Source organism: Halomonas sp. A3H3, assembly GCF_000982975.1.
Taxonomy (GTDB): Bacteria; Pseudomonadota; Gammaproteobacteria; order Pseudomonadales; family Halomonadaceae; genus Vreelandella; species Vreelandella titanicae.
On the sequence record NZ_HG423343.1, the window covers coordinates 1,839,242 to 1,896,322 of the forward strand.

The 57,081-nt window shown below is 54.8% G+C and carries 52 protein-coding genes (2 of these 52 only partly in view); 32 read left to right on the plus strand and 20 right to left on the minus strand.

Translation table 11 applies throughout. The features are described 5' to 3' along the window. Nucleotides 1–500, minus strand: the 5' end (the start) of a protein-coding gene (locus HALA3H3_RS08110) for a cation diffusion facilitator family transporter (protein ID WP_022521056.1). The gene continues 694 nt to the left of window position 1, outside the view; only the first 500 of its 1,194 coding nucleotides appear in the window; its start codon is at nt 498–500; its stop codon lies beyond the left edge, outside the window. A 217-nt stretch (nt 501–717) separates the two neighbouring features. Here HALA3H3_RS08110 and HALA3H3_RS08115 point away from each other — a divergent pair, with 217 nt between their 5' ends. From HALA3H3_RS08115 to nhaD, 5 genes are all read left to right on the plus strand, one after another. Then, complete coding sequence (locus HALA3H3_RS08115; protein ID WP_022521057.1) at nt 718–1,518, plus strand: undecaprenyl-diphosphate phosphatase; 801 nt, start codon at nt 718–720, stop codon at nt 1,516–1,518. A gap of 12 nt (nt 1,519–1,530) precedes the next feature. Further along, entirely contained in the window at nt 1,531–2,700 is a 1,170-nt protein-coding gene (locus HALA3H3_RS08120; protein ID WP_022521058.1) for an FAD:protein FMN transferase, read from the plus strand. Between the two features lies 1 nt (nt 2,701). Continuing rightward, entirely contained in the window at nt 2,702–4,072 is a 1,371-nt protein-coding gene (gene glmU, locus HALA3H3_RS08125; protein ID WP_022521059.1) for a bifunctional UDP-N-acetylglucosamine diphosphorylase/glucosamine-1-phosphate N-acetyltransferase GlmU, read from the plus strand. A gap of 188 nt (nt 4,073–4,260) precedes the next feature. Beyond that, nucleotides 4,261–6,087 (plus strand): glutamine--fructose-6-phosphate transaminase (isomerizing), encoded by a 1,827-nt coding sequence (glmS, locus tag HALA3H3_RS08130; protein WP_022521060.1) that lies wholly within the window; start codon nt 4,261–4,263, stop codon nt 6,085–6,087. Nucleotides 6,088–6,244: 157 nt separating this feature from the next. Continuing rightward, nucleotides 6,245–7,711: a sodium:proton antiporter NhaD gene (gene nhaD / locus HALA3H3_RS08135; RefSeq protein ID WP_022521061.1), complete on the plus strand. Its 1,467-nt coding sequence runs from the start codon at nt 6,245–6,247 to the stop codon at nt 7,709–7,711. An 89-nt stretch (nt 7,712–7,800) separates the two neighbouring features. Here the strand turns inward: nhaD and HALA3H3_RS08140 are convergent, their stop codons facing one another. The 3 genes from HALA3H3_RS08140 to HALA3H3_RS08150 all read right to left on the minus strand — a co-directional run bounded on the left by HALA3H3_RS08140 (nt 7,801) and on the right by HALA3H3_RS08150 (nt 10,594). Further along, nucleotides 7,801–8,400, minus strand: a complete 600-nt coding sequence (locus HALA3H3_RS08140; protein ID WP_022521062.1) for a CBS domain-containing protein — start codon at nt 8,398–8,400, stop codon at nt 7,801–7,803. Nucleotides 8,401–8,531: 131 nt separating this feature from the next. After that, nucleotides 8,532–9,917, minus strand: a complete 1,386-nt coding sequence (locus tag HALA3H3_RS08145) for an ATP-binding protein (RefSeq protein ID WP_022521063.1) — start codon at nt 9,915–9,917, stop codon at nt 8,532–8,534. After that, nucleotides 9,914–10,594: a response regulator transcription factor gene (locus tag HALA3H3_RS08150; protein WP_022521064.1), complete on the minus strand. Its 681-nt coding sequence runs from the start codon at nt 10,592–10,594 to the stop codon at nt 9,914–9,916. The genes HALA3H3_RS08145 and HALA3H3_RS08150 overlap by 4 nt, the downstream gene beginning before the upstream one ends. A 169-nt stretch (nt 10,595–10,763) precedes the next feature. Between HALA3H3_RS08150 and HALA3H3_RS08155 the strand changes: the two genes are divergently transcribed. Both HALA3H3_RS08155 and HALA3H3_RS08160 read left to right on the plus strand, forming a co-directional pair. Beyond that, nucleotides 10,764–11,714, plus strand: a complete 951-nt coding sequence (locus HALA3H3_RS08155; RefSeq protein WP_022521065.1) for a GNAT family N-acetyltransferase — start codon at nt 10,764–10,766, stop codon at nt 11,712–11,714. A gap of 184 nt (nt 11,715–11,898) precedes the next feature. Then, complete coding sequence (locus HALA3H3_RS08160) at nt 11,899–12,774, plus strand: c-type cytochrome (protein ID WP_022521066.1); 876 nt, start codon at nt 11,899–11,901, stop codon at nt 12,772–12,774. A gap of 106 nt (nt 12,775–12,880) precedes the next feature. Here HALA3H3_RS08160 and rep read toward each other — a convergent pair whose 3' ends face one another. Beyond that, nucleotides 12,881–14,950, minus strand: a complete 2,070-nt coding sequence (rep, locus tag HALA3H3_RS08165) for a DNA helicase Rep (RefSeq protein WP_009286326.1) — start codon at nt 14,948–14,950, stop codon at nt 12,881–12,883. Nucleotides 14,951–15,072: 122 nt separating this feature from the next. Between rep and HALA3H3_RS08170 the strand changes: the two genes are divergently transcribed. Next, the gene (locus tag HALA3H3_RS08170; protein ID WP_022521067.1) at nt 15,073–15,543 is read left to right on the plus strand and encodes a tRNA (cytidine(34)-2'-O)-methyltransferase; all 471 of its coding nucleotides are present in this window, start codon (nt 15,073–15,075) and stop codon (nt 15,541–15,543) included. On the opposite strand, the gene pyrE is transcribed toward HALA3H3_RS08170, so the two are convergent. Further along, nucleotides 15,544–16,209: an orotate phosphoribosyltransferase gene (gene pyrE / locus HALA3H3_RS08175; RefSeq protein WP_022521068.1), complete on the minus strand. Its 666-nt coding sequence runs from the start codon at nt 16,207–16,209 to the stop codon at nt 15,544–15,546. Nucleotides 16,210–16,350: 141 nt separating this feature from the next. Here pyrE and HALA3H3_RS08180 point away from each other — a divergent pair, with 141 nt between their 5' ends. Next, nucleotides 16,351–17,118, plus strand: a complete 768-nt coding sequence (locus tag HALA3H3_RS08180; RefSeq protein ID WP_009286323.1) for an exodeoxyribonuclease III — start codon at nt 16,351–16,353, stop codon at nt 17,116–17,118. A 127-nt stretch (nt 17,119–17,245) separates the two neighbouring features. Here HALA3H3_RS08180 and rph read toward each other — a convergent pair whose 3' ends face one another. Further along, a complete protein-coding gene (gene rph / locus HALA3H3_RS08185; RefSeq protein ID WP_170834128.1) occupies nt 17,246–17,968 on the minus strand; it encodes a ribonuclease PH in 723 nt (240 codons plus the stop codon). Between the two features lie 478 nt (nt 17,969–18,446). On the opposite strand from rph, the gene HALA3H3_RS08190 reads away from it, so the two are divergent. Further along, the gene (locus HALA3H3_RS08190) at nt 18,447–20,159 is read left to right on the plus strand and encodes a M10 family metallopeptidase C-terminal domain-containing protein (protein WP_022521069.1); all 1,713 of its coding nucleotides are present in this window, start codon (nt 18,447–18,449) and stop codon (nt 20,157–20,159) included. Nucleotides 20,160–20,200: 41 nt separating this feature from the next. After that, nucleotides 20,201–21,085, plus strand: coding sequence for a D-alanyl-D-alanine carboxypeptidase family protein (locus tag HALA3H3_RS08195; protein WP_022521070.1), 885 nt, complete (start codon nt 20,201–20,203; stop codon nt 21,083–21,085). Between the two features lie 122 nt (nt 21,086–21,207). On the opposite strand, the gene HALA3H3_RS08200 is transcribed toward HALA3H3_RS08195, so the two are convergent. From HALA3H3_RS08200 to HALA3H3_RS08220, 5 genes are all read right to left on the minus strand, one after another. Then, entirely contained in the window at nt 21,208–22,764 is a 1,557-nt protein-coding gene (locus HALA3H3_RS08200) for an FGGY family pentulose kinase (RefSeq protein WP_022521071.1), read from the minus strand. 13 nt (nt 22,765–22,777) lie between these two features. Then, nucleotides 22,778–23,770 carry an ABC transporter permease gene (locus HALA3H3_RS08205; protein WP_022521072.1) on the minus strand — a complete coding sequence of 331 codons (993 nt, stop codon included), beginning with the start codon at nt 23,768–23,770 and terminating at the stop codon, nt 22,778–22,780. Next, nucleotides 23,767–24,765, minus strand: coding sequence for an ABC transporter permease (locus HALA3H3_RS08210; protein WP_022521073.1), 999 nt, complete (start codon nt 24,763–24,765; stop codon nt 23,767–23,769). Before HALA3H3_RS08210 ends, HALA3H3_RS08205 begins: the two co-directional genes overlap by 4 nt. After that, nucleotides 24,758–26,245, minus strand: coding sequence for a sugar ABC transporter ATP-binding protein (locus HALA3H3_RS08215; protein ID WP_022521074.1), 1,488 nt, complete (start codon nt 26,243–26,245; stop codon nt 24,758–24,760). The genes HALA3H3_RS08210 and HALA3H3_RS08215 overlap by 8 nt, the downstream gene beginning before the upstream one ends. A gap of 76 nt (nt 26,246–26,321) precedes the next feature. Next, the gene (locus tag HALA3H3_RS08220; RefSeq protein ID WP_022521075.1) at nt 26,322–27,305 is read right to left on the minus strand and encodes a substrate-binding domain-containing protein; all 984 of its coding nucleotides are present in this window, start codon (nt 27,303–27,305) and stop codon (nt 26,322–26,324) included. 300 nt (nt 27,306–27,605) lie between these two features. Between HALA3H3_RS08220 and HALA3H3_RS08225 the strand changes: the two genes are divergently transcribed. Together HALA3H3_RS08225 and HALA3H3_RS08230 are read left to right on the plus strand one after the other, a co-directional pair. Beyond that, on the plus strand, nt 27,606–28,622 hold the full coding sequence (locus HALA3H3_RS08225; RefSeq protein ID WP_009286319.1) for a substrate-binding domain-containing protein: 1,017 nt from the start codon (nt 27,606–27,608) through the stop codon (nt 28,620–28,622). 106 nt (nt 28,623–28,728) lie between these two features. Beyond that, a complete protein-coding gene (locus HALA3H3_RS08230; RefSeq protein ID WP_022521076.1) occupies nt 28,729–29,607 on the plus strand; it encodes a YicC/YloC family endoribonuclease in 879 nt (292 codons plus the stop codon). Nucleotides 29,608–29,705: 98 nt separating this feature from the next. On the opposite strand, the gene HALA3H3_RS08235 is transcribed toward HALA3H3_RS08230, so the two are convergent. From HALA3H3_RS08235 to HALA3H3_RS08245, 3 genes are read right to left on the minus strand one after another with little or no spacing between them, the layout of a single operon-like run. Next, nucleotides 29,706–30,539, minus strand: a complete 834-nt coding sequence (locus tag HALA3H3_RS08235) for a GntR family transcriptional regulator (RefSeq protein WP_022521077.1) — start codon at nt 30,537–30,539, stop codon at nt 29,706–29,708. Further along, nucleotides 30,479–31,837, minus strand: coding sequence for a short-chain fatty acid transporter (locus HALA3H3_RS08240; protein ID WP_238326072.1), 1,359 nt, complete (start codon nt 31,835–31,837; stop codon nt 30,479–30,481). Before HALA3H3_RS08240 ends, HALA3H3_RS08235 begins: the two co-directional genes overlap by 61 nt. A gap of 55 nt (nt 31,838–31,892) precedes the next feature. After that, nucleotides 31,893–33,716 (minus strand): CocE/NonD family hydrolase, encoded by a 1,824-nt coding sequence (locus tag HALA3H3_RS08245; protein ID WP_022521079.1) that lies wholly within the window; start codon nt 33,714–33,716, stop codon nt 31,893–31,895. A gap of 99 nt (nt 33,717–33,815) precedes the next feature. On the opposite strand from HALA3H3_RS08245, the gene HALA3H3_RS08250 reads away from it, so the two are divergent. Next, complete coding sequence (locus HALA3H3_RS08250; RefSeq protein ID WP_022521081.1) at nt 33,816–34,601, plus strand: sulfite exporter TauE/SafE family protein; 786 nt, start codon at nt 33,816–33,818, stop codon at nt 34,599–34,601. Nucleotides 34,602–34,802: 201 nt separating this feature from the next. Here HALA3H3_RS08250 and HALA3H3_RS08255 read toward each other — a convergent pair whose 3' ends face one another. Beyond that, the gene (locus HALA3H3_RS08255) at nt 34,803–35,033 is read right to left on the minus strand and encodes a DUF1016 N-terminal domain-containing protein (RefSeq protein WP_053856936.1); all 231 of its coding nucleotides are present in this window, start codon (nt 35,031–35,033) and stop codon (nt 34,803–34,805) included. Here HALA3H3_RS08255 and HALA3H3_RS27605 point away from each other — a divergent pair. The 3 genes from HALA3H3_RS27605 (at nt 35,032) to HALA3H3_RS08265 (ending at nt 37,365) form a co-directional block, all read left to right on the plus strand. Then, a complete protein-coding gene (locus tag HALA3H3_RS27605) occupies nt 35,032–35,160 on the plus strand; it encodes a hypothetical protein (protein ID WP_272946849.1) in 129 nt (42 codons plus the stop codon). The genes HALA3H3_RS08255 and HALA3H3_RS27605 overlap by 2 nt on opposite strands. A 175-nt stretch (nt 35,161–35,335) precedes the next feature. Then, nucleotides 35,336–36,376 carry a zinc-dependent alcohol dehydrogenase family protein gene (locus HALA3H3_RS08260; protein WP_022521084.1) on the plus strand — a complete coding sequence of 347 codons (1,041 nt, stop codon included), beginning with the start codon at nt 35,336–35,338 and terminating at the stop codon, nt 36,374–36,376. Nucleotides 36,377–36,489: 113 nt separating this feature from the next. Then, nucleotides 36,490–37,365 (plus strand): pirin family protein, encoded by an 876-nt coding sequence (locus HALA3H3_RS08265; protein WP_022521085.1) that lies wholly within the window; start codon nt 36,490–36,492, stop codon nt 37,363–37,365. Between the two features lie 3 nt (nt 37,366–37,368). On the opposite strand, the gene HALA3H3_RS08270 is transcribed toward HALA3H3_RS08265, so the two are convergent. Next, nucleotides 37,369–37,995, minus strand: coding sequence for a DNA-3-methyladenine glycosylase family protein (locus tag HALA3H3_RS08270; RefSeq protein WP_022521086.1), 627 nt, complete (start codon nt 37,993–37,995; stop codon nt 37,369–37,371). Between the two features lie 150 nt (nt 37,996–38,145). Here HALA3H3_RS08270 and HALA3H3_RS08275 point away from each other — a divergent pair, with 150 nt between their 5' ends. The 4 genes from HALA3H3_RS08275 to HALA3H3_RS08290 all read left to right on the plus strand — a co-directional run bounded on the left by HALA3H3_RS08275 (nt 38,146) and on the right by HALA3H3_RS08290 (nt 41,549). After that, nucleotides 38,146–39,489 carry a type II toxin-antitoxin system HipA family toxin gene (locus tag HALA3H3_RS08275; RefSeq protein WP_022521087.1) on the plus strand — a complete coding sequence of 448 codons (1,344 nt, stop codon included), beginning with the start codon at nt 38,146–38,148 and terminating at the stop codon, nt 39,487–39,489. After that, nucleotides 39,486–39,806 carry a helix-turn-helix transcriptional regulator gene (locus tag HALA3H3_RS08280; protein ID WP_022521088.1) on the plus strand — a complete coding sequence of 107 codons (321 nt, stop codon included), beginning with the start codon at nt 39,486–39,488 and terminating at the stop codon, nt 39,804–39,806. The genes HALA3H3_RS08275 and HALA3H3_RS08280 overlap by 4 nt, the downstream gene beginning before the upstream one ends. A gap of 158 nt (nt 39,807–39,964) precedes the next feature. After that, nucleotides 39,965–41,176, plus strand: a complete 1,212-nt coding sequence (locus HALA3H3_RS08285) for an MFS transporter (protein ID WP_022521089.1) — start codon at nt 39,965–39,967, stop codon at nt 41,174–41,176. A gap of 121 nt (nt 41,177–41,297) precedes the next feature. Continuing rightward, complete coding sequence (locus tag HALA3H3_RS08290; RefSeq protein ID WP_022521090.1) at nt 41,298–41,549, plus strand: hypothetical protein; 252 nt, start codon at nt 41,298–41,300, stop codon at nt 41,547–41,549. Between the two features lie 15 nt (nt 41,550–41,564). Here the strand turns inward: HALA3H3_RS08290 and HALA3H3_RS08295 are convergent, their stop codons facing one another. Continuing rightward, the gene (locus tag HALA3H3_RS08295; protein WP_022521091.1) at nt 41,565–42,260 is read right to left on the minus strand and encodes an extensin-like domain-containing protein; all 696 of its coding nucleotides are present in this window, start codon (nt 42,258–42,260) and stop codon (nt 41,565–41,567) included. 148 nt (nt 42,261–42,408) lie between these two features. On the opposite strand from HALA3H3_RS08295, the gene gmk reads away from it, so the two are divergent. The 4 genes from gmk to HALA3H3_RS08315 all read left to right on the plus strand — a co-directional run bounded on the left by gmk (nt 42,409) and on the right by HALA3H3_RS08315 (nt 46,078). Beyond that, entirely contained in the window at nt 42,409–43,041 is a 633-nt protein-coding gene (gene gmk / locus HALA3H3_RS08300; protein WP_022521092.1) for a guanylate kinase, read from the plus strand. A 115-nt stretch (nt 43,042–43,156) separates the two neighbouring features. Beyond that, nucleotides 43,157–43,414 carry a DNA-directed RNA polymerase subunit omega gene (gene rpoZ / locus HALA3H3_RS08305; protein ID WP_007112267.1) on the plus strand — a complete coding sequence of 86 codons (258 nt, stop codon included), beginning with the start codon at nt 43,157–43,159 and terminating at the stop codon, nt 43,412–43,414. Nucleotides 43,415–43,446: 32 nt separating this feature from the next. Beyond that, nucleotides 43,447–45,591, plus strand: a complete 2,145-nt coding sequence (locus HALA3H3_RS08310) for a RelA/SpoT family protein (protein WP_022521093.1) — start codon at nt 43,447–43,449, stop codon at nt 45,589–45,591. A gap of 97 nt (nt 45,592–45,688) precedes the next feature. After that, nucleotides 45,689–46,078 (plus strand): RidA family protein, encoded by a 390-nt coding sequence (locus HALA3H3_RS08315; RefSeq protein WP_022521094.1) that lies wholly within the window; start codon nt 45,689–45,691, stop codon nt 46,076–46,078. Here HALA3H3_RS08315 and HALA3H3_RS08320 read toward each other — a convergent pair. Then, complete coding sequence (locus HALA3H3_RS08320; RefSeq protein ID WP_022521095.1) at nt 46,075–46,956, minus strand: SDR family oxidoreductase; 882 nt, start codon at nt 46,954–46,956, stop codon at nt 46,075–46,077. The two genes, HALA3H3_RS08315 and HALA3H3_RS08320, sit on opposite strands and share 4 nt — an antisense overlap. Before the next feature lie 222 nt (nt 46,957–47,178). Between HALA3H3_RS08320 and HALA3H3_RS08325 the strand changes: the two genes are divergently transcribed. Both HALA3H3_RS08325 and recG read left to right on the plus strand, forming a co-directional pair. Then, nucleotides 47,179–48,108 (plus strand): hydrogen peroxide-inducible genes activator, encoded by a 930-nt coding sequence (locus HALA3H3_RS08325; RefSeq protein ID WP_022521096.1) that lies wholly within the window; start codon nt 47,179–47,181, stop codon nt 48,106–48,108. Beyond that, nucleotides 48,105–50,183, plus strand: a complete 2,079-nt coding sequence (recG, locus tag HALA3H3_RS08330) for an ATP-dependent DNA helicase RecG (protein WP_022521097.1) — start codon at nt 48,105–48,107, stop codon at nt 50,181–50,183. The genes HALA3H3_RS08325 and recG overlap by 4 nt, the downstream gene beginning before the upstream one ends. A 9-nt stretch (nt 50,184–50,192) precedes the next feature. Here recG and yccS read toward each other — a convergent pair whose 3' ends face one another. Then, a complete protein-coding gene (gene yccS, locus HALA3H3_RS08335; RefSeq protein ID WP_022521098.1) occupies nt 50,193–52,397 on the minus strand; it encodes a YccS family putative transporter in 2,205 nt (734 codons plus the stop codon). A 172-nt stretch (nt 52,398–52,569) separates the two neighbouring features. On the opposite strand from yccS, the gene HALA3H3_RS08340 reads away from it, so the two are divergent. From HALA3H3_RS08340 to HALA3H3_RS08360, 5 genes are all read left to right on the plus strand, one after another. Continuing rightward, nucleotides 52,570–53,388 (plus strand): DUF3100 domain-containing protein, encoded by an 819-nt coding sequence (locus HALA3H3_RS08340; RefSeq protein WP_022521099.1) that lies wholly within the window; start codon nt 52,570–52,572, stop codon nt 53,386–53,388. Further along, nucleotides 53,375–53,869 carry a hypothetical protein gene (locus HALA3H3_RS08345; RefSeq protein WP_022521100.1) on the plus strand — a complete coding sequence of 165 codons (495 nt, stop codon included), beginning with the start codon at nt 53,375–53,377 and terminating at the stop codon, nt 53,867–53,869. Before HALA3H3_RS08340 ends, HALA3H3_RS08345 begins: the two co-directional genes overlap by 14 nt. Nucleotides 53,870–53,879: 10 nt before the next feature. Then, nucleotides 53,880–55,037 carry a M20 aminoacylase family protein gene (locus HALA3H3_RS08350; RefSeq protein ID WP_022521101.1) on the plus strand — a complete coding sequence of 386 codons (1,158 nt, stop codon included), beginning with the start codon at nt 53,880–53,882 and terminating at the stop codon, nt 55,035–55,037. Nucleotides 55,038–55,138: 101 nt separating this feature from the next. Further along, on the plus strand, nt 55,139–56,041 hold the full coding sequence (locus tag HALA3H3_RS08355) for an NAD(P)-dependent oxidoreductase (RefSeq protein ID WP_009286303.1): 903 nt from the start codon (nt 55,139–55,141) through the stop codon (nt 56,039–56,041). After that, nucleotides 56,041–57,081, plus strand: partial view of an aldehyde dehydrogenase family protein gene (locus HALA3H3_RS08360; RefSeq protein WP_022521102.1) — the 5' portion only. It continues 510 nt past the right edge of the window; 1,041 of the gene's 1,551 nt are visible here — the first part of the coding sequence; its start codon is at nt 56,041–56,043; its stop codon lies beyond the right edge, outside the window. The genes HALA3H3_RS08355 and HALA3H3_RS08360 overlap by 1 nt, the downstream gene beginning before the upstream one ends.

The window sequence follows — 57,081 nt, forward strand, 5'->3', positions numbered from 1 at the left end:
CGCGAGTGCCAGGCGTTGGCTTCGAGTAACTTTGACTTTACCCGCTTGGCAACCCGCATGGTGTAGCGAAAAATCCACTCTTTGCTAAACAGCGCGATGACAGTAATCACGATTGCCAGCGCGCCAGGGGCGTTAACGTCGGCGCCGCTAAACAGGCGATCCAGGCTCGACCAGGCAATCGCGCCAGCCACGAAAATCAGTACGCTTCCCAGCAGCAGGGTCGTCAGGGTTTCGATACGGCCGTGGCCGTAGTGGTGGTCTTTATCGGGCTCCTGACGCCCATAGTGAATGGCCGCCAGGACAAAGCCGTCGGTGACTAAGTCTGATAGGGAGTGAATGCCGTCGGCAATCAACGCCGCTGAGCCGACCATAAAACCGATCGCGACTTTGACGATGCTCAACAGGGCATCCAGCCATGCTCCGATGTAGGTAACGCGCTTGGCCTCTTGGCTAAGTCGCGCTTGGTCGTGAACCACTGGCGTATCGATGGTCTGAGTCATGGGTACCTTGCAAGGACGCACGCATTCAATAGACGCCTATTGTAGCGCACTCCTTATATCCTCTATAGCCTCCACTGCTTTCAGGCTGTGAAACGATACCTTTGTGTGTCAGTGGTGGCTAGTCTCAGCAAAGGCAATGGCGGACAACGAATAGGTGGATGTGTATCCTTAAGCGCCATTGCAACCATTAAATTGTTTCTATGCACAGGATTTTTTTATGGATTGGCTCCAGGTGGTGGTGTTAGCGGTTGTTCAGGGAGTGTCAGAATTTTTACCCGTTTCAAGCTCTGCCCACCTAATCTTGGTGCCTGTGCTGACAGAGTGGCAAGATCAAGGCCTAGCCTTTGATGTTGCCCTACATTTAGGCAGCCTCTCCGCGGTGATTATCTATTTCCGGCAGGAAATTTGGCAGATGGTCATTAGCAGCTTGGCTGCGCTTAGCGGCAAAGGAGTGAACGAAGACGCACGACTGGCTTTATGGGTGACGTTAGCAACCATCCCGGTGGGGCTTATTGGTTTACTACTGCACGATGTTATTTCTCATTTGATGCGCTCTACGCTGATTATCGGCTTCAGTTTAATTGGTTTCGGGCTATTGTTGGGGTATGCCGATTGGCGTAAAGAGGGGACGCGCAGCGAGTACCAACTGCGTTTGAAGGATGTGCTGATTATTGGCGGTGCCCAGGCGCTAGCACTCATCCCAGGAACCTCGCGCTCGGGGATTACCATTACCGCGGCGCTGATGGTGGGCATGAACCGAGAAGGCGCCTCGCGCTTCTCTTTCTTACTATCAATCCCGGTGATTGTGCTGGCAGGTGGCCTAGAAGCAGTAGGGCTGTTTAGCGCTCCACAGTCGATTGATTGGATCGCGATGTTGGCGGGCACCTTGTTATCGGGAATAAGCGCGTATTTGTGTATTCACTACTTTCTGGTGGTTATAAAAAAATTGGGAATGCAGCCCTTTGTGATTTATCGCGTGCTGTTCGGCGCCTGGCTGCTGTGGTTCTTTTATTTTTAGGATAAAGCAACGATGAAAAAGGCTGTTGAACGCACAGCAAGGTGGGGACGTGCACTGATCGTAACGGGCTCACTGCTGGGCTTGGGGTTAGGCGTGGCAGGCTGCTCAGAGAGTGATCGACCGCTGGAACCACCGGTACGCTTTGATGGCAATATTTTCGGCACCTTCTACCAGGTGACCATTATGGATCCGCTTACTCAGGGCGAGTCTCTTGAATTGGAAGAGGGCTTTAAAGCAGAGCTGGAGAGCGTTGATCAGGCGATGTCGACCTACCGGGATGACTCGGAGCTGATCGCCTTCAACGAAGCGCCTTTAGATGAGTGGCAGCCGCTCTCCAATGAGCTTATTGACGTGCTTGCGATTAGCCAATCCGTCGCGGAAGCCAGCCACGGCGCTTTTGATATTACTGTAGGCGACCTGGTCAATTTATGGAGCTTTGGCCCCGGTGCACGGCCTGAAACCGTCCCTTCTGACGATGCCCTGTCCGAGGAGCTTGCCCAGGTAGGCATTGATGCGCTAGAAATCGACACCCAAAATATGCAGGCGCGGCGTACCCGCGATGTGTTTGTCGACCTTTCCGGCGTGGCCAAAGGCCATGGAACTGACCGCGTAGCTGCTTACCTGGAACAGCAGGGGCTGGAGCACTACTTAGTCAATATTGGAGGAGAACTGATCGCCCGCGGCCTGCGTGATGAGGAAGAACAAACGCCCTGGCAGGTTGGCATTGAGGTGCCTGAAAATGGCCAGCAGCGTGCTCAGCATATTATCCCGTTAGAGAGTATGTCGGTGGCCACCTCGGGTGATTACCGCAACTATTTTGAAGTGGATGGCCAGCGCTTTTCCCACACCATTGATCCGCGCACGGGGCGGCCGGTGACCCACCAGCTTGCCTCGGTGTCTGTTTTCCATCCCTCCAATGCCTGGGCAGATGCCTGGGCGACGGCGCTACTGGTGGTTGGCGAACAGGAGGCGATGCAACTGGCCATTGAGAATAACCTTAAAGTGCTTTTGCTCGTGCGTGATGGCGAGCAGTGGCGCAGCATTGCTAGCCCGGAATTTGTTAATTATTTTGGGGAAACACTGGTTAATGAGTTGGGCATTGAACAACGACGAGCCCCAGCGACCAACAGCCCCGCCACAGACAGCCCGGCGCCCGCTGACCCATCAGTAATAGGTGAATAGTATGCAAGAACTGGATATTGTCATTCTCGCCGCGGGTAAAGGCACGCGGATGCGTTCACAAATTCCTAAAGTGCTGCATCCCTTGGCCGGCAAGCCAATGGTGCAGCACGTGCTGGATACCGCTTCAGGGTTGCAGCCGGATCGCACCCATGTCGTTATTGGTCATGGCGCTGACCAACTGCGCGAAGTGCTGGCAGAAAAGCCTGTAAAGTTTGCCGTTCAGGCCGAGCAGAAGGGCACCGGACACGCGGTGGCGCAAGCGCTCGAGCAGTTAGGGAGCGGTAAGGTGTTAATCCTTTACGGCGATGTACCGCTGCTGCAGCGGGAATCCCTGAGCGAGCTGTTGGCCCATGTGGATGAGCAGCACATGGGGCTGTTGACGGTAACGCTAGCTGACCCCTCGGGCTATGGGCGAATTGTGCGTGACGACGCAGGCGAAGCAGTGGCGATTGTTGAGCAAAAAGATGCCAGCAGTGCCGAGCTTGCGATTACCGAATGCAATACCGGTATTATGGCCATGACGAGTGCCCAGCTTAAACGCTGGTTACCGCAGCTCTCCGCAGAAAATGCCCAGGGTGAGTACTACCTGACCGATGTAATTGCCATGGCCGCAGCGGAAGGCATCAAGGTATGCACTGCCCAACCGGCCTCCGCCGTTGAAGTGGAAGGGGTTAATAATCGAGCGCAAATGGCTCGCTTGGAGCGCGTTTATCAACGCCAGTTGGCCGATAAGTTAATGGCACAAGGAGTGGCACTTGCCGACCCCGAACGGCTCGATGTGCGCGGACGTTTGACCTGCGGTCACGATGTGTTTATCGACGTGGGTTGTGTATTTGAAGGCGAGGTGGAACTAGGCGAGGGTGTGCGCATTGGCCCCTACTGCGTGATCAAAAACAGCACCATTGGTGCAGAGAGCGTGATAGAGCCCCACAGCGTGATAGACGGCACCGTGGCAGCTGGTCTGAACCAGGTTGGCCCCTTTGCGCGACTTCGCCCCGGCACGCGGCTAGCAGTAAAAGCCAAGGTGGGCAATTTCGTTGAAACCAAAAACGCCGATGTTGGTGAGGGCAGTAAGATTAATCACTTAAGCTACGTCGGTGATGCCCGATTGGGGCGTGACGTGAACGTGGGGGCAGGCACGATCACCTGTAACTACGACGGCGCTAACAAGCACCACACCGATATTGGTGATAACGCCTTCATCGGCTCGAACACCGCCTTGGTCGCACCTGTTTCAGTAGGCAAAGGCGCTACCATAGGGGCTGGGTCTACGATTGCTAAAGATGTCACCGACTATGCGTTGGCCGTTACGCGAGGCCGTCAGCTAGAAAAAATTGATTGGCTGCGTCCCAGTAAAGTGACAAAGCCATAGGGCGGGAAGGAAGCAATTAAAGAGGGCTCTTGAGTCAGTCCTTAAAACAGCGCTTAAAATCGTTTTTAAATGGTGCTAAGAATCATTAAAAAGACGTATTTAGAATCAATGGTCGTCGTTCTACCGTTCAGCGGGTTGGTCGAGTAGCGTTTGTGAAGAGCTCTGGTTAATAAACTAGGAGAGTGATTATGTGTGGCATTGTAGCCGCCGTTGCCCAGCGCAACGTCCAAGAAATTCTATTAGAAGGACTAAAACGCCTGGAATATCGCGGCTACGATTCAGCCGGTATGACGGTGTTCAACGACGGCGTATTAACCCGCCATCGTGCGCTTGGAAAAGTGGCGGCGCTTACCGCTCAATTGGATAAGGCCGCGCTACCGGGTTTTTCGGGTATCGCGCATACCCGCTGGGCAACCCACGGTAAACCCTCTGAGGCCAATGCGCACCCGCACCACAGTAGCGATCAGGTTGCCGTTGTGCATAACGGTATCATTGAGAACTACGAGGCTATAAAAGAGAGCCTCCAGCGCAGTGGCTATGCGTTTAGCTCAGAAACCGACACCGAAGTAATTGCTCACTTACTCTCCGAAAAGCTGGCTGATGGGCTCAGCCTGTTTGATGCTACCCAGCAGATCGTTAACGGCTTAGGCGGCGCCTACGCACTGGGCGTAATGTGTGCTCAAGAACCTGGCGTGGTGGTTGGCGCGCGCCAAGGTAGTCCGCTGGTGGTCGGTGTGGGGATTAATGAGGCCTTTTTAGCCTCTGACCCGCTGGCGCTGCTGCCGGTCACAGATCGTTTTATTTACCTTGAAGAGGGCGATTTGGTCGAGCTGCGCGAGCAGGGTGTCATTCGCATAGTGGATCGCCACGGTAACGACGTCGAGCGCCCTATCCATACCTTTGAGCACGGCGATGGCGCGGCCAGTAAGGGCGATTACCGCCACTATATGCTCAAAGAGATTTTCGAGCAGCCAACGGTGATTGAGGCGGCACTAGAGGGGCGGCTGAGCGCTCAAAGCGTGTTAATAGAGAGCTTTGGCCCCGATGCGCTGGCACTTTTCCAGCGCACTCGCCACGTGCATATCATTGCCTGCGGCACCAGCTACCATGCGGGGCTGGTGGCGCGCTATTGGCTGGAGCGCTATGCGGGGGTGCCGGTGCAGGTCGAGGTGGCCTCTGAATATCGCTACCGCCACCCGGTCGTGCCCGAAGGCACGCTGTTTGTCACCCTCTCCCAGTCCGGCGAAACCGCCGATACCCTGGCCGCGTTACGCTTTGCTAAAACCCTCAATTATGTGGGCTCGCTGGCGATTTGTAACGTGCCCGGTAGTTCGCTGGTGCGGGAGTCGGATATGTCTCTGATGACCCGCGCGGGCCCTGAAATTGGCGTGGCCTCTACCAAAGCCTTTACTACCCAGTTAGTGGCGTTAATGCTGCTGACGCTTTCGGTCAGTAAAGCCAAAAATCAGGTTGAGTATCCGGATATTATCGCTGCGCTGCGCACGTTGCCGGAGGTGTGTCAGCGGGTGTTGGCGTTGGATAGCCAGATCGAAATACTTTCCCAAGCGTTTGCAGAGAAACATCATGCGCTCTTCTTGGGGCGCGGAGCTCACTATCCGATTGCCCTTGAAGGGGCGTTAAAGCTCAAAGAGATTTCCTATATTCATGCCGAGGCGTATCCCGCAGGGGAGTTAAAGCATGGCCCGCTGGCGCTAGTGGATAGCGAAATGCCAGTGATATCGGTCGCTCCCAACGATGATCTGCTTGAAAAGCTAAAATCCAACCTTCAGGAAGTCCGTGCCCGCGGCGGCAAACTGTTTGTGTTCGCCGATGAAAGCGTGGGTATCGACGTTCAGGAAGATATTCGTGTGCTGACCCTGCCACACGTGCACGAAGCGCTGGCGCCGCTGCTATATACCCTGCCGCTACAGCTATTGAGTTACCACGTGGCCGTGCTCAAAGGTACCGATGTTGACCAGCCGCGTAATCTGGCCAAGAGCGTGACGGTGGAGTGACGATGACGCCAAACCTTGTGAGTAGTTGAACTAATAAAAACGCTTTACGAGATGCGGCAATAAGTCGCATCTTATGCGCAACCGTTGCGTTGCAGCATGTCATTAGGGTGCTTATGATCGTGGCGGTCTTTTTCCCTTCTGATTGGATAACATCGCCATGAAACCACCAAACGTCCACGTAACCCGGCATTATGCTAGCCGGGTCGCTTGGTTGTTGCTCGCCTGCACGCTTTTTGTCTTTCCTTCCCTCTCTTATGCCGCCGCTGGGCCCCTTGATCTTACTCTTTCGCTTGCCGGTATCTCTTCTGTCGTGATCTTCGTGCTCGCCTATGCGTTGGTGATGAGTGAAGAGCTACTGCATATGCGTAAGTCTAAGCCGGTGCTGGTTGCGGCAGGGCTTATCTGGGCGCTAGTGGCCTGGGTCTATGTACAAGCGGGGATGCCGGAAGAGGCGGAAACCGCCTTCCGTGAAACACTGCTTGAATACGCTGAGCTACTGCTGTTTTTGCTGGTGGCAATGACCTATATCAACGCCATGGAAGAGCGTCGGGTATTTGATGCGCTACGTTCTTGGCTAGTGCGTAAAGGCTTCAGCTATCGCTCCTTGTTCTGGATTACCGGTGTCATGGCATTCGGTATTTCGGCGATTGCCAACAATATGACCACCGCCATGCTGATGTGCGCCGTGGTACTCAAAGTGGCCGAGGGTGATAATAAGTTTATCGGCCTTTGCTGTGTCAATGTGGTGGTAGCTTCTAACGCGGGTGGTGCTTTTAGCCCATTTGGCGATATCACCACGCTGATGGTGTGGCAGGCGGGCCAAGTACCATTTGAAGGCTTCTTCGCGCTGCTGCTTCCGGCGGTGGTTAATTTCATGGTGCCTGCGGTTATCATGAATTTCTTTATCGTCAATCGTCAGCCTGCTTCGCTTAAAGAGAATGTCTGGCTCAAGCGCGGCGCACGGCGAATTATCGTACTGTTTTTGATTACCGTGGCCATCTCGGTACTGTGCCATTCTATCCTCTACTTACCGCCTGCCATGGGCATGATGTTTGGTTTAGGCCTGCTGCAGTTCTTTGGTTACTACCTACGCCGCAGCCTGCCGCGTTCGCTTGAACGCAAGCGTGAGCGCTACTCCCGCCGGGGCGATTGGAAGAAGCTGGAGCAGCTGGGTAGCGTGGTTCCCTTCGATATTTTCAGCCGTATCGCTCGTTCCGAGTGGGATACGCTGCTGTTCTTCTACGGGGTTGTAATGTGTGTGGGAGGCCTTGGCTTTATGGGCTACCTCAGCCTGCTTTCCGAAACGCTCTACGGCAGTTGGAACCCAGTGTGGGCGAACGTGGTGCTGGGGCTTATCTCGGCAGTCGTGGACAACATCCCGGTGATGTTCGCAGTACTTTCCATGGCCCCGGATATGACGGAGGGTAACTGGCTGTTGATTACCTTAACCGCAGGCGTGGGGGGTAGTTTGCTCTCTATGGGCTCAGCCGCGGGGGTTGCCCTTATGGGGCAGGCGCGAGGTATTTATACCTTTGCCGTACACCTTCGCTGGGTACCGGCAATATTGCTGGGCTATGCCGCCAGCATTGCGACGCATCTTTGGATTAACGGCGCGTTGTTTTAAACGCTGTATAGCAAACTGAAAACGCCCCTCACTGAGTAACCAGTGAGGGGCGTTTCTAGATGTAAATTAAATGGGTTAACGATCAGTCGTTATAGATCGTGGCCAGTTATGACTTGGCAAATATCAGCGAAGCTTTTCGCCATAGGCACCGGGTTGATTTCTTTACCTACCGCGCTCTGTATATCACTGGCTGAGATAATGCCGCGAATTCTAAGTTCGTGGTTATCGTTTTGCTCTGTGATTAACAGGTGTTGATCGGTCACGGCTTCCATCGATAGCACCAGATCCTCAATGGTCAGCGATGCCAGCTGGGTGATGGTCATGGCGCTAAGCTTGTGCCACGGGGTCATGATCATTTCAGCGGTCACTTCTTCGCGGCTGAGGTTACGCTGCTGCATGGCGATGTTGATACGCCGCGTACCAATCACTTCTTTTGAGTTAATAATTCCGATGCAGTGCGCTTGGTGATCCATCACGAACAGCAGTCTTACACCGCTATAACGCATCTTGAGATGCGCCTCGTCGATAGGCGTGTCGGCATCAACGGATTGAGGCATGACTTGGGAAAAGTCGGTCAGTACCGTCATCGCTGGGCTAGTAGGCAGTAGCCGCCGCGCAGTTGGCTTGGCTAGCAGTGGTGCTGAGCCTAGTTGAATTAAGGGTTTAGGTGAAAAAGTCACTTGGTTCATCAGGGTACCTCCATGTGGAGAAAAGAGGGAGCCGTGGGTGTCTGGCTCGCCTTGCACCTCCACAGTTGCACGCAATTCTTATCGCAACCTTAAGAGACTCATAAAACTCAGTTTAGCAAGAAAAGAGGGTGCTACTCCTCTTTTAGGCGCTGTAAAACAATACGCACACGCAATCCCCCACTGGGGGCATCATCAAGCTGAAGGGTGCCGCCATGGCGTGTGACCAGCCGCTCAACGATGGAAAGTCCTAATCCTGAACCAGCACTGGGGCCCGAGCGTTGAAAGCGCTCAACCACTTTTTTGCGTTCATTGATTGGTATCCCCGGGCCTTGGTCATCCACCGTTAATTGAAAGCTTTGTGGCGTCGTCGCTAGGGTGATGCTGATGACACTATGGTTAGGCGAGTGTTGGATAGCATTACCGACCAGATTCTGTACCAGGGTTTCAATGGCACCGGGCTCTTCTAATATCGACCAATCTGCCTGCTCATCTGCATTTAACAGTAGCTGCTGTTCGCGCTCAGCGGCCAGCGGCGAAAGCTTGGCCAGGGTCTCACGCACTTCACTAAGCAACTGGCTAGTGCGGTATTCAGGCTGCGACTCCTCTTCAGGCTCCAGACGAGCCAGCGTTAAGAGTTGGGTAACCAAGCGCGTGGCCCGTGCAACGCCGCCGCGAAGGTGACTGAGCGCCTCCTGACGATCTTCAAGATTGTCGGCAGTCAGGGCATTCTGGGCGTGTAGATCAAGCACTGCTAACGGGGTACGTAATTCATGCGCGGCATCGGCAATAAAGCGCTTTTCACGCACGCGCATTATGCGGATTCGCTCTAACAGCCGGTTGAGCGCACCGGCGATAGTATCTAGTTCCTGGGGCAGTGGGCTGAGGGTGAGGGGCTGTAAATTATGCGGATCACGATTGCGAATTTGCTCGGCCATGCGCAACAGTGGTACCAAGCCCCAGCCAATCGACCACCACAGCAGGGCGGTGAGTAGCGGCAGGCCAATCAGGTCGGGCAGTAACGTGCGCAATGCTACCGCCCTGATCAGCTCCCCGCGAACGTCTTCGCGCTCGCTAACCACAATCCGCTGTATGGAGTTGGGGATGTCGAGTACATAAATGCGCCATTGGATCTCATCAATAGACTGACTAGTGAAACCCAAAGGGAGATCGGCCAACGGCGACTCAGGGGCATTAGCTGAGCGCAACAGGAGGCGGTTCCGTTCCCATAGCTGAAAGCCCAGCTGGCTATCCGCCCGGTAACCTGCAAAGCGTCGATCAGATCTCGCCGTTTTGCCTAGAGCGCTTTCTAGGCTGTTGAGCAGTACTCCCCGGGCCTCATCTGGCAGCGGTGCTTGCAACAAGCCTTCTAATAAGCGCGCATTTTGCTCAAGACTGGCATCGTACAGTGCTTCAATTTCATGGGCAGCGTAGCGATAGCTGATAAAGCCAATCACCAGCATGCTAATGCCAAACACCAGCAGCGCTAGCCCCAGAGTGCGTTGGCGGATAGAGGTCATGAGTGCTGATCCTGATCCGTTTTATCCATTACGTAACCAATGCCGCGTAGTGTGCGAATCAGGTGAGGAAAGAACTTTCGCCGAAGGTGGTGCACATGTACTTCAATGGCATTGCTTTCTACATCTTCATCCCAGCCATAGACCAAGCGCGTTAGGGTATCGCGGGTGAACACTCGCCCAGGGTGACTCATAAACTCTTGCAGCAGGGTTAATTCCCGTCGTGATAACACCACGGGTTTCCCCTGGTAGCTAACCTGCATGGTTAACGGATCAAGGCGAATACCTCGGCACTCTAGGGCGCTGTTTACCTGGTCACTGCTACGTCTCAACAAGGCTCTCAGGCGGGCTTTTAATTCAGCGACCTCAAACGGCTTGGTTAAATAATCATCGGCACCTGCATCCAACCCGGCGATACGTTCATCGACGGCATCGCGAGCGGTTAATACCAAAATGGGCACGCGATTGCCCAGCCGCCGCACGGCTTCCAGTACCTGCATACCATCCATACGCGGTAGCCCCAGATCGAGAATGACCGCATCAAAAGGTTCACCTTCCTTTAACGCGGCCAAGGCGCTAACGCCATCACTCAGGTGATCCACCGTGAAATTCTCGGGCTTTAATGCCAAGCGAATGCCCGAGGCTAAGCTCGGATCGTCTTCTACCAACAATATACGCATGACGGGATGGTTACTCCTTTAAATCATTCGCTGCCATTAACCTTTGAAATAAGCACGGATAAGGGTGGCGTGCAAAGGCTTAGGCCGTCAGGATGAGGTTATAAATTGTAGGCTAATAACGTAGCACGCTTTATTACTTCTTCGGAGCTCGGCATTTGATTGATCAGCCATGACGTCTAGTGACCCCTCAAATAGCCCAGAGGTAGTACTTTGCCCGCCAGCACGGCGTCGCGAGGCACTGCTGCAGCTGGCTGCTGCTCATGACCCTGAACAGCAAGCTGCACTGAGCGCTGCCGTAAAGGCAATGTACAATCAACCAGATGTCCAGTGGGATGGGCTATGGATAACTATTGAGGCAGGCCAGTTAGTGAGCGCCATCTGGGTACAACCTCTGCCCATGAATATGGCGCAGCTATGGTTACCCAAGCCGTTGCCCAGCGAACAGGGTGTGCATACTAGCGCGCTATTGCGTGCGGCCAATGCATGGGTAGAAGCCCACAATATTCGCTTGTGCCACTTGGAGCTGTCATCCCAGGCGCCCGTATCAGAAGCGCTGCTACGTGAGCATGGCATGCAGCGTTTGGCTTGCTTGGATCATTTAACCGGCAGTAGCCGCTACCGCTTAGCGATGAATGAAGCGCTGCCGCTTTCACTGCAGCCGCTTTGCGAGTTTTCTTGGGCGGAACAGCTGAATCTGCTGGCCGCAGTGGGTCAGGGTTCGCTGGATAGCCGACCCCTGCGCGACGTACTCTCAGTGGAAGAGTTATTGAATGGGTTTTATCAGCAGGATCCCCAAGCGCCACAGCACTGGTACGCAGTGGGCTATCACGAGGCTGTGGTGGGTGTGCTACTGCTTGCGCCGCGCCCTGCGCTAGGCCGTTGGGAGCTAATGTTAATGGGACTAACACCGAATTGGCGTGGCAAAGGCTTGGGGCGCTCGTTGTTAAATAAAGGCCTCGCGCTTGCCCAGCAGGCTGGCGTGCAGGAGGTCACGCTGGCGGTAGATGACATAAATTTACCGGCTAAACGGCTTTACCAGCAGGCGGGTTTCATACGCTATGCGCAGCAACGTTTATTCGCCTGGAAAGGCAGTGGTGAGAGGAGGAGTTTGCCAAATTAAGCTGCCAATAGTAGTCAACGGTTGAATAGGCGCGCTTAGTAGCATTTTCTTGCGCTTTGCGTTGCCGTTATACTAGTCCTATATGCACGTCTTGGCGTCTCAGCTGCGCACCGTCGATATTGGCGCTGCCACGCACAGGGGTTGAGGATAAAAGTTTGATGACAATACTCAAGAGGTGGTGAGAGTGAAAGCTAAGCTGATCATGAGCGGGCTGGCGGCCCTCGGCTTCATGGCGGGCACATCCAGTGTTTATGCCCAAGATGACGCCGCACGTGATGCGATTGCCGAGCGTTTGGCGCCGGTGGGTCAACTCTGTTTACAAGGCCAAGACTGTGGCACCGCAGCGGCACCTCCTAGCGATAGTAGCAGTGGCGGTGATATCGACGGTGAGGGCATCTACGGTAATGTATGTAGCGCCTGTCATGAATCGGGCGCTGCGGGCGCACCTATTCGTGGTGATGAAGAGGCCTGGGCTGAACGTGCTGAACAAGGCTTCGCCACGCTGCTAGATCACGCTATTAACGGTATTGGCGCCATGCCGGCGAAAGGCGGTAACCCCAACCTTTCCGATGAAGAAGTGGAAGCGGCGGTCGCCTATATGGTTGAGCCGGTTATGGAAGTGCCCGAGTTGAGTGGCGGTGATGAAGCTGCTGCAGAGGCCGAAGCTTCTAGCGACGAAGGTGCCGCCGATGAGGCCGCTACCGAAGAGACCGCCGCTGCTGAAGGTGAAGCGGCAACTGAAGAAATGGCTTCTAACGACGATGCAGCGAGTGAAGAAGACGCGGCAGCAGTTGAAGAAGCCAGCGGTGGCAGCGACTTAGACGGTGAAGCTCTCTACGCAAGTTCTGGCTGTGTGGCATGTCACGATAACGGCGTTGCTGGCGCACCGACAATTGGCGATTCAGAAGCTTGGGCGGCGCGTTTAGAGAAGGGGGCTGATGAGCTCTACGCCAGCGCCATTAACGGTATCGGTGCTATGCCAGCCAAAGGCGGTAATCCCAATCTTTCCGATGAAGAAGTGATGGCTGTTGTCGATTATTTAATGGTTGAAGCCCAGTAAAGTAAGCAGCAATGATTTAGCTTGGTAAATTTATCCACAGGGTGTTTTAGTCGCCGCCCTGTGGATATTCTTTTTTTAAAAGCCTAATTTTATAACTCCCACTTTATCACCCCAGCAGCGAACGCAGCCCGGCAATGGCGTCTTTACCGCGGGCCTGCTTCTTATCCGGATCCTCTTTATCGGCACGACCTTCCCACTCCAAATCCTCCCCGGGAAGCTCATCTAAAAAGCGGCTGGGCGTACAGTCCATCAGTTCACCGTAGGCTTTGCGCTGGCGGGCAAGCGTCAGCGTTAGCGTGCGCCGCGCCCGGGTAATGCCCACATAGGCCAGCCGCCGCTCCTCCTCCACAGTGCCTACTTCGATGGCGTTGCGGTGAGGCAGTAGATCCTCTTCCAAGCCCATTAAATAGACGTGGGGGAACTCCAGGCCTTTTGAGGCGTGCATGGTGAGTAGCTGTACTCTATCCGAGTCATCCTCTTCCGCCTGCTGCTCCAGAATATCGCGCAGTACCAAGCGTGAAATAGCTGCTTCTACGCCGTCGGTTTCGGTCTCGGTGGAATCGGTATCGTCCTCTGGGTCGCGGTTGAGGGATTTTTCTAGCTGGTCGATTAGAATCCACACGTTGGCCATGCGACGTTCGGCGACGGTGGGCGCGCTGGCGTTTTGATACAGCCAAGCTTCGTAATCCATATCCCGCAGCATGTCGCGAATGGCGGCAATGGCATCGCCTTGATCCATGCGCTTGCGCACGCCGTCGATAAAGTGGGTAAAGCGCGACAATCGCTCCACGGCTCGGGTCGGTAATACTTGCTCCAACCCAAGCTCATGGCAGGCGGCAAACAGCGAAATTGAGCGTTCTGTAGCATAGTTGGCGAGCTTCTCTACCGTTCCAGGGCCCACTTCGCGGCGTGGCACGTTCACAATGCGCAAAAAAGCGTTGTCGTCGGCGGGATTAATCAGCAGGCGCAGGTAAGCCATGGTGTCTTTAATCTCGTTGCGCGAGAAAAACGACGTACCACCGGAGAGCTTGTAAGGAATTTGGTAGTGCTGCAGCTTAAGCTCTAACAAGCGGGCCTGGAAATTGCCCCGATAAAGCACCGCAAAGTCCCGCCACTCGGCCTTTTCCTTGATACGCCGGGTGAGCATTTCGCTGGCGACCCGCTCAGACTCCGCCTCTTCATGACGATTCACGATTACTCGAATAGGCGCGCCGTCGCCCATATCAGACCATAGTGTCTTCTCGTAAACGTGGGGGTTATTGGCGATCAGTGTGTTGGCGGCGCGCAGTATCGTGGCGGTAGAGCGGTAGTTTTGCTCCAGCTTGATGACTTTCAGGCGTGGGAAATCCTCACCCAGGGTAATCAGGTTTTCAGGGCGTGCACCGCGCCAGGCGTAGATCGACTGGTCATCGTCGCCTACCACGGTAAAGGTGGAGCGCTCCGCCATTAGCAGTTTCACCAGCAGGTACTGGGAGACGTTGGTGTCTTGATACTCATCGACGAGCATATAGTGGATTTTGCGCCGCCAGCGCTCTAGTGCTTCCGTATCGTTCTTGAGCAGTACCACCGGCAGCAGAATCAGATCATCGAAATCCACCGCGTTGTAGGCTTTTAAATGGCGTACGTAGGCTTCATACACCCGAGCGGCAAAGTGCTCATCGTCATCAGCCGCAAACGAGAGCGCATCGCTGGGCAGCACCAAGTCGTTCTTCCAGGTGGAAATTTTGCTCTGCACGGCGTTGATCTGCTCGGCGTCCACCTGAGCGTCTTTATTCATCAAATCGCGCAGCAGTGCTTTGGCGTCTTCCGGGTCAAATAGCGAAAAGCCCGGTTTATAGCCCAGGGTTTTAAGCTCGCCACGGATAATATTCAGCCCCAGGGTGTGAAATGTAGAGACCGTCAGCCCGTGGCCCTCTTTGCCGTGGAGCATCTGGCCCACGCGCTCTTTCATCTCTCGGGCGGCTTTATTGGTAAAGGTCACCGCGGCGATTCTGCGCGCGCTCATCCCACACTCTTGCACCAAATAGGCAATTTTAGTGGTGATAACGCTGGTTTTACCGGAACCTGCACCCGCCAACACCAGGCAAGGGCCATCAATGTAGCGCACGGCTTCCTGTTGGCGCGGGTTTAGCCCTTTGATGCGGCTAAGAATGCTCTTGGGCGTTGCAGGCGTCATGGTGTCGATGATCCTCTACGAGAGTTGCAGGCGGTTTCAAGTACAGCTTCGATTACGATTTCAAGTACGGTTTCAAGTACAATCGTCCGCTTGGCGAATGCATAATAAACAGGCAGGTGGAGATGTTTGAAGTAGCGCTTTTTGAACCGCGTATGGCGCCCAATACGGGCAATATCATGCGCTTGGTGGCCAATAATGGCTGCCGGTTACACCTGATTGAGCCGCTTGGCTTCGACCTGGAAGAGAAGAAGCTGCGTCGCGCCGGGCTGGATTACCGCGACCTCGACAACGTCACTCGCCACGCCGATTTTAGCGCCTTTCAGCAAACCATGCAGGGGCGGCGCATCTGGGCGATCACTACCAAAGGCACGCGCACCTACAGCGATGCGGACTTTGCCCCAGGCGATGTACTGCTGTTTGGCTCTGAAACCGCTGGGCTCTCACCCCAGGTGCATGAAGCGCTAACTTCGGAGCATAAATTGCGCCTGCCCATGCAGCCGAACAACCGTAGCCTAAACCTGTCCAACGCCGTGGCTATTGTGAGCTACGAGGCGTGGCGCCAGCAAGGTTTTGCTGGCGCGTTGCAGGTCTAATCAGCCAGCAATCCCATAGCGGTCACGATAAGCCCTGATCGCTTCAGCGTAGGCGAGCATTTCGTCACCGGCATGCTCTTCCAGGTAAGTGAGCACTTGCTCCAGGGTGACGATACTGACCACCGGCATGGCATACTGAGCCTGCACTTCCTGAATCGCACTCTGCTCGCCTTGACCGCGCTCTTGACGGTCGAGTGCGATAATTACCCCGGCGGCCTGGGCACCGCTCTGTTCGATCAGGCTCATCACTTCGCGAATAGCGGTGCCCGCGGTAATCACGTCATCAATAATTAAAATATCGCCGGCAAGCGGTGCGCCCACGATATTGCCGCCTTCGCCGTGGGTTTTAGCCTCTTTGCGGTTGAAGGCGTAGGGCATATCCCGGTCGTGATGATCGGCCAGTGCCGCCGCGGTGACTGCCGCCAGTGGGATGCCTTTGTACGCCGGGCCAAACAGAACGTCGGCGTTTAAGCCGCTATCGACAATCGCCTGGGCGTAAAAACGCCCCAGTTTGGCCAGCGCACGACCGGTTTGAAACAGCCCTGCGTTGAAAAAGTAGGGGCTAACGCGGCCAGATTTAAGCGTAAACTCGCCAAACTTAAGCACGCCTTGCTCAATGGCAAAGGCAATGAAATCGCGCTGGTAGGGTTGTAGAGTGGTGGCCACGGCATTCCTCACTAGGCGGTAGGTTTAAATCAGTACGAAAGCAACAATAAAAGTGGGGTAAATGGCAAGTTTTACTAGCTGCCTTTACCCAAACGTCTAAACGTCGGGTATCATACAGCAGCGACGCAAAAGGGACGATTTATGAAAATTGCCAGCATCAATGTCAATGGTATTCGTGATGCCGTCGATCGTGGCTTCCTGGACTGGCTGGCTCAGCAGGATGTCGACGTGGTCTGCGTGCAGAACATCAAGGCAAAAAGTTTTGAACTGGGTGACCACATTCTGTATCCGGAAGGCTATGAAGGCTATTTCCTGGATGCCGAAGAGGACGGTTTCTCCGGTGTGGCACTCTATTGCCGCAAAATTCCCAAGGCGATTATGTATGGCCTTGGGTTTCCACAGTGTGATCATGAAGGACGTTTTCTGCAGGCGGATTATGAACGCTTCAGTATCGTCTCCTTCCTGATGCCTGACGGAAGTGACCAAAAAGCCAAACAGGCGTTTATGGAGCAGTATCAAGAGTACCTGACGAAGATGTCGCGCAAACGCCGCGAATACATCCTCTGCGGTACCTGGCATATTGCCCATAAAACCGTCGATTTGGCTAACTGGTCGGATAATCAACTGACCTCAGGCTTCCGCCCGGAAGAGCGCGCCTGGATGGATCAGGTGCTTGGTCCCACCGGGTTTATCGACACCTTCCGCGAAATTAACCGTGATGCAGGTGAGTACACCTGGTGGCCGAAGCTTGACCAAGACGTGCCCCGTGAGCGCCAGGAAGGCTGGCGGATCGACTATCAGTTAGTCGGCCCCAACTTCCGCCGCCACGTGGTCGACGCGTGGATCGATTACGATGCGACCTTCTCAGAGTTCGCACCGCTAATCGTTGAGTACGACCTGGCGCTTTAGGCGCTAGGCAACGAACTTTTCCCGCGTCGCCTGTCACCCTTGCTGATTAGCCGGGGTGACAAACAACAGGCCAGCATTTAGCTGGCCTGTTGTTTTTATACGCCTTACTCTTCACACCTCACCTTCATTACCCTCGAATACCCAGCGCTTCGCGCTGATGGTCGCGAAGTGCATCGCCTGCCTTCTCGGCCAAGTCGAGCATGTCATTTAGCTCGGCACGGGTGAAGGCGCCGGCCTCGGCGGTTCCCTGTACTTCGATCAGCTCGCCGCTTTCGGTCATTACCACGTTCAGGTCGGTATCGGCCTTGCTGTCTTCCGGGTAGTCCAGATCCAGCACCGGCACGCCTTTATAAATACCCACGGAAATGGCGCTCACCAACTGCTTGAAGGGATCGCCCTTGATCTTCTTCTCGCGTTGCAGATAACGGATCGCATCGATCAGCGCTACGCAGCCCCCGGTAATCGCCGCGGTACGGGTACCGCCATCGGCCTGGATTACATCGCAATCCACGGTAATGGTGAACTCACCCAGCTTCTTCAAATTCACCGCGGCACGCAGGCTACGGCCAATCAAACGCTGAATTTCCAGCGTGCGGCCGCCTTGCTTGCCGCGGGTCGCTTCACGACCACTGCGGGTGTGAGTGGCGCGGGGCAGCATGCCGTACTCAGCGGTGACCCAGCCCTGATTCTTGCCGCGCAGCCAGCGCGGCACACCGGCTTCTACGCTGGCATTACACAGCACTTTGGTATCGCCAAACTCCACCAGTACGGAGCCTTCCGCATGACGGGTGTAATCGCGGGTCAGGCGAATCTCACGGAGCTGGTCGGCTTCGCGACCACTGGGGCGCACAACATCAGGACGCTTAGCACTGCTCACAAATATTACCTCTCGATAAACGCGTAACTGGGAAAAGCCGTCCATTGTACACGTCTGGGAGTGCGCTGATGGGCTTAACATCCAGCTAGCGTCTTGAAAGGGGCGTTTCAAGAGTAGTACGTAGGCATCCGAAATACGTGAGCGAAATAGGAACTTATGGACGGATGGTACTTCCGTCTCACGCAACAAGGAATAGAAGCTGCTGCACGGCTCAAAATTGGCAACAAAGCACCATATCTGCGATGTGTTCGGTGAGCAGGAAATCGGTGGCTATAAGATTTATGGGCCTCTGGTGGTATTTGCTTGGAGCCAAGGGAAAGGAAATCGCCAAGCCACTACGCCCTAGAAAATGCGGGAAACGTCGTCTATTCAACATTGCATAAGCAACCAGCCTTGCGCAAAATCAGCTTTGGTATGGCCATTATCGATTTCGCAGCAGAGGCAACAGATCATGTCATTCGATCCAAACTATGTCGCCACAATTGAAGAGATCGTGGATGCCATCACAAATGATAACGTGACATGGGCTATTGGTCGGGCTGAGATCACATATAGCCTTGCTGGTTTGGAAGAGAATTATCGGAAAGATTTAGCCGTTGCGGCGTTCAAGGCTTGGAGTGACATCATTGATGTCACATTTGTAGAGGTAACATCCAATGAGAACGCCGATATTGTATTTAGTTTGACCAATCCGCAGTTCCACGGTACGCCCCCTAACCCCACAACACAGAGCCCAGGCGTGATCAACGTGCCCGACTTCGTGTTACAAGGTTCATTCGTACCAGTTAGCAACACCATGGTTAGCTTAATGCATGAGATCGGTCATGTACTGGGCTTCCGTCATCCTGTGACGTATGGCTCTGGCGCCGTCTATGACGAGGACAGAGCCTTCGCCAACGATACACGGCAGTTCACTATTCTTTCCTATTTTGAACAGTCGAATTATGAGGGTGCGACCACGCTTCCGCCTACGACCTTACAGATGGCCGATATCAAGGCTGCAATCGATCGCTATGGCGCAAATGATGCGCGCCCAGGGAACGATGTCTATGGCTTCAACACGTCGACTAGCACCGCAGGCAGCGTCTACGATTTTACATACTATCAGGGCGATGCAAATCCCTTCCATTACCAGCCTGGCTTTGTCATCTACGACACGGGTGGTATAGACGTGTTCGACGTCTCAGGCTTTTCAAATGATCAGATCATTGACCTGCGGCTTGGCACTTGGTCAAACATTGGCGGAAACGTTCAGAACATCGGAATTTACCTCACCAGCTGGATCGAAAATGCGATTGGCGGATCTGGTAATGACACCATCACCGGTAATGATCTGAATAACGTACTCGATGGTGGTGCTGGTTCCGACGCAATGGCCGGCGGCAAGGGCAGCGATACATATTACGTCGACGACACATCTGATGTGATCTGTGAGAAGTTGAATGCGGGAACGGACAAGGTTCTATCGAGCGTAAGCTTTGTTTTGGGCTCTAACATCGAAAACCTAGAGCTTATATCGAGCGCAGCTATAGACGGCACTGGCAACTCACTGGCCAACGAGATCATAGGAAACAACGCGCGGAACAACCTCAATGGCGGCATTGGCGATGACACGCTCTACGGCCGCGACGGCGACGATTATTTGGCCGGCGCTGCCGGCAATGACACACTCAGAGGTGAAAACGGAGCAGATCTTCTGATCGGGGGCGATGGCATTGACCTGCTCTATGGCGGCAACGGAGATGACCATTTGCTCGGCGGAATGGGCAACGACAGTCTGCTTGGTGGCGCAGGTAATGATATTCTGCGCGGCGGCCTTGGCAATGACAGTCTCTGGGGACATGCAGGCGCAGACGTCTTTCGGTTCGATTCAGAAATCAACGGCTTGCCAAACATCGATCAGATTCTTGATTTCACGGCGAATGAGGATCAGATCCAGCTAGAGGACTCCGTTTTTACCGCCTTGGGACCGACGGGTCCACTCGCACAAGACGCATTTCAGATTGGAACAACAGCGGAAGATGCGGATGACCGCATCCTCTACGACAGCGCGACTGGCCACCTATCCTACGACCCGGATGGCAACGGAGCGATGACTGCTATCTGGTTTGCAACTTTGACAAATTCGTCGTCGCTGAGCGCAGACGACATCTTTGTCATCTGAATCCTCGTGACCGTTGACGACAACAGTAGGGAATAACGGAATTGGCTAATCACGCTCCGTATGATGAACGCAAATCAATAGGCCCTACGCCCGATCTCGCCGCGAAAAGTGTGATCTGTTTGCAGTTGCCCCACAACTCCACTGGCTCTGATGTCATCATCTATGAGAAGGATGCCGACAAGGCAATGACGCCTGCGTCAATCGTCAAACTGATGACGGCCGTCGTTGCTATCGAGATGGCAAGTAACTTCCAGTTGCCGAAAAGCTTCAAGCTAGAAATAGTTCCTGAAGATGATGTCGAAGGATCAGGTCGTAACCTTCATGCAGGAGACCGCCTTTCACTCGGCGACAGCATTGCTAACCTTTTGGTGCCGTCATCAAATGTAGCAGCCAATCTGATTGCGCGGACATTTGGCCAAATGATGCTGGGATCGAAGACAGGCACAAGTCACGACGCCGTGCAACGCTTCGTTGCGGAAATGAACACGACCGCTCGAAATCTGGGGATGACGAAATCGCAATTCCTGAACCCACACGGGTTGGCGGTACGCGGACAACGATCTACTGCCCGTGATTTATCATTGCTGGTTAAGAAATGTCTGATATATGGCCCGATTACGAGGGTTTGGGGGACCAAGGCTTTTGCTATTGGGATAACGGGACCGGTGCCGCGCAGGCTGGTTTTAAAGTCTGCTTTTCACTCCTCAACGCGACGGGCTGTACCGGAATTCTCGCTTCCGCAATATCTTGGTGGGAAAACGGGCACGCTATGGCCAGCTATATTCAACCTGGCATCTGTTTCGGCAACTAAGAGCGGAGGGATCTGCGTCTCAGTATCGCTTGGGTCACCAACAGTAGAGGAGCGATACCACGACTATTTGAAATTGGTTGACCTCAGTAATGAATTAGCACGCGGCACCGTTTGAATCTGTACCTTGCACCGCTAATGATCATCGCTCCGGGTGGGAACGATGTTTATGTTTTGTTCACGGATTTCGGACACCTACGCACTACTCATGTAATGACCCCATGAAGTAGGTTGGTTGCGTCAATCGAGACGCCCTTCGTAAAGTTTCTTGAAAGCGGCATAACGCGCAGTGTGCAGCGCTTGCATTGCCTGGTCGGGCTCTAATGTTTGTTCGCCTGGGGTGAGGCCATTGGCAACGCTGAGCACCTCACCATTGGCCTGAGCAGCGAGCGCCGCCACGGCTACTCCAAGTAGTACGGGTTCCGGCGCATCCGCCAGCACAACCCGGCAACCGGTACCGTCGGCATAGAGCTTGCGCAGCAGTGCTGAACGTCCATGCCCTCCGCTGAGGTGCAGGGTATCGATGGCATAACCATGGGCGTTCATACGCTCTATGATGGCACGGGTGCCGTAAATCAGCGAGGTGGCTGCCGCCCAATAGACCTTGATGAAGCTCTCGCGAGGACTATCAAGGGTCAATCCCGTGATGGTGCCGCGAATTTCCGGATCCGCCAATGGCGAGCGATTGCCAATGAAGTCTGGACAAACATGGGTGTCAGGAGCTGGGTCGCCGGATGCCAAGCGTTCGAGTAGAAGGTCTGATAACGCGCCGTGAAGATCGTCGCCGAATTCACTGCTGGCTGAAAATAGTGCCGCCAGATGATCTAGAAGGGCACCGGTAATGCTTTGCCCCCCTTCGTTGGCAACAAAGCCGTCGCATAGCGCACCTGGATAGGGGCCCCAAACGCCGGGTACCTCTCGCCGCTCGGGCTGGGCGCCAATATGGCAGGTGGAAGTGCCGCCAATCACGGCAAGTCGGCGCTCGGGAGCATCAGCGAGGCTTCTGCCTAGTGTGCCAAGCGCACCGGCATAGGCATCAATCATGCCCACTGCGAAGGTACACCGAGTCGTCAGTCCCAAGTCATCGGCGGCTTCTTCGGTCAACTGCCCAAGTGCTACACCCACGGGAAGGGCTTGTTCGGGCAGGCGGGCGCACTCGAGTACATCCTGCATATTGATCTGCTTTAGAAAGTCGCGATCCCAGCCATGACCAGGGCGTGGGTCAAACGTCCACTTGCAGGAGAGCATGCAGACCGAGCGTTCAAGAGAGCCGGTGCATTTAAAGCCCAGCCAATCGCCTAGATCACCAGCGTAGCCGATCTTTGCATAGAGCTTGGGCTGGTGCCTCTTCAACCACATGAGCTTAGGCATCTGCATCTCAGGAGACATGACACCACCCAGATTGCGCAGCGGCGCGGCCTGGGTAGCCGTGCACTCAGCGGCTTCTGCAGTTGCCCGATGATCCATCCACACAATGATATTCCACGCCTCATCGCCCGGTGAGAGCGCTAGAGGCTTATCCTGTTTATCAAGGAGCACCAACGAGCAGGTGGCGCTCACCGACATACTGGTGATGGAATCGGACGTTACACCGGCAGCCTCGCGGGCGCGCTGGGTTGCGCTGCATACCGCGCGCCAGATATCCGCTGAGCTTTGCTCCACGTGATGCTCGGCAGGGCGATGCATTGCAATGGGTGTTTTCGCTTCGGCAAGCATCACGCCATCCGGCGTGAAAATGCCTGCTCGGGCGCTGCCCGTACCGATATCAATGCCTAGAACATGTTCTTGATGACTCATGGGAAAACCTTACTCACGACTGTTTAATAAATGGCATACGTAGTGCCATTACAATAATTAGAAAAGCCCCCCATACCGCGGTGGCTAGATGCTGGCTGGCGCCCATCAGATTCATGCCGGAAGCGATTACCTGCAGGCTCATCAAGCCCAGCACCAGTGGCAGTACGCGGCCAAAGCCACCAAAGGGGTTTGCCCCGGCCAGAAAACAGGCCAAAACCGTAATCAGTAGGTAGCTCTCGCCGTGGCCTACACGTACAGAGTTAAAGCGGGCGAGCATCACCATGCCCGCTAACCCTGACAAAATGCCGGAAATCGTGTAGACGGTGATCAGCACGCGCTTGACGTTAATGCCCGAGTACTCCGTCGCCCGAGAGTTGGAGCCCAGCATATAAATCGAAAAGCCAGTGCGGGTGAAATGCATGATGTAGATCAACCCTGCGGCAGCGGCGAGAAAGATCAGCATGGGGATTGGTATGCCCAGAAAACTGCCGCTGCCGATGGTTTGAAATACCTCCGGCATGCCTGAAATACCGCCACCGCGGGTTAAAAACTCACCCACACCCTGCAGAAAGATCATTGCCCCAAGGGAAACCAAAATGGGGTGGGCGCCCACATAGGCAACGATAACGCCAATCAAAAAGCCTGCGGCAGCGCCGACGGCAAGCCCGGCGATAATCGCCATGGGAACGCTTAGTATGCCCATGCCCGCCAGTAACCCCTGTACCAGCCAGGCGGTCATCAGCCCTGCGATATTGGCGGTAAAGGTAACCGAGAGGTTCAGGCCGCCGGAAATAATGGGTAGCAGCATCGCCAGTGAGAGTAACCCCAGCTCCGGCAGCTGCATCGACATCGAGCCAAAATTAGTGGCGGTCAGAAAGCCCGGTGCCAATAGCGAGAAGAGTCCAATACTGCCGATGAGCAGAGCCGTCATGGCGGCCACTTCAATGCTATCGCCCCCCAGGCGGAGTCCGGCCGTGGAGGGCTGTTTATTCAGGCGCTTATTCATACGTTCCTCGCCTTGGTGGTGCGGGGCAACAGGTTGCCTAGGTTGCTGGTGGTGATCGCAATCAAGATAATCAGCCCGACAATCATGCGGAAGGCGTAAGGAGTGACGCCCAGCAGGTTCAGGCCGTTTTGGACAACGGCGAGAAGCAGAACACCCAGTACGGCGCCGAGCACTGAGCCGCGCCCACCACCCAGGGTGGCGCCGCCTAGCACGACAGCCGCCAGAATTGGCAACTCCTGGCCTATCAAGGCGTTGGGCACGACCTCTTGTACGATATGTGCCTGCATCAGGCCCGCCACCCCCGCGCATAGACCCAGCCAGCCGTAGGCAAAGGCATGGATCTTCCAGACACTAACGCCAGAGCGGCGGGCGGACTCGGGATTTGATCCGAAACCGTAGATCGCGCGACCAAAACCGGTGCGGGCCAGAATGAACCAGGTGAGTATTACCATCACCACCATAACTGCCGCGGGTAAGTAGAGCGTGGCTGATCCGCGTTCGGCGGGTAGGTCAAGCAGCGGAACGGAGTAGTAGAGCCAATCGGGGATATCGTAGATGGACACCCCGCTGGTGAAATACATCAAGAGGCCGAAAAACAGGTTAAATGTGCCGATGGTGACGATGATCGAAACTATTCGGAAGCGATGAATCAGCAGCGCATTGAAGAGCCCCAGTAGCATGCCAACCAGCATCGAAAGCAGGATGCCAAGCAACCAGTTGCCCCCGCCCAGGTAATTCATCAGCAGTGACAGCACCACGTACTGCACCACGGATGCCGCCACTGCGAAGGAAATATCTATCCCACCCGCAATCAGAACGACGACCAGGCCCACTGCAAAGATGATATTGACCGACTGATTGTTAAGCAGGTCGAACAGATTCTGAAAGGTGAGAAAGCTGTCGGTCGCTAGTGCCAACACTACGCACAGCAGCATGAGGATACTCAATAGAGTACCTTCAGTGCCGATTCTTCTGTTTAGCAGTCGTTTATGCATTGATGATCGCCTCCAGCGCTTCTTCCGTGGTCTCCGCAGGTATGACCTCGGAGTAGATGCGCCCCTCGCGCAATACGAGCGCACGGTCTGCGTTCATCCAGATTTCTCCTGCTTCATCCGAAATCAGAATGATGGCCATGCCCTGGTCGGCAAGATTTCTGATGATGTCGAAAATACCGGCTTTGGCGCCTACATCGACGCCAATCGTCGGGCAGTCAAGAATGAGAACGTCGGGTTCAGTGGCTAGCCATTTGGCGAGTGCAATGCGTTGCTGGTTACCACCGGATAATGAGGAGACCGCAAGCTCGGCATCACTCACCTTGGTTTTAAGCTGCTCAATCCAGTGGGCGGTCAGTGCCTTGATGCGCTGAGGGGAGAGAAAGAAGCGCGGTTTTTCCAGTTTTGGTAGTACTGTCACTGCGGTATTCATATTGATGGACTGGTTTTGCACCAGACCAAGATTGAGTCGGTCTTCAGAGAGGTAGGCAATGCGATGGCGCACGGCATCGCGGTTGGAGTTTAGCGTCAGCGGTTGACCCTCTTTTAGCAGCTGCCCTGAAGTGGGCTGGGTCATCCCAAAAATCGTGTGGGCTATTTCGGTACGCCCTGCGCCCAGCAAACCCGTCAGGCCAAGAATTTCACCGCGATGCAGGGTGAAAGAGACATTTTCAAATTCCCCTTCACGGCTTAAGTTTTTAAGCTCCAGTACCGGGGCGCCTTTGTGTGTTTCAGCACGAGGGGTAAACTCAAGTTCAAGCCCGGTCATCAGGGTTGAAAGTCGTGCCTGGGTCATCCCCTCGGTGGGGTAGGTGCCGACCAACTTCCCGTTGCGGAGCACGGTGACGCGTTGACACACCTCCAACACTTCCACCAGCCGGTGGCTGACCAAGACAATGGAAATGCCTTTCGCCGCCAGTGAGCGGGTAATGCCCAGCAGTGTCTGCACCTCTTTATAGGTAAGCGAGGCGGTGGGCTCATCCATAAAAATGATACTGGCCCCTGCACGCAGCACGCGGCAAATCGCAACGAGTTGACGATGGGCAATCGAAAGGTCTTCAACACGGGCCATCGGATCCAGGTCGAGGCCAAACTGCTGAATGATCTCGCGGGATTGCGTCAGCGCATCTTTGTAGGAAATAGGCCGCCAAGGCTTGGCAACGTAGTCATCGAAGACGATATTTTCCGCGACGGTCAGGTGCGGGAACAGCGCGAGATCTTGCCAGATCACATGGATGCCCCGGTTGCGCGCCTCTATCGGGCTAATGGCAGAGAGCGTTTCATCGCCAAACGAAAGCTCTACCCCCTCTTCAGGGGTGTATACGCCGTTAATAATTTTAATGAGCGTGCTTTTGCCACAACCGTTTTCACCTGCAAGGCAAAGCACCTCACCCCGGCGAAGTTCGAATTCGACATCATCGAGCACCCGGCTTTGACCGAAAATCTTGCTAACGTGACGCGCTCGAATCGCGATATCGCCCATTGGAGGCTCCTCTCTCAACATCACTGCCGCGCTCATCAGGAGCGCGGCAGCCTTTACACGATCAATAAGCGCAGTCTTACAGGCCGAGCTCTGCCAGCTCATCCACGGTATCTTTGCTCAGCTTGAGTGGCTGTGAGGCAAAGATCGTCTTGCCGTCCAGGGTAATTTCACCCAGTACCGGCAATTCGGCGCCATCGGTAATCTCTTCGCCGTTATAGAGCATTTCACCCAGGGCAACGAACGCTTTGCCTGCGTCTAGAGGGCTCCACTGGAAACCACCGGTAATCACACCTTCGTGTACCAGGCGGCGCCCCTGGCCAGGAGAAAACAGGCCCATAACGGCCACATCCCCTTCCAGCCCCCGCTCTTTCACAGCCCGAGCAGCGCCGATGGTTCCCTGGCTACCAAATGACATGATGCCGGCCAAATCTTCGTGGGCACGCAGCAAGTCCAGGGTGGTGTTGCGGCTGTCATCGACGCTTTCGGCAACGCCGAAACGATCAGCGGCTTGGGTCAAGCCCGAGCAGTTATCATCGAGCCAGTTCACGGCAGCATCTGCCCAGGCGTTGTGAGCGGGCACGCTGAGGCCACCAACGTAAACGGCATAAGAGCCTTCGCAGCCGGTGGTGTCAGCCAATAGCTTGGCGTGCTCTTCGCCTAACTGCTGCGCTGAAATCATTTCAAAGTCGTAGTCGATGTTGACCGATTCGGGGCTTTCATGGGTCAGTACGATAATTCCCTGATCACGTGCTCGTTCCAATACCGGCTCAAGAACCTCGCGATCATTCGGGACAACACCAATGACATCAACGCCACGGCTGATCAGATCCTCTATCGCACGTACCTGCAGGGCAGGGTCAGCGCTGGTGGGGCCTACCATATAGGCTTCTACTCCAAGCTCTTCACCCATTTGTTCGATGCCCATTTCCATGGCATTGAACCAGGGGATGCCACCCACCTTGGCGACCACGGCAATCGTAGGAGACTCCTGAGCCATTGCGCCGGTGCTGCCGATAATGCCTGTTAGCGTAGCTGCGGTAAGAAGTGCTTTGTATTTCATTGTGATTTCCTGCTTGCTGTTGGCTGACCCAGTCAGTGGAATAGAGTGCATTGAAGCGCTTTAATAGTGCTGCTGTACGTTGCGTCATGGTCAAATAAAATGGCGCAGACGCTTCCGAGCCTCACAATGCATAGGAGCTTTACACAGTGCTGGATACGTTGAGTGGTGCCTAAGCGATGCGTCATCGCTATCGTTATTGTCATTTAGTCGAGAATGCACAATCGGTTGTGCATAGCGTAGGATTGATCTATTGCATCATCACGTCAATGCTACTTTTATCTAATCGCAAGGAGCTGCCACGTGGTTAGCGACTCTTCATCCAAGCGGCTGACTATTTACGACCTGGCGAGGTTGGCAGAAACATCGCCCAGTACCGTCAGTGCCGTGCTCAACGGCACTTGGCAGCGCCGTCGCATCAGCAAGAAACTTGCCAGCAAAATTCTTTCGCTCGCCCAGTCGGAAGGCTACTCGGCCAACATGCAGGCCCGTGCCTTGCGGCGCGAGCGCTCAGGTATCATCGGCATGATCCTGCCGTTGTACGACAACCGCTATTTCAGTTCGATAGCCCAACACTTCGAATCAGAAGCACGTCGACGGGGGCTGTTTGCGATTGTTTCGTGTACGAATCGAGATCCCAAGCAAGAGTGCGAAGCAGCCCGTATGATGCTGGCTTACCGTGTCGAGTGCCTGGTATGCACCGGCGCAACGGATCCGGATACGATTGCACAGATGTGTGCAGAGAGCGGCGTGCAAAGCATTAATCTCGATCTTCCTGGCAGTAAGGCACCGTCGGTGATTTCCAATAACCGTGATGGCGCGCGACAGCTTACCCATGCCATCCTCAACCGCCTTGCTGAAGAGAAGCGCAGTGATGACCCTGTGCTATTTATTGGCGGCCGTGATGAGGATCACAATACCCGCGAGCGTATTGCCGGCTTCAAGCAAGCGAGAGAGGAGGTGGGACTGGCGACGGCGGAAGAGAATATCCTCCCCTGCGATTATGCTGCCGATAAGGCCCAGGCTGCGTTGGCAACATACATGCGTAACCGGTCTACTCTGCCCAGCGCTATGTTCGTCAACTCCACGATTTCTCTTGAGGGCATCGTTCGTGGGTTACAGCTAAATGGCTATTATCTAGATGACATTATTTTTGGTTGTTTTGACTGGGATCCTCTTGCCGCTGCCTTTCATCCGCGTTTGATGATGGTTCGGCAAAATGTGATCGAGATGATCGACCGCGTCTTCGAGCTGATTGATACGCCACCGCGGGATTCCCGTCTGCTCATAGAGGTTCAGCCAGAAATAATGGGTGTTTGATACGCTCTTTCGCACAGCATTTACTGAATCGAATGAATAGGCTAGCCATCTTAGACACGACTGTTGGCAATGCTTTATACACCGTTATTCACTATCAGGATGAAACATGGTCACTTCCAGCCGCGTACACAGCATGACCGCCTTTGCCCGCACCGAGCAGGCTGCCCCGTTTGGCACGCTGCAGGTGGAAATTCGCTCGGTGAATCAGCGTTATTTAGAGCCTCACTTCCGCCTACATGAAAGCCTGCGTGATTTAGAGCCAGTGCTGCGTGAAGCGCTGCGCACCCGTTTAGCCCGTGGCAAAGTCGAGTGCAGTGTTCGCTTTGAGAGCGCCGAAACCGCCCAAGCCCCCGCCGTTAACAGCGTCCGCTTAGCCGCCATTGCTGATGCGCTAACCGCCATTCAGCAGCAAGTGCCCAGCGCCGTGCCGCCCACCACACTTGCGCTACTCAACCAGCCCGGCGTGATGGAAACCCAACACCTTGACCAAGACGCCATCAAGGCCGCCGCCAAAGCGCTGTTTGACCAAGCGCTGGATGAGCTGATTGACGCCCGCGCACGAGAAGGCGAGAAGCTTGCTGAGATGATTACTACCCGCCTGGAAGCTGTAAATAAACAGGTCGCCACCGTACGCAGCCTGCTGCCGCAGATTCTGGAACGCCAGCGCGCCCAACTGCTGGAGCGCCTGGAAGTCGCCAAAACCGAGCTCGACCCCCAGCGCCTGGAAGCCGAGCTGGTACTGGTAGCGCAAAAAGCCGACGTGGACGAAGAGCTAGACCGCCTGACCGCGCATATAGAAGAAGTGAGCCACCAGCTCGCCCAAAAAGGCCCCAAAGGCCGCCGTTTGGACTTCCTAATGCAAGAACTCAACCGCGAAGCCAACACGCTCTCGTCAAAATCCGTGGTGGCTGAGACCACACGCTGCGCGGTGGAGTTGAAGGTGCTGATCGAACAGATGCGGGAGCAGATTCAGAATATTGAGTAGTGGAAAGGATTTGATGAACATATCTCGCTGACCGGGCATGATTATTTGCCGGTTGTTGAGAGTGTTTCATTGATGATAGCTACTCTTTCTGTGTTGTCCTAACTTAAAGAGGTTTCCAGCAGCTCTGGAAGGTTGAGAATAGCTCGCATAGTTGCCTCTTCGCCTAGAAGTAAGTGCTCAGCCATAAGCTGGGCAGCCTCTTCTCCATTATTGGCATAAAGCGCATCCACAATTTTAGCGTGGTCGTCGCTCCATCTCTTATCTGATTGGTTATATACCATGCTGACATAAGAGATACGTAAATGATCGTCTGATAGCTCCTGGATTAGGCGTGCTAAACGCTCGTTACCGGCGGCTTTTGCGATCAGACAATGAAAGCGGTGATTTGCATGTGAGAAGGTAATTATTTCGCTAGCCTTTTGGCTATCATAGGTGGCCTCGCTGCAAGTTCGCAGCATCGCTAAAGTCCCGGCATCAAGCTTGCCAGCAGCTAGTCGGCAGAGTTCAGGTTCCACCAAACGACGTATCTGGTAGCTTTCACGAATGCTCTTAATAGTGATTGGAGCGACGATATAGCCAAGCCGTCCCTGGTTGACCGTTAATCCCTGCTGAGTCAAGCGGGCCAAAGCGTGACGTATAGCCGCCTTCCCTAGGGCATAATGTTTGGTGAGCCATACCTCTGTAATGGTGGCTCCAGGCTTGAGGTGGCAGGAAATGATGTCGCTTCTCAGTATATCGAATGCCTGATCGTTGAGACTGCCTTTCTGTGTAGTTGCCATGAACTGTTCCATGTTGAACGCGTGACGGCGCTGGTTGATATTATCCCAGCACCGCCTAATTCTAACATTTACCGGCAGTTCGATGGTAAAGCCTAGATCATGGATAGCAGCACGAAAGTCGCCATGATGGCCGCCCCGCAGATCAACGTCCACATAAGGCAGTATCCCATGATATCGCGCGCTGAAAGCCCAGCTACACCGAGCAGTGGAAGAGCCCAAAACGGTTGCATTTGGTTAGTCCAAGCATCACCCCAAGTAAAAGCCATAATCGTCTGAGGAATATCGGCGCCTAAATTTTTAGCCGCTTCAAGCATAATCGGCCCTTGAATAGCCCACTGGCCTCCCCCAGATGGTATGAAAATATTAACAATACCTGCAGAAATAAATGTCACAATTGGAAAAGTATGAATATTGGCAATGCTAACAAACCAATTAGATATTCCATCAGCGAGTCCTGATACTTGAACCATGCCAGCAATACCTGCATATAACGGGAACTGCATAATAATGCCACGGCATGCTAGAACGCCTTCTTTGACTGCCGTCCCAATAGATGCTGGGCTCGGTTGAAGTAATAAACCTATTGCTAAAAAAATTACAATCAGCATGTTTAGGTTAAGATTAAATCCAATTTGTTGAAAATTAACTATAATGTAACCAAGAGGCAATATAGCGAGTGCAAGATTAAGAATCCGATAGTGCTCAAGTTTTTCAACCCAGGGCATTCCTTTTGTATCCACTTTCTCGGCCGGGGTGTCTAGTATTACGTCTTTAAACGGCCTTATTTCATCCACTTCTGGTTTGATTCTAGTAAAGACCCAATAAACTAAAAAAAGCAGGACAGCAGATAGCCCAAGGTTCCACCAAGAGAAAAGCGTATCTGTGACAGGAATAACTCCCACCACATTTTGCATGAAGTTTCCCTCAGTCGCCATCAGTAACGGAATAGATGCAGTCATACCACGAATAATATCACCAGCATAAGCTGCAGCAACGGCCAGAGGAAAGTGCAAGCCTGGCACTCGGCGCCCCATTTCTCGAGCCATGAACGCGCCAGCGATCATACCAAAACCCCAATTTATATAGAATGTGACCATTCCAAATACTGCTATAATACCGATAGCCTGAGTAGGTGTTTTAGCTATAGACGCAAGTCGATCGATCATATTTGATACGGAAGGCGTCTTTGCTATTACAAACCCGGTGAGTAGAATCAGAGACATCTGCATAGCAAACGTAAAAAGTTTTGAAAAACCTTCTCCCCACCCGTTAAACATTGTGCTAGCACTTTGCCCCCCAAATATCATGCCAAGAAGAAAGACTACAATGCTTAGCACCATGGCAAGCAGAAACGCGTTAGGCAAGCATTTCTCAACAAACTTAAGGCTTATTCTTGTTAAAGCCTGCATTGGGCTCCAACTTTTTCTTATGTAGGCATCTGTTTTTGACATTTTGTTTTACCTTTTTAAGATTTTGGCCCTTCAAATAGTTGAGGGGGCGGGGTTGCTAACTCTCAATGATTGGCAACTCTATGCAGGATGCTTGTATTGAGTTGCGATAAACTTCGATTGTGGGAATTACTCCATCTGGAATGCGCGAGAAGTGATCGCTGTCTGCCAGGGCAATAGCGATCCGTAATCGATGCCCAGCCTTAAACAGCCACGAGGTTGGTAAAAGATCAAAAGTGATTTCACTGCATTCACCAGGAGTCATGTAACGAGCGTCACGTTCTAGAAAACTATGACTGGGCCCAATGTTGGGTATATTGGTATGGCCTTCTGCGATACGCCGGTGTAAAGCTCGGAAAACTCCTTCGGTTACATAGTGAACCTTGCCACTCTTGTCTATATCCTCCAGATAAACGAACAGAGCACAGTCCTGCGTGTCACTGGTCAGATACAACCGAATGATCGGATGACCGGTCACTTCTATATTCTTCTCAAAAACATCGGTGGTGTAGCACAGCATCCGTTTATCGCGATCGTGCCAGTCGGAGTAGTAATTATCGACGTTTTGAGCATATAGCCGATTGTAGCGGGAGCTTTCACCTGTACCGCAGCTATAATCACCTACGTAGTGGTCAAAAGCCTCTTTCGTGGCTGGTGGCTCTATGCCTAACCGGTGGCTTTCTTGAAAGAAGAGTGTGCGGTAGTTAGTTTCTGCTGGTGGCCATTCATTGGCTGATTTCCATCGCTCTTCACCTACGGTGTAGTAGTGAACTGGGGCCTCATCGCTCATTCCAGTATCAAGACCCATTAGGTATTCGTCGAAGAAGCGTAAGGTTTCTGCCAAAGCTTTAGTCTGTGGGGTCTTATCGTTATGGTAAGGGCTAGAGCCGGTACGAGCACCGTGATCCCAGGCCCCAAGCATCAGACGCTTGTGCGGGTTTTGCTGCCATTGGTAGCGGAGCGCCGCTCCCCGGGAATAGTGTCCATCCATCCAGCCAGAGATGGTATAGACAGCAGTTTGTGCATCCGCTGTCTGGTTGGCGTAGTAGTAGGGACTAATGATTTCTGATGTAAAGTCAGGATCGGTATGTAGTGCACGGTCTCTAAACGTTAGCTGATGGACAAAGTCTGCCATGTCGAAGTTAGCAACATGATCTTTCAGCGCTTTCTCTAAAATGCTCCCGTCTTCATCTTCGTCGACGGGTGCGGGGCCATCGTAGTAATCACCTTTAAAATAGGGGAATTTACTGCGGACTTCAGCTCTGTCGTCATCAAGAGCCTCCATCAGATTGCCGTACTCCTTAACTAGTCGGCGGCACATGACTCCCCCAGGATAGAGCTGGTTTGACCAGGTATCCCATACTGCGGAATGCGGCACGATAGCTTTTACAGCGGGATGAGCCCAAGAAGCAGTGAAATCGGCAGCAGCGCCCAAGTAGGAGATGCCCGTAACCCCTATTGATCCCTTGCACCAAGGTTGCTGGTTAATCCACTCAACAATTTCCAGATAATCGCCACGTTCATTCGGCGAGCGGAGTCCATTTCGTGTACCGAAGGATGCCCCGCTACCGCGTACGTCGACAGCTACCAATGCATAGCCACGAGCAAGAAGGAGCGAACGAAAAATGGCGATATTCGGGCAATCTTCGGTCCCCTCTGGTGCTCCCGGCTTTAACTTCATTCGCCGATAATAAGGGGTAAAAAATACCACTACCGGGAAGCGGTCATTTTCAGCCTCTATTGTGCCAGGCAGATGTACGTCGATGGCGATCTGAACCCCATCACGCATGGTGAGATAGCGCGAGAATAAGCGCTGACCTTCAAAGCAGGGTAGTCGATTTTCCAGCCAATTTTCGGGCCAAAATAGAGCCATATTTTCCATGCATCAGGTTCCATATTTTGTGATTGGTTTTTGTAAGGTTGTATTTTAGTTTTTAACATGTCAAATTTATTTATATAAAATTTCACCGTGGAGGCACAGGTGAATGAAATAGCGATCTATCCGCTTATCGGCCTGTTAGCTGGCTTTCTCGCAGGTATATTTGGTATCTGTGGGGGAGTAGTGATAGTGCCGTTATTGGTTACGATATTGGGATGGCAACAGGTCGATGACGATTTAGCCTTATCCCTGGCGGTGGGAACTTCGCTAGCTACGATCGCCGTTACTTCCATATCATCGGCGCGAGCACATTACCGCCACGGCAATGTTCGGAGGGATTGCGTGTGGTTGCTGTTGCCTGGCTTGGTTTTCGGAGCGATCAACGGTGTTGTTGTGGGTGACGTGCTCTCTGGAAAAACTCTTTCGCTGTTACTGGGAGTATTTTTCTTAATATTGGCAATTAAAGTGCTGGTTAACTCTCGCTCGGTAGGCAGTTATCCGTTACCCGGTCGTAACGGCATGCTCATAGCGGGTAGTTCGATCGGCTTAGCCTCGGCTCTATTTGGAATCGGTGGTGGTACATTGATGGTGCCATTTCTAGAAAGACACAGTATTCCTATGCGTCAAGCAGTAGGCACCTCGGCAGCGGCTGGTATTCCTATTGCTATCGTCGGTGCTATTACCGCTATGGTCGTCGGCGATACGAAAACCTCGGTGAGCTGGACAACTGGCTATGTCTATTGGCCCGCTTTTGTTGGGATTGTGATCCTTAGTATGCCCGGCGCTAAGCTGGGGGCACTAGTCGCCTCCCGCCTTAAAGCTAAAGTGCTAAAGCTAACGTTTGCAGGTCTACTGATTGTTGTTGGTTTAAATTTTCTACTGGGTTAAATATTATGTTTTTTGAAACGGGTATCGTCAGCTAATAACAGGTACACCTATTTTAGGTGAAAGCCAAAGCTTTTCAGTTGTTTATGAACCCAGGGTTAAAGTGCTAGGTGCGCTCTCTGCATGATCAACGAGTAGAGCCAATACCGCACATGTTTCTCTTGAGAAATTAGCACCTATTACAACCAAATAAACAGAAACTGATCACAGCAGCAGAGTCCGATAGTGAGTCCAGCTCAATTCGGTACGCACTGCGTTCCGTTTTGGAAAGCTTTGATAAAACTGGCGCATATTGCGTAGATGATGGATATCAAAACCCTTTCCCAGCCGCTCGGTAAGCTGTTGTGAGAGCTGCTGCTCGATATTCTCGGCCACTGCCCCGGTAAACGAGGCAACCTGGCAGGTGCTTGAAGAAGGCGGCTTGGTGATTCTCATGCGCCACCCCCCCTGGCTGGATTCGTTCTTTCGCGGGCGCGGTGATCAGGCGTCAATTACTCAAGCCGCTCAAGTGCAAAACGCTGCATGGCAGGAACCGGGGGATTTGCTGCTGGTTACCCACTAGGTAAATATCACCGCACTGATTGGCGGCGGCGTTGGCTCGGGTGAGATGATCGTGGTGCGTCCAATGGATGAATCGTTGCAGGTCGTGGGGCGGTTAAGCGTTAGCGGCCAATAATTTGCTTCTTATCCACATGAGACTTTATAAAGTAAAAACCGATATAGATTAGGAACTCTTTATGAAAGCCGTTGTTTTTGAGCAATTTTCCGCTCCACCACAGATCCAGCAACTGCCTGATCCCACCCCTGAGCCGCATGGCGTTGTGGTGAAGGTGATGGCGAACGGGGTATGCCGCAGCGACTGGCATGGCTGGGTGGGGCATGACACCGATATCCAGCTTCCCCATGTGCCGGGCCATGAGCTGGCAGGCGTAGTCGAAGCCGTTGGTAAAGATGTAAAGCAATGGCGCCTTGGCGACCGCGTCACGGTTCCATTCGTTGGCGGTTGCGGTACTTGCCCTGAGTGCCACTCTGGCAACCACCAGGTGTGCGATAGCCAGTTTCAGCCCGGCTTCACTCACTGGGGCTCATTTGCCGAGTATGTGAGTATTCACTACGCCGATGTGAATTTGGTCGCGCTGCCAGAGACATTGGATTTTGCGACGGCGGCGAGTTTGGGTTGCCGGTTCGTTACCTCTTTTCGGGCAGTGGTGGATCAGGGCAAAACAGCGGCAGGTCAGTGGGTGGCCGTCCACGGTTGCGGTGGGGTTGGGCTCTCTGCCGTGATGATTGCCAACGCCGTCGGTGCCAACGTGGTGGCCATCGATATTTCTGAAGGCGCTCTTGATCTGGCTCGCCAACTGGGTGCCACTGCCACCGTGAATGCTGCCAAGGTACCCAATGTGGTCGAAGCGGTTGCGGAGATAACCCGGGGAGGCGCTCACGTATCGCTGGATGCGCTAGGGCATCCGACGACCTGCTTTAACTCCATCAGCAATCTGCGTAAACGTGGCAAGCATATACAGGTGGGGTTGATGTTGGCCGAGAACAGCACGCCCGCCATTCCCATGAGTAAGGTTATTGCCAACGAGCTTGAAATACTTGGCAGCCATGGCATGCAGGCGCATCGTTATGACGCCATGCTGGCGATGATCGAGTCAGGAAAGCTGGCGCCTGAAAAGCTGATCGGCAAACGAATCAATCTTGAGCAGTCGATTGATGCGTTAATGAACATGGATAAGTTCGAAGGGGCGGGCGTGACGGTGGTGACCGAGTTTTGAGGAAACCGCTGAGACTTTTAATAACAATTTCCTTCAACGAAACAGGGCAAATTATTCGCTCCTCATCCGCGGCTATAGGTTTTACGCTGGAAAGTATTGATAAGGAGTAAGTTATGCCAGCAAACACTAACCAAACCGTGCGCCGCGTAATCGCCCAGCACCCGGCCAAGCGCGATGATATTGGCGATTTAACCACTCGTCGGCCGCTACCGGGGCCTAGTTTGGAGCAGCTAGATCCCTTTCTGTTTCTTAATCACCATGGCCCTCAAACCTACCCGGCTAACAATCAGGGTCTACCTTTTGGCCCGCATCCGCACCGGGGCTTTGAAACGGTCACTTTTATTCTGGAAGGTTCACTGGCCCATGCGGACAGCGCCAAGCATCAAAGCGTGATCCATAAAGGTGGGGTTCAGTGGATGACCGCTGGCAGCGGCATTGTGCATGCGGAAATTTCGCCGGAGGAGTTTCTGCGCGACGGCGGCCCGTTGGAAATTCTGCAGCTATGGATCAACCTGCCGTCGCGCTTGAAAATGAGCGAGCCGCGCTATGTGGGGCTGCAGCAAGAATCCATTCCCGCTATTAAGTTGCCGGGTGGCGGTGAGCTGAACCTGATCTCAGGCGAGTGGCAGGGCCATGCTGGCCCCATCGACACGCTAACCGGCGTGTTTATGTCAACGCTGCGGCTGCCTGCCGGTAGCCAAGAACAGTTACCCGTGGCGCCAGGACGGCAGGTGTTTCTCTACGTGGTGGATGGCGATGTCACGGTGGGAGGCGAGCCAGTCAAGCCGCACCATCTGATTGAAGTAGATCGCACTGGCGATAGCTTGGTGATCGAAGCCAGCAGCGATGCGCGCCTGCTGTTTGGTCATGGCGATGTGATCGATGAGCCGGTCTACTCCCACGGCCCTTTTGTAATGAATACCCGTGAAGAGATCGTTCAGGCGGTCGAGGACTACCAGAACGGTAAGTTCGGCGGTCTGGATGCTTAGTATTTAAAGCGGCTCGCCGCGATAGTAGTGCCACAGAAACAGCGAACCCACGCTGCGCCAGGGCGCCCAGTGTTCCACCAACTGGCGGGCCTGTTTAGGTGTGGGTTTATCGTCCATGCCTTTTAAGCGGCCTAAGGCGACACGCAGAGCTAGATCATCGGCAGGAAAGATATCTGGGCGTTGCAGCGAGAACATCAGGTAGATCTCAGCGCTCCAGCGGCCAAAGCCGCGTAGCTCGGTAATCGCGGCAATGGCCTCGTCGTCGCTTAGCTGTTCAAGCCCCTCGGCGCTAAAAGTGCCTGCCAACTCTGCTTCAGCCAGCCCTTTGGCGTACTCGATCTTGCGCCAGGAAAGCCCCGCATCGCGCAGCGCTTGGCCCTCTACCTCTATCACTGCCTTGGCGTGAAGCTCGGGCAGCAGTGTATTTACACGACCCATAATCGCGCGAGCCGCTTCGGTAGATAGTTGCTGGCTAACGATAGTCGAGAAGAACGTCGCAAAGCCTTTATCACGCTCGCGAGGCGAGGGCGCTCCGACTAGCGGTAGGGCGCGGGCGATATCGGGGTCAGCCTTGGCGAGTTCAGCCATGGCGTGTTCGATCGTGTTAAAAGATGGGGTATCAGCTGGCATTATTACTCCTGGTTATAATGAGTATTATATTGCTCACTAATTGAGTTTTTATATATTTATGAGTATTAAAATGCACATTCCGGAGCCTTAGGCTACACTATTGAGCATTAAACTGCTCAGTTATTAACTGCTCAATTAAGGTGTCCCACGTTGCTAACCATCCAGACATTTCATCATGGCCAGTGGCACGATGCCGCTGAGCTGGTGATTGAGCACCCAGAGCAAGGTCGTCGAGGACCTGCGCGTTTGGGCTATATCACCGATTATGCCCTTGAATGGCTGGATCGCGATGATGAGCATGCTTGCAGCCTGCTTTTGCCGATTGAACTCATGAATACTCATCAATCGCCACGCTGGTTCGCTTTTTTAGACGATATCATGCCTTCTGGGGCCAGCCGCCGTTACTGGGTCACGCAGTTGGGGATATCGGCGCTTACTGAGGCTGAACAAGATTACGCCCTATTGGCTAAAGGGACGATTGCTCCGGTGGGTAATTTACGTATTAAAGAGGCCCTTCCCGAGCGCCCAGTAGGTAGCACGCTAGAGCAGCAGCGCTTTGCCTTACGTGATGTTGTGGATCGAGATAGCGATTTTCTTGCTTATGCGCAGCAAATGGGAGCCGCTGGGGGTGGTGCGACCGGCGCTGGCGGTGAAGCGCCTAAGCTACTGCTACGCTGTTCGCCAAACGATCAGGTCTGGATCGATACCTATCAGGATGACCCGGCGAATACCGACCAGCACTATCTGGTGAAATTTCCTCGCGGCCAGCGCACCGAGCTTGATAACAATATCCTTCGCGCCGAATACCATTTCTATCATGAGCTGGCGTCACTCGGCATAGCGACGATCGACACTCAAAGGATGCGGCTACTGGAAGGCGAGCGCTATCCATCGTTGTGGTTGCCCCGCTTTGATGTTGATTACCCCGCTGGGAAGCGAACGCTGTATGGGCTGGAGTCGGTTTATTCCGCGATGAAGCGTCAGCCGGGAAGCTTCTTAAACCATTTTGACGTGATTGAGGCACTGGTTGGCCTGTTGAGCCAGCAATACCGCGTTCGCGAGTTAGGAGGTCATTTTGATACGGCGCGTTTCGTGAGCGAGTGGGTGAAACGTGATCTGCTTAATGTCGCTTTTGCTAATAGCGATAACCATGGCCGCAATACGGCGCTGTTGAAAACGCCTCAGGGAATCTGGCTGGCGCCAGTCTACGATTTTGCGCCCATGAAGGCTGACCCAGAAGGTATTATTCGCACCACCACTTGGGGCGCGCCGTTTGAAGAGGGTCCTGAATTCAGCTGGGTAGCCATTACGGAGAATTTAAATGCCTATGTGCCAGCCGAGCAGTTGATGGCAGAGCTAAAAGCGCTGGGGAGTCAGTTAGCCGGGCTAAAAGAACGACTTGCTGCGCGGGGAGTGCCGGAAGCGTTGCTAGCATCGAATGCGGTGGGGTTAAATTATCTGGATGCTAAGCTGCGCCGCTGGGGGCTGGTATGAAACGCAAAGAACTCTCTAGCATTGAGCGCGAGGCACTACTTATGGCGCTATTGTCCCAGCTGCTGCGGGAAGAGATCAGCTCAGGGCAGGTGCTGCGTCAACTACGCCGCGAAGTATTGGGAATGTCGCAGACACAATATGCCGAGCTGGTGGGTATCAGTCGCCGCACCTTGTCTGATCTGGAAGCCGATAAAGCAAGCCCTACACTGGCGCTGCTAAACCAAGTATTCCGCCCCTTGGGCCTGCAAACCGGCTTGGTGCCGCGTAACCGTCATCTGCGTGAGCGGTTGCTTTCAGTGGAATCCCCTAGCGCCTGACCGCCAAACACCTTATCCAAACATTTCCTATTCAACCCAACTTAACGATTGTGTTCGCCCGCTAACTTTTTAAACGCAGCATGTTTCTACTTTCGTCTAATCCTGCGATCATTTGCGCCATCGTGATACCAACCGGGCGGTATCCCAAGGAGTTAAGCATGCAGGATTCGACAGCATCGTCGTCTCAAGGGCTGGCGCGCAACCCGCGTTTGGCCGAATTTGTGTTGGCGCTGGGCGGCTTTGGAATCGGCACCAGCGAGTTCGTCATTATGGGCCTGATGAACCGTGTGGCGGGTGATTTAGCGGTAACGGTGCCGCAAGTGGGTTACGCAATAAGCAGCTACGCCTTGGGCGTGGTAGTCGGTGCGCCGCTGATTTCGGCGCTGGCCGCGCGAGTACCTAGGCGGTCGCTGTTGATTATGCTGATGCTGGTATTTGCGGTGGGCAATATTGCTAGTGCCATGGCACCAGGGTTCTGGTCATTCGTAGGGCTGCGTTTTCTGGCTGGCTTACCTCACGGCGCTTATTTTGGCATCGCCGCACTGGTGGCCGCGGGAGCCGTGCCGATAGACCAACGGGCGCGGGCTGTTTCCCGGGTGATGATGGGTTTAACCGTGGCGATTCTGATCGGTGCGCCGCTGGGTACCTGGGCGGGTAACCTGTTGGGCTGGCAGATCGCCTTTGCTGGTGTCGGTGGTATTGCGTTGCTCACCGCCCTGTTGATCCGCTTCTATGTACCGGTGCAGCCCGTCGATACTCTAGCAAGCCCGGTGCGTGAGCTTTCAGCGCTGCTTAAGCAGCGGGTGTTGGTTACCCTGGCGCTTGCCTGCATCGGCTGCGGCGGCATGTTCGCCATTTTTAGCTATGTGATGCCGACATTAACCCAGCAGGCGGGTATGAGCGAAGCGCTGGGGCCGTTGGTGCTGGTCATTTTCGGCCTGGGCTCTATTGCCGGTAACTTAATCGGCGGGCGCATGGCGGATAAAAACCTGATGCGTGCCATACCTACCATTCTGCTCTGGTGTGGCGTGGTACAAGGGTTGTTTTACTTTGCGGCGAATAACGTTTGGACGGGGCTGCTGTTTGTTGGCCTGGTGGGCACCAGTATGGCACTAGCGCCTTCATTACAAACCCGCTTGATGGATGTGGCGGAAGATGCCCAAACCATGGCGGCCTCACTGAACCACGCGGCCTTTAACGGTGCCAATGCCCTAGGGGCGTGGCTTGCTGGCTTGGCAATCAGCGCTGGCTTTAGCTGGTCGAGCACGGGCTTGGTCGGTGCGGGATTGGCACTCTGTGGCTTGGTGATTTTTGCCGCTGGGCGATGGTTGGAAAAGCGCACCTACGGCGCCGTGGCCCAGCGAGCCTAGCGTTGGCTAACGTTGCATTGTGATTGGCCAGTTGCCTAGTTATCGAACAGTGATGATTAACATGGCTAAAAAGTCGAATTCTCTCTACTGTGTAAGAGTAGTAACCCATAAGGAGATGACCATGCACATTCAGGTATTGAATTTGACACGCATATTGACCCTCGGCGCGGTGGTGGCGTTAACCATTGGCTTGGTGGGTTGTGGTACCACTACCGGAGAGCGCGCTACTAGCGGCGCGGGTGTCGGTGCTGCCATTGGCGCGGGTGCCGCAGCCGTAACCGGTGGTAGCGTCGTTCAAGGTGCCGTTATCGGCGGTGGCGTTGGTGCTGCCACCGGTGCCGCCACCGATGCAGATGACATCAATCTCGAATAAGTAATGGTTGATCTCTTAGCGACACAGCCTAAATCCGCGCATGCCCATATGAAAGTGATCCGCATGCGCGGCGTTGTAATCGGGCCCCAATACATTACCGAAGGTATGGCAGGCGCCATCCCGCGCAGCGCGTAAAAACTCACCTACCTCGCCTTCATCATCCCAGTCATTGATCAGCGTAATACGCTGGCCGTTCTCAAACTGAAATCCCACTACATCCAGCGCTTCGGCGGTGGCGTGTTCGCTGCGCCTGCCGGCTTCGCGGCCATAAACGTTACGGCAGGCAAAGCTACCTACGTGGTTAACCTGGCTCACTCGGCTACCCAGAATCTCCTCGGCGACAGGCTGTAACGCGTGGCGTTCATACATGACCCACGCCAGCGCCATCGGGCAGGAGGCCACGAAACTCTGATTGAACGCGACGCCGCTAGAGTGCATGCGCACGATATTGGCAAGCGGGCAGCTCGCCGTGGGGGCGTAATCGGCCAATGGCGTATAGCGCAGCTCGCCCTCGGGGACGGTATCTAACGCAGCTAAACAGCCTGCGCGGTCGTCTGCCAAGCGGCTTAACTTAAGCTGTGTGACCGGCGTAATGGGGTCGTCAATATGCAGCGGAGCCCATGGCGCCCAGTGGCGGGGAATCTCAATGATGCCTTTTTGCAGGGCTACGCCCAGCGCAATCAGGGCTAAAATAAATAGCGTACTGCGCATGCCTACCTCCCTGTATGTCACCACCAACGCTACAGTCGTCACGCTGGGTGTGCGATACTGCGCAGCCTTGCTGCTCTGCTGCAGTCGCTTTACTTGCGTTTACTACGTTTTTCGCTACTTATTTTGCTAACTGAAGGGAAAGTACTTCATGTCCCAAGGTACGCTGTTTATCGTTTCTGCCCCCTCAGGTGCTGGCAAGACTAGCTTGGTGCGCGAGCTAATCGAAAGCCTGGATGGGATTCAAGTGTCGGTGTCGCACACTACGCGTGCCAAGCGCGAGGGTGAGGTGAATGGCGTCAATTATCATTTCACCGATGTAGCCGAGTTTGAAGCGATGATCGCGCAGGGTGAGTTCTTCGAGTATGCCAAAGTATTTGATAATTACTACGGCACCTCGCGCCAGGCAGTAGAGGTATTGCTAGCGGCAGGTCAGGACGTCATTCTGGAAATCGACTGGCAGGGCGCTCAGCAGGTACGCACACAAATGCCTGATGCAGTGTCGATTTTTATTCTACCGCCCTCCCGCGAGGAGCTGGAGCGACGTCTTGCTAGCCGTGGCACCGATGAGCATGCGGTGATTGCCCGGCGGATGCGCGATGCGGTGAGTGAAATGTCCCATTACCACGAATATGATTACCTCGTCGTTAATGATGACTTCACCACGGCGCTGCAGGAGTTACAGTCACTGGTGATCAGCCGTCGCTTAAGTCGCCCGGTAATGACCGAGCGCCACGCGCCGCTGTTGGCTGCGCTCTTGTCACAGACGCCTACGGTCGAGTAATCTATACGGTTCTACTACTTTCTATTGCATTGCAGTACATCTTTTTCGCTGGGTCGGTGCCGTTAGTTTTTTTATAACGGCGTCGGCCCGGTTCCGTCATAACAGGAAGGCTCCCATGGCTCGCGTAACCGTTGAAGATTGTCTTGAAAATGTTGAAAACCGTTTCAAGCTGGTGATGATTTCCACCCAGCGTGCTCGTCAGCTGGCGCGCGGCTCCCGCGATGCTCTGCTACCTTGGGAAAATGATAAACCTACGGTGATGGCGCTGCGTGAAATTGCCGCAGGCCTGGTCGATCACACTGTACTGGACGAGCCCGTTGAAGCCGCTGTTCGTCCGCGCCCGGCTATGGCGCCTACTCATATCGACGACTAACGTTTTCAACGAAACCGATAGAGGCGCGGTAGATGTTCACCATTGATGACCTGGCCGATAGACTCGGCGGCTATTTACCCTCGGATGAGATCCAGCAGGTCAAACGCGCCTTTTACTATGCTGAGCAGGCCCACGACGGCCAACGGCGGCGTTCCGGCGAGCCATACGTTACCCACCCACTGGCGGTAGCGAATATTCTTGCCAATATGCACATGGATCATCAAAGCCTGATGGCTGCCATGCTGCACGATGTTATCGAAGACACCGGCGTATCCAAAAAAGCCCTGGAGGCTCAGTTTGGCAAGCCGGTAGCAGAGCTGGTAGACGGGGTATCCAAACTTACCCAAATCACCTTTGAAGACAAAGCCGTCGCCCAGGCGGAAAATTTCCAGAAGATGGTGCTGGCGATGTCGCGGGATATTCGCGTTATCATCGTCAAGCTGGCAGACCGGTTGCATAACATGCGCACCCTGGGCGCCCTACGCCCAGATAAAAAGCGTCGCATTGCCCGTGAAACGCTGGAAATTTACGCGCGAATTGCCGGACGGCTGGGTATCAATACGATTCGTATCGAGCTTGAGGATCTCTCCTTTCAGGCGATTCACCCCATGCGCTCGGAGCGCATCAAGCGTGCGGTTGCCAAAGCGCGGGGGCACCGGCGCAGTGCCATGCGCGAAATACAGTCCTCCCTGCAAAAAAGCCTGGACGATGACGGGCTTAATGGCACCGTCATTGGACGCCAAAAGCATCTGCTGTCGATCTATAAAAAAATGCGCGACCAGCGTAAGCCCTTTGTCGAAATTATGGATGTGTTTGGCTTTCGCATCATTACCGAAGATGTGGCCAGCTGCTACCGTATTCTAGGCGTGGTGCATAACCTCTATAAGCCGGTACCGGGGCGCTTTAAAGACTACATTGCGATTCCCAAAGCTAACGGTTACCAGAGCCTGCATACCACTTTGTTTGGCCCCCGCGGTATGCCCATTGAGGTGCAGATACGCACCCGTGAAATGGAGGCCATGGCCAATAACGGTATCGCTGCCCACTGGCTTTATAAAGCGGGGCAGACTTCCCATCCGATTGCCGAGGGCAGCCATGCACGTGCTCGCGCCTGGGTTAAGGGCCTGCTGGAAATGCAGCGCCACGCTGGCGACTCGCTGGAGTTTATCGAACACGTTAAAAACGATCTGTTCCCCGACGATATCTACGTGTTCACACCTAAAGGCGATATTATGGAGCTGCCCCAGGGCGCTACCGTAATCGACTTCGCCTACACCGTGCACACGGATATCGGCAATAACTGTATCGCTTGCCGTATTGATCGCCATTTGGCGCCGCTCTCGACGCGCTTAGAGAGCGGTCAGACGCTGGAAATTATCACCGCCCCCGGTGCGAAGCCCAATATTACCTGGCTCAATTTTGTGACCACCGCAAAGGCGCGTTCGGCAATCCGTCACGCGCTTAAATATCAGCAGCAGACCGAAGCGGTCATGCTGGGACGACGGTTGCTCAATAAAGCCCTGGCGCCGTTCGATACCAGCCTGGAAGAACTGGATGAGAGCGCCCTTAAGCGCGCCTTCAAAGAGTTGGATGTCTCTTCTGAGGATGCTCTGTTGGAGTCGCTCGGAATGGGCAACCGCATGACCCACGTGGTGGCACGCCGCCTAGTGGCTGCGGCGCATGGCGAAAACTATGAGCACCCTGTAGGCGGGGAGGGCAGCAAAGCTGTCATGATCAGCGGCAGCGAAGGCATGGTGATTAACTTTGCGCGCTGCTGCCATCCGCTACCAGGCGATCCCGTGGTGGGCCACCTGTCCACAGGCAAAGGGTTGGTGGTGCATCGCGCTGAGTGTAAAAACGTAGTGGATAAGAACTTCGCCGATAAAAACGACCCTGATAAGCTCTTCGCGCTGGAGTGGTCGGACACCATTGATGAAGATTTCCCGGTCGCGCTGCGTATCGAAATTGAGAGCCGTCGTGGGCTAGTCGCAGAGCTTGCCGGGCTGGTCACCGATGCCGATGCCAATATTGAGCGGATTGGTATTGAAGAGCGCGATGCCCACCTTTCCACCGTCAATCTGACGCTGTCGGTGAAAGGTCGTGTGCATCTGGCACGCATCATTAAACGCATCCGTAACCTTCCCAACGTTGGCAAAATTACCCGACTCGCTAATTAATACTATATATAACAACATGCTGATATAAATCGGCAGCGATCGCTATTTTTTAGTATCAAATAATTAAGTGTTACCCATTACAGGAGCGAAACGACGTATGAGCAATAAGGCCGTTATCAACACCAGCAAAGCCCCCGCGGCTATTGGCCCTTACTCCCAGGCTATTAAAGCGGGCAACACGGTTTATCTCTCTGGTCAGATCCCGTTGGATCCTGCGACCATGGCGATTGTGTCAGAGGATTTTGAAGCTCAGGCACGCCAAGTCTTCACTAACCTTCAGGCAGTGTGCGAAGAAGCGGCGGGCTCGCTAAGCGATATCGTGAAGCTGAATCTGTACCTGGTGGACTTGGATAACTTTGCGATTGTTAACCAAGTCATGGAGGAGTTCTTCACCGCTCCTTTCCCCGCCCGCGCCGCCGTTGGCGTCAAAGCACTACCCAAAGGCAGCCAGGTGGAAGCGGAAGCGGTGATGGTTATCGGTGACTAGGCTTTGTTTAGCTCTAGAAAGCCGCCCTCTTTGAGTACCTGTGCATAGCCTTCGCGGTAGCTGGGAAAGCGGAACTGATAACCAGTGCTCAATATGCGCTGGTTATCGCAGCGTTTGCTCGTTCGCCGACGTAAAGGGGACTGCATGGTCTCTGTGGCCTCTACTTTTAACTGCTCGGCCAGCCACATCATTACGTTATGCATGGTGACCGGTTCGCAGTCGCTGCCCAGGTAGATATCATCCAGCGTCTCACCGCGCTCCTGATAGCGAATCAGGTGGGCAATAATACCTGTGCAGTCGTCGCGGTGGATGCGATTGGAGTAGACCACAGGAGTGATCGCAGCCACGCGGCCTTCAGCAACCTGATGAATCAGTCGATCGCGGCCAGGGCCGTAAATGCCGGAAAAGCGAATCACCGTGCCCGGCAGGGGGTGATTGATCAGCGCCTGCTCAGCCTCGCACATTAGGGTGCCAGAGAAGCTAGTGGGGTCGGTGGGGCTCTCTTCGTTAACGACCTCGCCCTCCTGCTGGCCATGCACGCTAGTTGAAGAGACGAAAAACACCCTACGTGGAGGCGTTTTGTGCTGCTCCATCACGCTCAGCACGCGCTTTAAACCTTCCGGATAGGCGCTTTGATACGCGCTCTCTTCGAAACGGTCAGCGCTGACGGTATAGACCACATAGTCAGCCTGGGGCAGGCTTTTGGCATCGGCCTCTTCAAGGCTATCCAGATCTAACGCCAGCGGTGTAATGCCGGTGTCTTTTAAGGCTTCCACGTTGCGGCGTAGGCCAATCACTTGGTGCCCTTCCTCAAGCAGCTCGCGCCCAAGGTTGATCCCTAAATCGCCACAGCCGATAATCAGTACGGTTAGCTTCACCGTGCTCACTCCTCTTGATTAATATTCCCTATTAGATGCAAAGTCTCTACCAACGATGACATTGAACCGAGATATTGTCGGTTGAGAAGACCGACGGCAGAGCTTGCTTGTCCTTTTCCGTCTCGCTGACTGTCATGATGCAAGGCCTTGCATACATCACTTTACTTTTTTCATACAAGCCCTAGTCACGAGCTGCTACGAGAGGATGCCACTGGCACCGCTATGACTTTAACAGAACTTCGCTACATCGTAACCCTTGCCCAGGAGCGTCACTTTGGCCGTGCGGCGGAACGCTGCCACGTTTCACAACCCACGCTCTCGGTGGCGGTGAAAAAGCTGGAAGAAGAGCTCGAAACGCCGCTCTTTGAGCGTTCCAAGTCCACCGTCCAGGTTACCCCGCTGGGTGAAAAAATCGTCGCCCAGGCCCAGCGTGTGCTGGAGCAGAGCAGCCTGATTTTTGAGCTCGCCAGTGCGGGTAAAGATCAGTTGGCCAACCCGCTGCGCATTGGGGCGATTTACACCATTGGGCCCTACCTGTTTCCCCATCTAGTGCCTGCCCTGGCGAACGCGGCCCCGCAAATGCCGCTGTATATTGAAGAGGGCATGACCGGTACGCTGCGCGCCAAGCTAAGAAGCGGTGAGCTGGATGTGATTATTGTGGCATTGCCGTTTACTGAAACCGATGTGGTCACCAAGCCAATCTACGACGAAGCCTTTGAAGTTCTCATTCCCGCTAACCACCCATGGGTCGAACGGGAAGCGATCAATAAAGAGGACTTACTCGAAGAGCGCCTGCTGCTGCTCGGCGAAGGACACTGTTTTCGGGATCAAATTCTGGAAGCCTGCCCGGCGATTACCCAAAAACTCAACAGCCCCAACAATACGCTGATCGCCGAAGGCGGGTCGCTGGAAACCATTCGCCATATGGTGGCCTCTCGATTAGGTATTACGGTGCTGCCGCAGTCGGCGTTGGGCACCGACCAGTATGAAAATGCCATGCTGGCCAGTCGGCCCTTTGTGGAGCCAGCGCCGTCGCGCACCGTGGCGATCGCCTGGCGGGCGAGCTTTCCCCGTCCCAAGGCTATTGAGGCGCTGATTCAGGCGATCAGCCACTGCCGCCAACCTACTAAAGCCGTGAAAAGCGCCCTATGAGTGATCTTTCCGCGCCCATCACCACGCTGAAGGGCGTAGGCGAAGCGCTGGCGCTGAAACTTGGTCGATTGGGTATCGAGCAGGTAAGCGACCTGTTGTTCCACCTGCCGCTGCGCTATCAGGATCGCACGCGGCTTACGCCTATTGGCCTGCTGCGTGCAGGTCAGGAGGCGGTGATAGAGGGCGAAGTGACCGCTTGCGACGTAGTCAAAGGGCGCCGCCGCAGCCTGCTGGTGCGCCTGCGTGATGCTAGCGGTATTTTGAGCCTGCGGTTTTTTCACTTCTCACCGGCCCAGCAGCAACAGATGCGCCCAGGTGCGACCGTGCGCGCCTTTGGCGAAGCGCGGGCTGGGGCGACCGGTTTAGAGATCTACCACCCGGAATACCGGCTCAGTGGCGGTAGTGAGACCCCGGTGGAGGAGTATTTCACGCCTATTTATCCCACCACCGAAGGGTTGAACCAGCCGCGGCTGCGTGCTCTGGCGCAGCAGGCGCTCGGTTTACTGGACAGCGCCCCCGAGGCCTTGCCCGATGTAATACCCGATGCCCTGCTTCAACGCTTTCAACTGCCGGGCTTGCACACTAGTTTGCACTTGCTGCACCAGCCGCCTCCCGATGTGAATATAGAGCAGTTGACCAGCGGCCAGCACCCGGCCACTCGGCGGCTGGCGCTGGAAGAACTGCTCGCCCACCAACTAAGCTTGCGTGAAGTTCGCCTGCGTATTCAGGCGGATGGCGCACCGACGCTACCCTCCGGGCGCAGTCTGCAGGCGCGCTTTTTGGCCCAATTACCGTTTGCCTTAACCGGTGCCCAGCGCCGCGTTCTGGAGGAGATCAGCCACGATTTAAGTCGCCCGGCACCGATGCTGCGGCTGATCCAGGGCGATGTCGGCTCGGGAAAAACCGTGGTCGCCGCCATTGCGGCGCTGAGCGCTCTGGCGGGCAACTGCCAGGCAGCGATCATGGCGCCGACTGAAATCCTCGCGGAGCAGCACTACCGCTCGTTTAAAGCCTGGTTTGAGCCGCTGGGGATCGAAGTGGCATGGCTGGCGGGCAAGCTCAAAGGCAAGGCACGGCTGGATGCCAAGGCGGCGATTGCCGATGGGCGTGCGCGTATGGTGGTGGGCACTCACGCACTGTTTCAGGACGACGTGCACTTCCAGTGCCTGGGATTGGCGATCATTGACGAGCAGCACCGCTTTGGCGTGCATCAGCGCCTGGCGTTACGCGAGAAGGGTGAGGCGGGCGGGCTAACCCCACACCAGTTGATCATGACTGCCACGCCGATTCCGCGCACTTTGGCCATGAGCGCCTACGCGGATCTGGATGTCTCGGTGATCGACGAGCTACCCCCCGGCCGTACACCGGTAAAAACCGTGGTGGTGCCCGACGAACGCCGCCCTGAAGTGGTTGAGCGTATTCGGCTGGCCTGCAGCGAAGGTCGTCAGGCGTATTGGGTGTGCACGTTGATTGATGAATCCGAGGCGTTGCAGTGCCAGGCGGCCGAGGTTACCCGCGATGAGCTAACCATAGCGCTGCCCGAGTTGGCGGTGGGCTTGGTTCACGGGCGCATGAAGTCGAGCGAGAAAGCCGAGGTGATGACCGCCTTCAAAGCGGGGGAGCTGGATTTGCTGGTGGCCACCACGGTGATCGAAGTGGGGGTGGATGTACCCAACGCCAGCCTAATGATTATCGAAAACCCCGAGCGTCTGGGGCTTTCCCAACTGCACCAGCTACGCGGCCGGGTAGGGCGTGGCAGCACGGAAAGCTTCTGTGTGCTGCTCTACCATCCGCCGCTGTCGAAAAGCTCCCGCCAACGTTTAGCTGTCATGCGTGAAACCACCGATGGCTTCCGCATCGCTGAGAAAGACCTGGAAATTCGCGGCCCCGGTGAAGTGCTCGGCACCCGCCAAACCGGCCTTGCGCAGATGAAAATCGCCGACCTGGAACGCGATGCCGACCTGCTAGAGCGGGTAACGGCCATGGCCCAAACGCTACAGGGCAGCCCAGACGTCACCGCTGTCCTGGTGCGCCGCTGGCTTGGCGAGGCGGCAGGGCGCTATGGGCAGGTGTAGTTAGCTTGGTTAGACGCTAGCGGTGCTTGGCGTATGCTCTTCACTTCCCACCAGACGATTCGCAGCTTCACCCAGCGGGGCGAGCTGCTCGGTAATAAGGCGTAGCTGGCTTTGGATAGGGCGGTAGAGCGTGACGGCTTTTTCATCTGCTGATAGCGCACTTTTCTCTTCTAGCTGGGCTAATAACTCGGCAGCTTGATCCGCTAGTGGCTCAACCGGCTGGCGCTGGTTTAATCGCTCGGCGATTTGTCCCAGCAGCTCACCAATACGTTTTGCTACCGGCACTAGCGTGGCATCGTCTTCATCGTCTGCCAACTGGTGGCGATGGGCGCCCAGTGCAGAGAGGTGGCTGAGTAGGGTATTGGAGAGCACCAGAAAGCGCAGTCCGTTGTCCGCGTCCAGTTTCCGGTAATGCCCCGGCTCATGGAGCATATTGGTGAGCAGGGTGGAGAGCGCTGCATCGGCGTTATGGGCATTGCGCCGCGCCAGGCGATAGGCCAAGTCATCCTGCTTGCCCTCCTCGTACTGGTGGATAATCTCCTCCAGGTAGCGGCGGTGGTTATTGAGCGCGTTGGCGGCTTCGCGATAAAGCCTGCGACCCTGCCAGTCGGGCAGAATAAAAAGCACCGCTAAGCCGGCGATGAGTGAGCCAAGCAGGGTATCGAGCAGCCGCGGTAGGATCAGGTTATAGCCGTCGCCTACCTGGTTGAAGCTGCACAGCACGAGCAGGGTGATAGAGGCAGTAGCGATTACATAGTGTTTTTCGCGGTTAGCGAAGAACGAGACCCCGGCGGCCACGGCTATCATGCTCTGCACCAGCGGGTGCGGAAAGAGGCTGATCGAAGCCCAGCCCACTACCAAGCCAAGTACCGTGCCCATTATCCGTTGGGACAAAAACCGCCGTGTGGTGGCAAAGTTGGGCCGGCAAACAAACAGCGTGGTCAACAGAATCCAAAAGCCCTGCTCGGGGTCGATCCACTGCATCAGCCCATAGCCGGTCGTGAGGGCAATGGAGAGCCGCACTGCATGGCGAAAAGTGGGGGAGCCGAGAGTAAAGTTTAGGCGCACCCGCTTCCACGCTTCCTGCAGACTCGACGGCGAGCGGTCATACAGCGAACTGTCGCGCCGCTCATCGCTGACGCCGGGGTTGTGGGCGCTGGCGAGCTGATTTTCCAGGGTGGCCAGGTTCTCTGCCAGCGCGCTCAATGGGTAAAGCAGTGGGCGCCACTCGGGCTTGCCACGGCCGCGCAGGTTCTCAATCGAGGCGTGCAGGTCAGCCAGCGCCTCTTCACTCTGCTGATGATCAAACGGTCTATTGAGTAGCAGCGATTTGGCTAGCTGACGGCAGGAGCGCCCTTGTTGATCCAGCAGCCGCTGGCAGCGAAACAGCACATCGTGGTGGAAAAAGGCTTTGCTGAGCGCGCTGTAGGGGTAATGGGTGGAGCTGGCGCGTTCGTGAATATCCTGGGCAATAAAGTAGATACGCAGGTAGCGGTTGAGTTTTTGGTCGCCGCGCTGGCCTTCAAGCCGCCTAAAAATCATCTCTTTGGCTTGATTGAGCGCAGCGACGACTTTGCCGTTCTGGCGCGCCAAGGCCACCCGGCGGGCTTCCACATCCACACCGCGCACCGGTTCAAACAGCGCCGATTTCAGTATCAGAAACTCACCCAGCGCTTTGTACACCCGTGCCATGCTCTGCTTGACCGGTTGGCGCGAAAACAGTGCGCACCACACCACCGAAATTAGCCCATACCACACCGCTCCAGCCAACAGCAGCAGTTGGCGCGCCGCCACGTCTTCATCCACCCCGCCGTGCTGCTCGATGTTGATCATCGAGTAGATCGAGAGTATTAGCGTGCCGGAAGCGATGGTGGCATAACGCTGTCCGATTGCTCCGAGCATAATCAGGCAAAAGGTCGAAAGCCCCAGGCCCACTACAAATAGCCACGGCCAGGGAAATAGCCACTGCACGATAAAGGAAGCTGACGTAAAACACACCAGCGTTACCAGCAGTGCCTGAAGACGGCCTTGCCAGCTGTCGTCAGTTTCAGACAGCGCGCAGGCGATAATGCCGAGAAAAAGCGGAATGACCAGCGCCACATCGCCCATTAAGCCGCTAAATAGCAACGCACCGCTGAACGCTATAAAGACGCGCAGGCTGTAGGCGAATTTATCGAGAGTCCAAAGGCGCCGTAGCGGCAAAGATATGGGCATAAAGGCTCTTATAGGTGGTTGTTAGACTTTAGTATAAATGCGTAGGCGTTGGATGTCGCTACCTCAGCGCTCAACGATTGAGTGTTCTAAAAATTAGCGCACTAAAACCCTATGATTGAAACAGTAACCTTTCGATACTCGGAGTGATTCTAAAAAAAACAGGGACACTCCTATGGATCTCAAACTACTGCTGGACTGGCGTCTTCACCTAACGGTGATCGTGACGTCGATGTTTGCCGAGTGGGTCGGCATCGTACGTATCCCCCTCGGGCCTGGAACGCTGCTGTTACTACCGCTGCTCTATGCTTTTATCATTGGCGTTCTGTTCAACCCCCATCTTTTTTCGGCAATGGGCAAAGTCATTCCCAAGCCGGTCAGCAATGCGGCGGGCCCGATTATTCTAATCGCCATCCTGCCGTTTATCGCCAAATTCGGTTCCACCATTGGCCCAGCGATCGAGCAGATCATCGCCGCCGGCCCTGCACTGATTCTCCAGGAATTGGGTAATCTGGGCACCATGCTCATAGCTCTCCCCTTTGCAGTATTAGTCCTCAAAATGGGACGTGAAGCGATCGGTGCCACTTACTCTATCGCCCGTGAGCCCAATATTGCCATTATTTCAGACCGTTACGGGCTGAGAAGCCCTGAAGGTATCGGCATTATGGGCGTTTACGTAGTGGGCACCATGTTCGGTACGCTCTACTTCGCCTTAATGGCGGGCTACATCGCCTCGCTGGATATTCTCGATATTCGTGCTCTGGCCATGGCCTGCGGGGTGGGCAGTGGCAGTATGGTGGCGGCGTGTTCAGCAGCTTTAGCTGAAGCGGTACCCGCATCCAAAGACGAACTACTCGCCTTTGCCGGGGCAAGCAACCTGCTTACCTACGCCACCGGTCTGTATATCTCGCTATTTATCGCGCTACCGATCACTGAGTGGATGTACAAGCGCTTAAAAGGCTCCCGCCAGGAGGTTAGCCATGAAAACTCATGAGAGCCCAATCGATCAGTTCGATGCTGAGGCGTTAAAAGAGCTACGTCCCGAAAATCAGCTAGGCAAAACCGCGTTGGTACTGGCGGCAGTGTGTGTGGCGGCGTGGTTTAGCAATATCGTCAACGGTTCACCTTTATTAGATGCGCTGCCCGGCATGTTGATTCTCTATGTCATGGTCATTATCGGCTTGGTGGTTGGGCGGTTTTGCCCTTTTTACCTGCCCAGCGTGGCCTGGGTGTCGCTGGTGAGTATTATCGCGACGCTGCCGTTCTTCCCGGGTAATGGGTGGATCATCGCACGGTTGGCCGAGGTGGATTTCCTGGCAGTGGTCACGCCGGTATTGGCCTACGCAGGGCTGGCGCTTACCGGTCGTGAGTTTGCCATGTTCAAGCAGACTGGCTGGAAGCTGGTGATTGTGGCCCTGCTGGTCTTTACCGGTACTTTTATTGGCTCTGCTGTTGTCGCCCATGTGATGCTTTAAGGATAAGACGATGACTGCTTCAGTAGACTTACCGGATCACGCAGAACTAAAAGCGTGGCGCCATGATTTTCACCAGCACCCGGAAACGGCTTTTGAAGAGCACCGCACCAGCGCACGCATTGCCGAGCTGCTGACTGAGTGGGGCTTTGAGGTAACCACCGGGATTGCCGGAACGGGTGTGGTAGCCGCGTTGGATGGTCAACAAGGTGAAGGTAAAACCATCGGCCTGCGGGCCGATATCGACGCCTTGGATATTCGTGAAGAGACTGCGCTTGCCTACGCGTCGCAAACGCCGGGCAAAATGCACGCTTGCGGCCACGATGGACACACCACCATGCTGTTGGGCGCTGCCTGGGCGTTAAAGCAGCAGCCGGATTTCAAAGGCCGGGTGGTGTTCATCTTTCAACCCGCCGAAGAGAACGCAGGCGGCGGGCGGGTGATGGTTGAAGAGGGCCTGTTTGAGCGCTTTCCCATGGATGCCGTGTACGGCTTGCATAACTGGCCGGGTCTGCCCGTAGGCGTCGCCGCGGTGCACGATACCGACGTCATGGCCGCCTTCGATATCTTTAGCCTGACGCTGACTGGCAAGGGCTGCCATGCGGCGATGCCCCATTTAGGTACTGATACGGTGTTGGCGAGCTGCCAACTGATCAGCCAACTGCAAGGGCTGGTGAGCCGCGAAACGCCGCCAGACAAATCTGCCGTGCTGAGTATTACCAGTATTAACGCGGGGGATACCTTCAATGTGATTCCCGAACAGGTGGCGCTTCGCGGCACGCTGCGCTGTTTTGATATGGCGCTTAAAGAGCACTTGGAGACACGCTTTAAGCAGGCGATTGCCAGCTTGGCAGAGTTTCACGGCTTAACCGTTGAGCTGGATTACCAGCGCTGCTATCCCGCCACTATCAATACCCCTGAACATGCCCAGCACTGCGCCTCGGTGCTGGAAAGCTTACTCGGCAGCGACAATGTGGTGCGCAACCCGCCGCCCAGTATGGCCTCTGAGGATTTCTCGTTCCTGCTGGCCGAGCGCCCAGGTGCCTATATCTGGATGGGCAATGGCGAGGAGTCCGCTTCGCTGCATAACCCCCGCTATGACTTTAACGACGCGTTGCTGCCGCTGGGCACGCGCTACTGGGTGGAGCTGGTAAGGGCGTTACTCGTCTAAATTCCTGACTTAATACACGTTATTCGCTCTCTGATGCCCTCTGGGTAGGGGAGCGTCTACCCGGAACATAGCGTCTTCATGACGTTTAAAGGAGCTTTACTATGTCTTTAGTCACCACCCCTTTATCGATTACCGTCATTGGTTTGGGGCAGATGGGCGGCAATATGGCGCTCACCCTCAAAGCAGCAGGGTTTGAAGTAACGGGTAGCGATGTATTTGAGCAAGCGCGATCGCGTCTTGCTGCTCAAGGACTAACCGTTGTGGCTCCCGAAGAATTACCCGCTAGCGACGTTTACCTGCTGTCGTTGCCCACCTCTGCCCATGTGCGTGAGGTGATCGAGCAATCGCCAGGCCTGCTTGACCTTGCGCCGAAAGGTAGCGTGATTGTCGATACCTCCACCAGTGACCCCGCCGTGACGCGTGAACTGGCCGAAAAAGTAACCGCAGCGGGCCTTCTATGGTTGGATGCCCCGGTCAGCGGCGGCCCGAAAGGAGCTGCCAGCGGCAAGCTAGGGATGCTGTTAGGAGGCGATGTCGCCACCATTGAGCGGGTATTGCCGATGCTGGAAGCCATGTCGGCCAAGCGTACCCATGTGGGCGGCCCGGGCAGCGGCCATGTGGTCAAGCTTGCCAATAACTACCTGTGTGCCGCGCACTTGTTAACCACCGCCGAAGCCGTTGCTATGGCAGTCAAGGCGGGCGTTGACCCCGCGGCCTGCTTGGCGGGCCTTAACAGTGGCTCGGGGCGCAGCGCGGTCAGCGAGGTGAACTTCCCAGAGTGGGTGTTGAGTGAGCGTTTTGACTCAGGCTTTACCACCGGTTTGATGCGTAAGGATTTACGTTTGGCCCGGGATGCCGCTGAGCAACTGGATATCCCCTCGCCGCTGTTACAAGCCGTGGTCGATGCCTGGCACGCGAACCCCGAACAACCAACCGATAGCGATGACTTTAACCATATCACCACGCCGATATTAGCGCGTGCCAGCCAGGCGGAGGAGCAGTAATGAACGCACTTAGCCAACATGCCCAAGATCACCTTGCCACGCTACTCGAAGGTTTTGGATTAACGGCCACCACGCTGCTGAGCAACTGGGTTGATGGCGGTTTAGTGGCGGGAGAGGGGGACGTGATCACCCTGACCAATCCAGCCACCGGCGAAACGCTGGTGAGCTATCGCGATGCGGGTGCTGGACTGATTAAGCGTGCTACCCAAGCGGCACAGCGAGGCCAACGCGAATGGATGGCGCTAACCGCCAGCGAGCGTGGACGGCGCATGAATGCCGCCATACGCGGCCTGGCGGGCCATGAAGAGGCGCTGGCTCAGCTGGAAAGTGTGGTGGCCGGTAAGCCGATTCGTGACTGCCGGGCTGAAGTAGGCAAAGTACGCGAGATGTTCGAGTACTACGCGGGGTGGTGCGACAAGCAGCATGGCGAAGTGATTCCAGTGCCTACCTCGCATCTTAACTATGTGCGCCATGTACCTTACGGCGTGGTGGGGCAGATTACCCCCTGGAATGCCCCGATGTTCACCTGTGCCTGGCAGTTAGCCCCTGCCATTGCGGCGGGCAATGGTGTGGTGCTAAAGCCTTCCGAACTGACGCCCTTTTCATCGGTGGTGATTGCCAAGCTACTTGAAAGCGGCGGACTTCCTAAAGGGCTGATCAATATCGTCAACGGGCTGGGCAAGTCGACCGGCGCAGCGCTGACCGACCACCCTGCCATCAGCAAACTGGTGTTCGTGGGCTCTCCCCAGAGTGGTCGCATGATTGCTGAAGCGGGCGCGAGGAGGTTGGTGCCCAGCGTGTTAGAGCTGGGGGGCAAATCCGCCAATATTGTGTTTGCCGATGCCAAGCTGGATGAAGCCGTTGCGGGTGCCCAGGCGGCCATTTTTGCCGCCGCCGGCCAGAGCTGTGTGGCGGGCTCGCGGCTGTTGATCGAGCGCCCGGTGTTTGAGCAAGTCACCAGCCGTTTGGCGCGGGCGGCGGAACAGATTTCGGTGGGCCTGCCTAACGATGAAGCGACCCGCATGGGGCCTTTGCAGAAT

Bases quoted from the DNA above. Each gene is read 5' to 3' on its own strand.
- HALA3H3_RS08115 (WP_022521057.1), top strand. From the start codon at position 718: ATGGATTGGCTCCAGGTGGTGGTGTTAGCGGTTGTTCAGGGAGTGTCA.
- HALA3H3_RS08120 (WP_022521058.1), top strand. From the start codon at position 1,531: ATGAAAAAGGCTGTTGAACGCACAGCAAGGTGGGGACGTGCACTGATC.
- glmU (WP_022521059.1), top strand. From the start codon at position 2,702: ATGCAAGAACTGGATATTGTCATTCTCGCCGCGGGTAAAGGCACGCGG.
- glmS (WP_022521060.1), top strand. From the start codon at position 4,261: ATGTGTGGCATTGTAGCCGCCGTTGCCCAGCGCAACGTCCAAGAAATT.
- nhaD (WP_022521061.1), top strand. From the start codon at position 6,245: ATGAAACCACCAAACGTCCACGTAACCCGGCATTATGCTAGCCGGGTC.
- HALA3H3_RS08140 (WP_022521062.1), bottom strand. From the start codon at position 8,400: ATGAACCAAGTGACTTTTTCACCTAAACCCTTAATTCAACTAGGCTCA.
- HALA3H3_RS08145 (WP_022521063.1), bottom strand. From the start codon at position 9,917: ATGACCTCTATCCGCCAACGCACTCTGGGGCTAGCGCTGCTGGTGTTT.
- HALA3H3_RS08150 (WP_022521064.1), bottom strand. From the start codon at position 10,594: ATGCGTATATTGTTGGTAGAAGACGATCCGAGCTTAGCCTCGGGCATT.
- HALA3H3_RS08155 (WP_022521065.1), top strand. From the start codon at position 10,764: ATGACGTCTAGTGACCCCTCAAATAGCCCAGAGGTAGTACTTTGCCCG.
- rep (WP_009286326.1), bottom strand. From the start codon at position 14,950: ATGACGCCTGCAACGCCCAAGAGCATTCTTAGCCGCATCAAAGGGCTA.
- HALA3H3_RS08170 (WP_022521067.1), top strand. From the start codon at position 15,073: ATGTTTGAAGTAGCGCTTTTTGAACCGCGTATGGCGCCCAATACGGGC.
- HALA3H3_RS08180 (WP_009286323.1), top strand. From the start codon at position 16,351: ATGAAAATTGCCAGCATCAATGTCAATGGTATTCGTGATGCCGTCGAT.
- HALA3H3_RS08190 (WP_022521069.1), top strand. From the start codon at position 18,447: ATGTCATTCGATCCAAACTATGTCGCCACAATTGAAGAGATCGTGGAT.
- HALA3H3_RS08200 (WP_022521071.1), bottom strand. From the start codon at position 22,764: ATGAGTCATCAAGAACATGTTCTAGGCATTGATATCGGTACGGGCAGC.
- HALA3H3_RS08205 (WP_022521072.1), bottom strand. From the start codon at position 23,770: ATGAATAAGCGCCTGAATAAACAGCCCTCCACGGCCGGACTCCGCCTG.
- HALA3H3_RS08210 (WP_022521073.1), bottom strand. From the start codon at position 24,765: ATGCATAAACGACTGCTAAACAGAAGAATCGGCACTGAAGGTACTCTA.
- HALA3H3_RS08215 (WP_022521074.1), bottom strand. From the start codon at position 26,245: ATGGGCGATATCGCGATTCGAGCGCGTCACGTTAGCAAGATTTTCGGT.
- HALA3H3_RS08220 (WP_022521075.1), bottom strand. From the start codon at position 27,305: ATGAAATACAAAGCACTTCTTACCGCAGCTACGCTAACAGGCATTATC.
- HALA3H3_RS08230 (WP_022521076.1), top strand. From the start codon at position 28,729: ATGGTCACTTCCAGCCGCGTACACAGCATGACCGCCTTTGCCCGCACC.
- HALA3H3_RS08240 (WP_238326072.1), bottom strand. From the start codon at position 31,837: ATGTCAAAAACAGATGCCTACATAAGAAAAAGTTGGAGCCCAATGCAG.
- HALA3H3_RS08245 (WP_022521079.1), bottom strand. From the start codon at position 33,716: ATGGAAAATATGGCTCTATTTTGGCCCGAAAATTGGCTGGAAAATCGA.
- HALA3H3_RS27605 (WP_272946849.1), top strand. From the start codon at position 35,032: ATGCGCCACCCCCCCTGGCTGGATTCGTTCTTTCGCGGGCGCGGTGAT.
- HALA3H3_RS08255 (WP_053856936.1), bottom strand. From the start codon at position 35,033: ATGAGAATCACCAAGCCGCCTTCTTCAAGCACCTGCCAGGTTGCCTCG.
- HALA3H3_RS08260 (WP_022521084.1), top strand. From the start codon at position 35,336: ATGAAAGCCGTTGTTTTTGAGCAATTTTCCGCTCCACCACAGATCCAG.
- HALA3H3_RS08265 (WP_022521085.1), top strand. From the start codon at position 36,490: ATGCCAGCAAACACTAACCAAACCGTGCGCCGCGTAATCGCCCAGCAC.
- HALA3H3_RS08270 (WP_022521086.1), bottom strand. From the start codon at position 37,995: ATGCCAGCTGATACCCCATCTTTTAACACGATCGAACACGCCATGGCT.
- HALA3H3_RS08280 (WP_022521088.1), top strand. From the start codon at position 39,486: ATGAAACGCAAAGAACTCTCTAGCATTGAGCGCGAGGCACTACTTATG.
- HALA3H3_RS08285 (WP_022521089.1), top strand. From the start codon at position 39,965: ATGCAGGATTCGACAGCATCGTCGTCTCAAGGGCTGGCGCGCAACCCG.
- HALA3H3_RS08290 (WP_022521090.1), top strand. From the start codon at position 41,298: ATGCACATTCAGGTATTGAATTTGACACGCATATTGACCCTCGGCGCG.
- HALA3H3_RS08295 (WP_022521091.1), bottom strand. From the start codon at position 42,260: ATGCGCAGTACGCTATTTATTTTAGCCCTGATTGCGCTGGGCGTAGCC.
- gmk (WP_022521092.1), top strand. From the start codon at position 42,409: ATGTCCCAAGGTACGCTGTTTATCGTTTCTGCCCCCTCAGGTGCTGGC.
- rpoZ (WP_007112267.1), top strand. From the start codon at position 43,157: ATGGCTCGCGTAACCGTTGAAGATTGTCTTGAAAATGTTGAAAACCGT.
- HALA3H3_RS08310 (WP_022521093.1), top strand. From the start codon at position 43,447: ATGTTCACCATTGATGACCTGGCCGATAGACTCGGCGGCTATTTACCC.
- HALA3H3_RS08315 (WP_022521094.1), top strand. From the start codon at position 45,689: ATGAGCAATAAGGCCGTTATCAACACCAGCAAAGCCCCCGCGGCTATT.
- HALA3H3_RS08325 (WP_022521096.1), top strand. From the start codon at position 47,179: ATGACTTTAACAGAACTTCGCTACATCGTAACCCTTGCCCAGGAGCGT.
- recG (WP_022521097.1), top strand. From the start codon at position 48,105: ATGAGTGATCTTTCCGCGCCCATCACCACGCTGAAGGGCGTAGGCGAA.
- yccS (WP_022521098.1), bottom strand. From the start codon at position 52,397: ATGCCCATATCTTTGCCGCTACGGCGCCTTTGGACTCTCGATAAATTC.
- HALA3H3_RS08340 (WP_022521099.1), top strand. From the start codon at position 52,570: ATGGATCTCAAACTACTGCTGGACTGGCGTCTTCACCTAACGGTGATC.
- HALA3H3_RS08345 (WP_022521100.1), top strand. From the start codon at position 53,375: ATGAAAACTCATGAGAGCCCAATCGATCAGTTCGATGCTGAGGCGTTA.
- HALA3H3_RS08350 (WP_022521101.1), top strand. From the start codon at position 53,880: ATGACTGCTTCAGTAGACTTACCGGATCACGCAGAACTAAAAGCGTGG.
- HALA3H3_RS08355 (WP_009286303.1), top strand. From the start codon at position 55,139: ATGTCTTTAGTCACCACCCCTTTATCGATTACCGTCATTGGTTTGGGG.